General features: G+C 71.8%; 42 protein-coding genes (1 of these 42 running past the window's edge). 15 read left to right on the top strand and 27 right to left on the bottom strand.

Annotated features, from left to right (window positions below):
• Positions 1 to 620, top strand: the 3' portion of a protein-coding gene (locus WG209_RS17715) for an L-fucose isomerase (protein ID WP_337176410.1). It extends 1,174 nt beyond the left edge of the window; only the last 620 of its 1,794 coding nucleotides appear in the window; its start codon lies beyond the left edge, outside the window; the stop codon is at positions 618 to 620.
• 71 nt (positions 621 to 691) lie between these two features.
• Here WG209_RS17715 and WG209_RS17710 read toward each other — a convergent pair whose 3' ends face one another.
• Positions 692 to 1,375: a Uma2 family endonuclease gene (locus tag WG209_RS17710; protein ID WP_337176409.1), complete on the bottom strand. Its 684-nt coding sequence runs from the start codon at positions 1,373 to 1,375 to the stop codon at positions 692 to 694.
• Between the two features lie 266 nt (positions 1,376 to 1,641).
• On the opposite strand from WG209_RS17710, the gene secA reads away from it, so the two are divergent.
• The 4 genes from secA (at position 1,642) to WG209_RS17690 (ending at position 12,151) form a co-directional block, all read left to right on the top strand.
• Complete coding sequence (secA, locus tag WG209_RS17705; protein ID WP_337176408.1) at positions 1,642 to 5,292, top strand: preprotein translocase subunit SecA; 3,651 nt, start codon at positions 1,642 to 1,644, stop codon at positions 5,290 to 5,292.
• A gap of 230 nt (positions 5,293 to 5,522) precedes the next feature.
• Positions 5,523 to 6,830: a 3-deoxy-D-manno-octulosonic acid transferase gene (locus tag WG209_RS17700; RefSeq protein ID WP_337176407.1), complete on the top strand. Its 1,308-nt coding sequence runs from the start codon at positions 5,523 to 5,525 to the stop codon at positions 6,828 to 6,830.
• A 136-nt stretch (positions 6,831 to 6,966) separates the two neighbouring features.
• Complete coding sequence (locus WG209_RS17695; RefSeq protein WP_337176406.1) at positions 6,967 to 7,326, top strand: DUF3467 domain-containing protein; 360 nt, start codon at positions 6,967 to 6,969, stop codon at positions 7,324 to 7,326.
• A 355-nt stretch (positions 7,327 to 7,681) separates the two neighbouring features.
• Positions 7,682 to 12,151 (top strand): hypothetical protein, encoded by a 4,470-nt coding sequence (locus WG209_RS17690; RefSeq protein ID WP_337176405.1) that lies wholly within the window; start codon positions 7,682 to 7,684, stop codon positions 12,149 to 12,151.
• 265 nt (positions 12,152 to 12,416) lie between these two features.
• Here the strand turns inward: WG209_RS17690 and WG209_RS17685 are convergent, their stop codons facing one another.
• Positions 12,417 to 14,165 carry a hypothetical protein gene (locus tag WG209_RS17685; RefSeq protein WP_337176404.1) on the bottom strand — a complete coding sequence of 583 codons (1,749 nt, stop codon included), beginning with the start codon at positions 14,163 to 14,165 and terminating at the stop codon, positions 12,417 to 12,419.
• Between the two features lie 195 nt (positions 14,166 to 14,360).
• On the opposite strand from WG209_RS17685, the gene WG209_RS17680 reads away from it, so the two are divergent.
• Together WG209_RS17680 and WG209_RS17675 are read left to right on the top strand one after the other, a co-directional pair.
• Entirely contained in the window at positions 14,361 to 15,311 is a 951-nt protein-coding gene (locus WG209_RS17680; protein ID WP_337176403.1) for an MBL fold metallo-hydrolase, read from the top strand.
• 29 nt (positions 15,312 to 15,340) lie between these two features.
• Entirely contained in the window at positions 15,341 to 16,120 is a 780-nt protein-coding gene (locus tag WG209_RS17675; protein ID WP_337176402.1) for a UDP-2,3-diacylglucosamine diphosphatase, read from the top strand.
• Here the strand turns inward: WG209_RS17675 and WG209_RS17670 are convergent.
• From WG209_RS17670 to WG209_RS17635, 8 genes are all read right to left on the bottom strand, one after another.
• On the bottom strand, positions 16,089 to 17,162 hold the full coding sequence (locus WG209_RS17670; RefSeq protein WP_337176401.1) for a rhomboid family intramembrane serine protease: 1,074 nt from the start codon (positions 17,160 to 17,162) through the stop codon (positions 16,089 to 16,091). The two genes, WG209_RS17675 and WG209_RS17670, sit on opposite strands and share 32 nt — an antisense overlap.
• Before the next feature lie 298 nt (positions 17,163 to 17,460).
• Positions 17,461 to 18,018, bottom strand: coding sequence for a DUF1802 family protein (locus tag WG209_RS17665; RefSeq protein WP_337176400.1), 558 nt, complete (start codon positions 18,016 to 18,018; stop codon positions 17,461 to 17,463).
• Positions 18,015 to 19,013 (bottom strand): NAD(P)H-dependent glycerol-3-phosphate dehydrogenase, encoded by a 999-nt coding sequence (locus WG209_RS17660; RefSeq protein ID WP_337176399.1) that lies wholly within the window; start codon positions 19,011 to 19,013, stop codon positions 18,015 to 18,017. The genes WG209_RS17665 and WG209_RS17660 overlap by 4 nt, the downstream gene beginning before the upstream one ends.
• A gap of 1 nt (position 19,014) precedes the next feature.
• Positions 19,015 to 20,334 (bottom strand): heterodisulfide reductase-related iron-sulfur binding cluster, encoded by a 1,320-nt coding sequence (locus WG209_RS17655; protein WP_337176398.1) that lies wholly within the window; start codon positions 20,332 to 20,334, stop codon positions 19,015 to 19,017.
• Between the two features lie 296 nt (positions 20,335 to 20,630).
• A complete protein-coding gene (locus tag WG209_RS17650; RefSeq protein ID WP_337176397.1) occupies positions 20,631 to 21,896 on the bottom strand; it encodes an FAD-binding oxidoreductase in 1,266 nt (421 codons plus the stop codon).
• A complete protein-coding gene (locus WG209_RS17645) occupies positions 21,893 to 22,747 on the bottom strand; it encodes a hypothetical protein (RefSeq protein WP_337176396.1) in 855 nt (284 codons plus the stop codon). The genes WG209_RS17650 and WG209_RS17645 overlap by 4 nt, the downstream gene beginning before the upstream one ends.
• Positions 22,748 to 22,832: 85 nt before the next feature.
• On the bottom strand, positions 22,833 to 24,290 hold the full coding sequence (locus tag WG209_RS17640; protein ID WP_337176395.1) for an FAD-linked oxidase C-terminal domain-containing protein: 1,458 nt from the start codon (positions 24,288 to 24,290) through the stop codon (positions 22,833 to 22,835).
• Between the two features lie 181 nt (positions 24,291 to 24,471).
• Positions 24,472 to 24,810 (bottom strand): DUF559 domain-containing protein, encoded by a 339-nt coding sequence (locus tag WG209_RS17635; RefSeq protein ID WP_337176394.1) that lies wholly within the window; start codon positions 24,808 to 24,810, stop codon positions 24,472 to 24,474.
• A 407-nt stretch (positions 24,811 to 25,217) separates the two neighbouring features.
• Between WG209_RS17635 and WG209_RS17630 the strand changes: the two genes are divergently transcribed.
• Positions 25,218 to 26,468, top strand: a complete 1,251-nt coding sequence (locus tag WG209_RS17630; protein ID WP_337176393.1) for a glycosyltransferase — start codon at positions 25,218 to 25,220, stop codon at positions 26,466 to 26,468.
• Between the two features lie 59 nt (positions 26,469 to 26,527).
• Here the strand turns inward: WG209_RS17630 and WG209_RS17625 are convergent, their stop codons facing one another.
• The 4 genes from WG209_RS17625 to WG209_RS17610 all read right to left on the bottom strand — a co-directional run bounded on the left by WG209_RS17625 (position 26,528) and on the right by WG209_RS17610 (position 31,903).
• Positions 26,528 to 30,352, bottom strand: a complete 3,825-nt coding sequence (locus WG209_RS17625) for a HEAT repeat domain-containing protein (RefSeq protein WP_337176392.1) — start codon at positions 30,350 to 30,352, stop codon at positions 26,528 to 26,530.
• A gap of 54 nt (positions 30,353 to 30,406) precedes the next feature.
• Positions 30,407 to 30,748 carry a phosphoribosyl-ATP diphosphatase gene (locus tag WG209_RS17620; protein ID WP_337176391.1) on the bottom strand — a complete coding sequence of 114 codons (342 nt, stop codon included), beginning with the start codon at positions 30,746 to 30,748 and terminating at the stop codon, positions 30,407 to 30,409.
• A 140-nt stretch (positions 30,749 to 30,888) separates the two neighbouring features.
• Positions 30,889 to 31,359, bottom strand: coding sequence for an SRPBCC family protein (locus tag WG209_RS17615; RefSeq protein WP_337176390.1), 471 nt, complete (start codon positions 31,357 to 31,359; stop codon positions 30,889 to 30,891).
• Between the two features lie 37 nt (positions 31,360 to 31,396).
• The gene (locus tag WG209_RS17610; protein WP_337176389.1) at positions 31,397 to 31,903 is read right to left on the bottom strand and encodes a DinB family protein; all 507 of its coding nucleotides are present in this window, start codon (positions 31,901 to 31,903) and stop codon (positions 31,397 to 31,399) included.
• A gap of 99 nt (positions 31,904 to 32,002) precedes the next feature.
• Here WG209_RS17610 and WG209_RS17605 point away from each other — a divergent pair, with 99 nt between their 5' ends.
• Positions 32,003 to 34,411, top strand: coding sequence for a glycosyltransferase family 39 protein (locus tag WG209_RS17605; protein ID WP_337176388.1), 2,409 nt, complete (start codon positions 32,003 to 32,005; stop codon positions 34,409 to 34,411).
• Positions 34,412 to 34,685: 274 nt separating this feature from the next.
• Here the strand turns inward: WG209_RS17605 and fusA are convergent, their stop codons facing one another.
• From fusA to mutL, 10 genes are all read right to left on the bottom strand, one after another.
• The gene (gene fusA / locus WG209_RS17600; RefSeq protein WP_337176387.1) at positions 34,686 to 36,764 is read right to left on the bottom strand and encodes an elongation factor G; all 2,079 of its coding nucleotides are present in this window, start codon (positions 36,762 to 36,764) and stop codon (positions 34,686 to 34,688) included.
• A 165-nt stretch (positions 36,765 to 36,929) separates the two neighbouring features.
• A complete protein-coding gene (hisA, locus tag WG209_RS17595) occupies positions 36,930 to 37,661 on the bottom strand; it encodes a 1-(5-phosphoribosyl)-5-[(5-phosphoribosylamino)methylideneamino]imidazole-4-carboxamide isomerase (RefSeq protein ID WP_337176386.1) in 732 nt (243 codons plus the stop codon).
• Positions 37,662 to 37,689: 28 nt separating this feature from the next.
• A complete protein-coding gene (locus tag WG209_RS17590; protein WP_337176385.1) occupies positions 37,690 to 38,910 on the bottom strand; it encodes a S53 family peptidase in 1,221 nt (406 codons plus the stop codon).
• A gap of 646 nt (positions 38,911 to 39,556) precedes the next feature.
• Positions 39,557 to 40,162, bottom strand: coding sequence for an imidazole glycerol phosphate synthase subunit HisH (gene hisH, locus WG209_RS17585; RefSeq protein WP_337176384.1), 606 nt, complete (start codon positions 40,160 to 40,162; stop codon positions 39,557 to 39,559).
• Between the two features lie 97 nt (positions 40,163 to 40,259).
• On the bottom strand, positions 40,260 to 40,886 hold the full coding sequence (locus tag WG209_RS17580) for a hypothetical protein (RefSeq protein WP_337176383.1): 627 nt from the start codon (positions 40,884 to 40,886) through the stop codon (positions 40,260 to 40,262).
• Positions 40,887 to 40,943: 57 nt separating this feature from the next.
• A complete protein-coding gene (locus tag WG209_RS17575; protein ID WP_337176382.1) occupies positions 40,944 to 41,315 on the bottom strand; it encodes a DUF1049 domain-containing protein in 372 nt (123 codons plus the stop codon).
• 81 nt (positions 41,316 to 41,396) lie between these two features.
• Positions 41,397 to 42,347 carry a prepilin peptidase gene (locus WG209_RS17570; RefSeq protein ID WP_337176381.1) on the bottom strand — a complete coding sequence of 317 codons (951 nt, stop codon included), beginning with the start codon at positions 42,345 to 42,347 and terminating at the stop codon, positions 41,397 to 41,399.
• A complete protein-coding gene (locus tag WG209_RS17565; protein ID WP_337176380.1) occupies positions 42,338 to 42,892 on the bottom strand; it encodes a shikimate kinase in 555 nt (184 codons plus the stop codon). Before WG209_RS17565 ends, WG209_RS17570 begins: the two co-directional genes overlap by 10 nt.
• The gene (aroE, locus tag WG209_RS17560) at positions 42,889 to 44,394 is read right to left on the bottom strand and encodes a shikimate dehydrogenase (RefSeq protein ID WP_337176379.1); all 1,506 of its coding nucleotides are present in this window, start codon (positions 44,392 to 44,394) and stop codon (positions 42,889 to 42,891) included. The genes WG209_RS17565 and aroE overlap by 4 nt, the downstream gene beginning before the upstream one ends.
• A 103-nt stretch (positions 44,395 to 44,497) precedes the next feature.
• Entirely contained in the window at positions 44,498 to 46,465 is a 1,968-nt protein-coding gene (gene mutL / locus WG209_RS17555; RefSeq protein WP_337176378.1) for a DNA mismatch repair endonuclease MutL, read from the bottom strand.
• Positions 46,466 to 46,735: 270 nt separating this feature from the next.
• Here mutL and upp point away from each other — a divergent pair, with 270 nt between their 5' ends.
• Genes upp through WG209_RS17540 form a run of 3 tightly spaced genes read left to right on the top strand, consistent with a single transcriptional unit; the run spans position 46,736 to position 49,675 of the window.
• Positions 46,736 to 47,371, top strand: a complete 636-nt coding sequence (gene upp, locus WG209_RS17550; protein WP_337176377.1) for a uracil phosphoribosyltransferase — start codon at positions 46,736 to 46,738, stop codon at positions 47,369 to 47,371.
• A gap of 20 nt (positions 47,372 to 47,391) precedes the next feature.
• A complete protein-coding gene (locus WG209_RS17545) occupies positions 47,392 to 48,717 on the top strand; it encodes a thymidine phosphorylase (protein ID WP_337176376.1) in 1,326 nt (441 codons plus the stop codon).
• A gap of 55 nt (positions 48,718 to 48,772) precedes the next feature.
• Positions 48,773 to 49,675: a purine-nucleoside phosphorylase gene (locus WG209_RS17540; RefSeq protein ID WP_337176375.1), complete on the top strand. Its 903-nt coding sequence runs from the start codon at positions 48,773 to 48,775 to the stop codon at positions 49,673 to 49,675.
• Here the strand turns inward: WG209_RS17540 and WG209_RS17535 are convergent.
• From WG209_RS17535 to WG209_RS17525, 3 genes are all read right to left on the bottom strand, one after another.
• Positions 49,660 to 50,325: an HAD family phosphatase gene (locus tag WG209_RS17535; RefSeq protein ID WP_337176374.1), complete on the bottom strand. Its 666-nt coding sequence runs from the start codon at positions 50,323 to 50,325 to the stop codon at positions 49,660 to 49,662. The two genes, WG209_RS17540 and WG209_RS17535, sit on opposite strands and share 16 nt — an antisense overlap.
• 34 nt (positions 50,326 to 50,359) lie before the next feature.
• Positions 50,360 to 51,751 (bottom strand): redoxin domain-containing protein, encoded by a 1,392-nt coding sequence (locus tag WG209_RS17530; RefSeq protein WP_337176373.1) that lies wholly within the window; start codon positions 51,749 to 51,751, stop codon positions 50,360 to 50,362.
• Positions 51,752 to 51,833: 82 nt separating this feature from the next.
• Positions 51,834 to 52,328 carry an L-2-amino-thiazoline-4-carboxylic acid hydrolase gene (locus tag WG209_RS17525; RefSeq protein WP_337176372.1) on the bottom strand — a complete coding sequence of 165 codons (495 nt, stop codon included), beginning with the start codon at positions 52,326 to 52,328 and terminating at the stop codon, positions 51,834 to 51,836.
• 34 nt (positions 52,329 to 52,362) lie between these two features.
• Here WG209_RS17525 and WG209_RS17520 point away from each other — a divergent pair, with 34 nt between their 5' ends.
• From WG209_RS17520 to WG209_RS17510, 3 genes are all read left to right on the top strand, one after another.
• Positions 52,363 to 53,259, top strand: a complete 897-nt coding sequence (locus WG209_RS17520; protein WP_337176371.1) for an alpha/beta hydrolase — start codon at positions 52,363 to 52,365, stop codon at positions 53,257 to 53,259.
• A gap of 137 nt (positions 53,260 to 53,396) precedes the next feature.
• A complete protein-coding gene (locus WG209_RS17515; RefSeq protein ID WP_337176370.1) occupies positions 53,397 to 54,680 on the top strand; it encodes an aminopeptidase P family protein in 1,284 nt (427 codons plus the stop codon).
• 104 nt (positions 54,681 to 54,784) lie between these two features.
• The gene (locus tag WG209_RS17510; protein ID WP_337176369.1) at positions 54,785 to 57,184 is read left to right on the top strand and encodes an exo-beta-N-acetylmuramidase NamZ domain-containing protein; all 2,400 of its coding nucleotides are present in this window, start codon (positions 54,785 to 54,787) and stop codon (positions 57,182 to 57,184) included.
• Positions 57,185 to 57,671 lie beyond the last annotated feature (487 nt).

Raw genomic sequence — 57,671 nt, 5'->3', positions numbered from 1 at the left:
ACGGCTTCATCCACCTGATCAACTCCGGCGCGGCGACCCTCGACGGCACCGGCCGCCAGACGCGCGACGGCAAGCCGGCCATGAAGCCGTTCTGGGAAATCACCCCCGACGAGGCCGACGCCTGCCTGAAGGCCACCACCTGGCCCCCGGCCGTCACCGAGTACTTCCGCGGCGGCGGCTACTCGTCGTGCTACCTCTCCCGCGGCGGCATGCCCATGACCATGAACCGCCTCAGCCTGGTCGCCGGCCTGGGCCCCGTCCTCCAGATCGCCGAGGGATGGTCGATCGACCTCCCGCCGGAGGTCCACGAGGCGCTCAACGAGCGGACCAACCCCACATGGCCGACGACGTGGTTCGTCCCCAACACGACGGGGGAGGGGCCGTTCAAGGACGTCTACACCGTGATGGCCAACTGGAGCGCGAATCACGGCGCCATCAGTTACGGCCACATCGGCGCCGACCTGATCACGCTGGCCTCCATGCTGCGCATCCCCGTGGCCATGCACAACGTCCCCGCCGAGAAGCTGTTCCGGCCGTCCGCCTGGAGCCTCTTCGGCGCCCTGGAGCCACAGGCCGCCGACTATCGCGCCTGCGAGACCCTCGGCCCCCTCTACGGCTGACCCCGGCGAGGGACGGATCAAGCGGCCCCATCCCGCCCCTCTCCCTTCCACGGGAGAGGGTGCCCAAGTCCTCAGCGCGCCGGGCCGTCGCGCTCGGCCTGGGCGAACCACTCGGCCAGCGCGAGGCGGAAGCCGGGCAGGACGTCGCCGCCGTCCAGCGCGTCGGCCGCCGTCAGGACGACCGGGTCGGAGGGCGAGGCGTGGATGCGGACCTCGCGCCTCTTCGGGTCGACGATCCAGACCAGCCTCACCCCGGCGGCGAAGTACTCGGCGAGCTTCCGCTCCATCTCCCGCCTCGTGTTCGACCGGCTCAGGATCTCGACCGCCAGGTCCGGGGCCACGTCCGGCGTCGCCCCCGCGCGGCGCTTTTCGCGGGGGTAGCGGCCCCATGAGATGAACGAGAGGTCGGGCGAGCGGACGAGCCCCGGGGCTAGTTTCACCAGGCCATCGGCGCCCAGGACCGCGCCCAGGTCGTGCTCCAGGAGGAAGATACCGATGTATAGGCCCAGGACGTAAGCCCAACGCGACTCCTCGAAGCCCATCGACTTCTCCACCAGGACTCCATCGACCAGCTCGAACAGGCGGTCGCCCGACGCGTTCGCGGCGGTCAGGTGGCGCGTCGTGGCCCGGCCGGGGGTCGGGACGAGCCGGACCCGATCGGCGGGGACGTCGCCGAGGCACCGCAGCAATTCCGCCACGGTCCAGGCCGGGCGCCGAGGGGCGGGCTTCTTCCGGAGGGAGGGGGGGGCGGACATGGCGGGTCCTCGGGGAAGGGGGGCGCGGCGACTTCGTCATGGATTCTGGCGAGTCCGCCGATCCGGGGCAAGGCGGCCGGCGCGAAGTCGCGGGATGCCGGGGCGAAGGGCGGGGCCTCGGCCGTCCTATATAAGGATGGCGAGGGGGGTGCCGCCGGGGCCGGCCGGGGGGTCGGCCGCGATTGACGGCGCCGGCGCGTTCGTCGTAATATTCCACATCGGAACGACTTGCCGCGACGTCAAATTCGCACGGGGATCTACTGGCAATGGAAGTGCTGACCGAGCTTTGGGATAAGACGACCGACACCATGTCGGCCCTGTCCGAGAACATCTCGGAAGGCCTCGTGCGGATCTTCGGCAGCTCCAACGAGCGGCGCATCCGGCAGATGCGCCCGATCGTCGCCCGGATCAACGAGCTGGAGCCCGCGGTCGAGGCGCTTTCGGACGAAGAATTGAAGGCGAAGACGGCCGAATTCCGCCGTCGCCGACAGGCCGGCGAGACGCTCGACGCGCTCCTGCCGGAGGCGTTCGCCGTCTGCCGCGAGGCCGGCCGCCGCTTCATGCACATGCGGCACTTCGACGTGCAGCTCATGGGCGGCATGGTGCTGCACAGCGGCAACATCGCCGAGATGGTCACCGGCGAGGGGAAGACGCTGGTCGCCACGCTGGCCGCCTACCTCAACGCGCTGGACGGCAAGGGCGTCCACGTCGTCACGGTCAACGACTACCTCGCCCGCCGCGACGCGGAGTGGATGAGCCCTCTGTACCAGGGCCTGGGGATGACCGTCGGGGCGATCCAGTCGGAGATGGACTCGGCCGAGCGCCAGGAGGTCTACTCCCGCGACATCACCTACGGCACCAACAACGAGTTCGGCTTCGACTACCTGCGCGACAACATGAAGCCGACCGCGGAGCTCCAGTGCCAGGGGGCGCTGCACTACGCCGTCATCGACGAGGTCGACAGCATCCTGATCGACGAGGCCCGGACGCCGCTGATCATCTCGGGCCCGGCCTTCGACGACGTCCGCAAGTACGCCGAGGCCGACCGGATCGCCCGGCTGCTGAAGCGGGACCTCCACTTCGAGGTCAAGGAGAAGGAGCGGACCTGCCACCTGAACGACGCGGGGGTCCGCGAGGCCGAGAAGATCGCCGGGCTGGAGAGCTTCTACACCCCCGGCAACATGGAGTGGCCCCACCTGATCGACAACTCCCTGAAGGCGCACCACCTGTACCGTCGCGACCGCGACTACGTGGTGCAGCCGGGGGGGGAGATCGTCATCGTCGACGAGTTCACCGGCCGCCTGATGACCGGCCGCCAGTGGTCCGACGGGCTCCACCAGGCGGTCGAGGCCAAGGAGCGGGTGAAGATCAAGGAGGAGAACCAGACCCTCGCGACGATCACGCTCCAGAACTTCTTCAAGCTGTACAAGAAGCTCTCGGGCATGACCGGCACGGCCATGACCGAGGCGAACGAGTTCTACAAGGTGTACGGCCTGGACGTGGTCGCCATCCCGACCAACCGGGGCCTCAGCCGCGTCAACTACCCGGACGTGATCTTCCGGTACGAGCGAGAGAAGAACAAGGCGCTCGTCGACGAGATCAAGGAGGTCCACGCGACGGGCCGGCCGATCCTCGTCGGCACGGTCTCGATCGAGAAGTCCGAGGAGCTGTCGGAGCTGCTGACTCGGTACGGGATCAAGCACGAGGTCCTCAACGCCAAGCACCACGAGCGCGAGGCCGAGATCGTCGCCCAGGCCGGGCGCCGTGGGGCGGTGACGATCGCCACCAACATGGCCGGCCGCGGCACCGACATCATCCTCGGCGGCAACCCCGAGTTCATGGCGTGGTTCGACCTCAAGCGCGAGGTCGACGAGGACGGCCGCCCGCTCTACGAGACGCGGCTGGACGTCCCTATCGACGTCTGGCAGGAGGCCGTGGAGAAGTACGAGCGCGAGATGAAGGCCGAGGGGCGCGAGGTCGCCGCGCTGGGGGGCCTGCACATCATCGGGACCGAGCGGCATGAGAGCCGCCGGATCGACAACCAGCTCCGCGGCCGCTCCGGCCGCCAGGGCGACCCCGGCTCGTCGCGGTTCTTCCTGGCGCTCGACGACGACCTGATGCGGAAGTTCGCCGGCGAGTGGGTCTCCGCGGTCCTCACCCGCCTGGGGATGCAGGAGGGGGAGGCCATCGAGAGCAAGATGGTCTCGCGCCGGATCGAGGGGGCGCAGAAGAAGGTCGAGGAGCGCAACTTCGACATCCGCAAGAACCTGCTCGAATATGACGAGGTCATGGACGAGCAGCGGAAGCGGGTCTACACGTTCCGCCAGGGGCTGCTGGAGGGTTCGTCCCCGAAGGCGCGGATCCTGGAGATGATCGACAACCAGATCCAGGCGGCGGCCGACCGCTTCCTCGCCGACGACTACGGCCGGGCCAGCTTCGCCGAGTGGGTGTCGCAGCGGCTGGGCGTGGAGATGACCGCGCGCGACTTCCGCGGGGTCGACTTCGACGACGCCGGCGACATCGTCCGCCGCCGCGGCGAGCGCCAGATCTACGAGGCGATCCGCGAGGCGATGGAGGAGAACATCTCCCCCGACGCCGACCCGGCCGATTGGACCTGGGGCGCCCTGACCACCTGGGCGAACAACCGCTACGGGCTGGACCTCAAGGACAAGGACCTTCGGAAGTTCGAGGAGCGCTCCGAGGACGGCGTGGACGTCGACCGCCCGGCGCTCGAGGACTTCATCCACGGCAAGGCCCACGAGTCGATCGAGAAGCTCGACCTGACCCCGGCCAAGGAGTTCCTGGAGCCCGACTGGGGCCGCCGCAACCTGGCCGGCTGGGCGCAGCACAAGTTCGGCATCGACGCCGACCCGTCCACCTGGGCGAAGCTCGACCGGGCCCAGATCGCCGCCGACCTGAAGGCGCAAGCCCGCGAGGTGTACGTCTCCAAGGAGGCGGAGCTGCCGGTGCGGATCGCCTCGACCCGGTTCCTGGGGAGCCGGTCGCAGATCCAGGCCCAGAACCAGACCCCGCGGTACGACCGCGAGGGCCTGGCGGCGTGGGCCTCGGAGCGTTTCCACACGGTCGTCGACGCGGCCGAGATGACGACCATGCTCCGGCCCGAGATGGAGTCCTTCCTGATCGAGCTGGCCCGGAAGAAGTACGAGGGGGCGAAGCTCGAGCGGGAGCTGAACGCCCGCCTCGACGCCGCGTTCCCCCGCGCCTCGGGGCGCGACAAGGCCCCGGCCGCCGCCGACCCGAAGGGGGTCGCCGGGCTGGCCGAGTGGGCCCGCCGCGAGCTGGATTTCGAGGGGACCGACCAGGAGATCCTGGAGATGGCCCCGGACCGGGCGCGGGAGCGGATGATCGCCGCGCTGGACGCGAGGGTCCGGCCCGAGATGCGGGAGATGGAGAAGGTCCTGCTGCTCCAGATCCTGGACGCGAGCTGGATGGAGCACCTGCGGGCGATGGACCACCTGCGCAGCTCGATCGGGCTGCAGGGCTACGCCCAGATCGACCCGAAGGTGGAGTTCAAGCGGGAGGGGATGCGGATCTTCGGCGAGATGTGGAACGGGATCGGCGACCGCGTCACCGACCTGATCTTCCGCGTCGAGCAGTTCGACCCCGAGTTCCTCTCGTACCTGGGCTCGCGCTGGAAGCTCGACCGGGCCCGGACGATCCACGGCGAGGAGGCCGCGGCGTCGTCGCTGGCGGCGGTGCCGGACGCGAGCGAGGGGGGCGTCCTCCAGGCGCGGGACGCGGCCATCGAGGCGGGGCGGGAGGCGTCCGACAAGAAGAAGGAGCCGCTCCGCAACTTTGGTAAAAAGGTGGGGCGGAACGACCCCTGCCCCTGCGGATCCGGCAAAAAGTTCAAGGCCTGCTGCATGCGGAAGCAGTCGACGGTCGATCAATTCTGATCGGGTGTCGCGCGTCGTCGGGCACCCCGCCGGGGCCCGGCGAGGGCCGACGGTAGCCGTCGCCGGGGACGCCGTTACGGCGATCCTCGCGCGGCGGGAGTCGGGACGCCGCGGGCCCCCCGCGGCCCCGAACGTCCCGCGACCGCGGGCTCGGGCACGGCGATTGCACCACGCCCGCCCATCTGGTCGACGAGGACGACCCGCTGTCTATCGGGAAAGGATTCCCCGGGATGCCGCTGGTTCTGAACCTGATCTACGTCGCGACGCTGATCCTGCTCTCGCCGATGCTGGCGTACCGGATGGTCCGCTCGGGCAAGTATCGCGACGGGCTCTGGGAGAAGTTCTCGGGGGACGCGCCGAACCGGATCGGCCAGGGCCCCTGCCTGTGGTTCCACGCGGTGAGCGTCGGCGAGGTGCTGCTGCTCCGGCCGCTCGTCCGCGAGATGGCCCGCCGCAGGCCCGGCTGGGAGGTGGTGATCTCCACCACCACGCCGACCGGCCTGGCGGTGGCCCGCCGGACCTTCCCCGAGCTGATCACCTTCTACGCCCCGTTCGACTTCTCGTGGGCGACCCGCCGCGCCATGGGGCGGATCCGGCCGACGGTGCTGGCCCTGGTGGAGCTGGAGGTCTGGCCGAACCTGATCCGCTCGGCCAAGCGGGCCGGCGCCAAGGTGGCCATCATCAACGGCCGGCTCAGCGAGCGCAGCCACCGGGGGTACCGCAAGATCCGCGGCCCCCTGGCCGGCACCCTGCACCGGATCGACGCGGTCGCGGCGCAGGACGAGGACTACGCCCGCCGGTTCGTGGATCTGGGGATCCCGGCCGATCGCGTCAGCGTCACCGGCTCGGTGAAGTTCGACGGGCTGGAGAGCGACCGCGACAACCCCCGGACGCGCGGCCTGCGGGCCGAGCTGGGGCTCTCCGCCGCGGACCTCGTGTTCGTGGCCGGCAGCACGATGGAGGGGGAGGAGGAGGCCGCGCTGGCCGCCTACCGCGCGGCGAGGAAGGACCACCCGCGCCTGCGGCTGATCCTCGTCCCCCGGCACGCCGAGCGGTTCGACGAGGTGGCCCGCCGGCTGGAGGCGGAGGGGGAGGCGGTCGTCCGCCGCAGCGAGGGCCCGGCGCCGCCGGCCGCGGGCGGTAGGACGCCGATCGTGCTGATCGACTCGATCGGCGAGCTGGGGGCGGTCTGGGGCTTGGCCGACGTCGCGTTCGTCGGCGGCAGCCTGCTCCCCGGCCGGGGGGGCCAGAACATGATGGAGCCGGCGGCCTACGGGGCGTCGGTCCTGTTCGGGCCCCACACGGCCAACTTCCGCGAGACCGTCGCGCAGCTCCTGTCGCGCGACGCCGCGCGCCGGGTGTCGAGCCCGCAAGACCTGGCGCGCCGGCTCCGCGAGGATCTCGACGCGCCGGAGGAGGCCGCGGCGCGGGGCGAGGCCGGCCGGCGGTTCGTCCTGGCCCAGCACGGCGCCTCGGGGCGGACGCTCCAGGAGCTGGACAGGCTGGTGGAGGCCTCCCGCGCGTTAAAGTCGGCTTGAACGATTTTTTCGTTTCGCGATAGTCTGCCAGAGACGTCGCGGCCCCGGGGCCGAGAGATCGCCGTGTGCTCTCCCCAATCCCGGGCACGGCCTTGGACATCCGCACGGCGGCCCCAGGTTTCAGGATGGAGTTGGAATGAGCGAGCCCGAGAACCCCACCCAGCAGCAGCAGGTGACCACCGAGGTCGTCGTCGACGATTCCGGCACCGTGCCGTCGTACTCGAACTTCTGCCGCGTCACGGCCACGCCCGAGGAGGTCATCCTCGACTTCGGCCTGAACCCGCAGCCCTTCGCCCAGGGCCGGCAGGACGTCAAGGCGAACCAGCGGCTCGTCATGAACTTCTATACCGCCAAGCGCCTGCTGACCGCCCTGGGGATGACGATCCAGCGCCACGAGGGGACCTTCGGCGGGATCGAGCTGGACGTCCGCCGTCGCGCGAACGTCCCGCAGCAGCAGCCTCAGCAGGCCCAGGGGCCCAAGGGCGTCGTCGAGTGAGCTAGGGCGGGCCGCCCCGGCCCGTCGCCGAGACCGAACCACGCCGCGGGAGGCGCGCCGAGGATCCCCCTCGACGCCGCCTCCCGCTTCGCATTCCCCCCTCCGCCCTCGTCCCCAGCCCAGGCCGGGTCCCGCCGGATTTTCGGGTTGCAACGGCCCTTTGGCTGATTCCGGGCCGCCCCGACGGCCGATGCAGAAGGTGTGAAAAGATCCGTGTGCGCCGGTCGTAGCCCGGGGTCGGGTCTTGCCGGATGTTTCGGCTCATCGTGATACGCCGGGTGCGCCGATATTGTAGACCGCCGGGCGTCTCGGCCTCGGTTCAGGACGGACGAGTCCAGCGTTAGGAGATCATGGAATGTCTCAGCCATCCCGACCGCGGGCGCAGCGGCGAACCCGCAACATCAAGCTCGAAGGGCTAACCCCGCTGGAGCGTCGCGAGGTCCTGGCGCCCGCCGTGGCCGTCTACCCGCTGACGGCGACCTTCACCGCGGCCGAGGAGCCCACCAACTCGTTCCTCGGGACGGTCGTGGTCGCCGAGGACACCGCCCAGACCGACCTGTCGACCCCCGCGCCGATCACCTCGGTGGCCCAGATGACGCCGCTGGCGTCGTTCGGCGGCGACATGGTGCGGATCCAGGCCGGCCCCGGCGGGGTGTTCGGCAACGTGCTGTACGCGATCTCCCGCGGGGCGGGGGGGAACGCCGCCGCGGTCGACCGCCCGGGCGTGATCTACCGGGTCGACCCGGCGACCGGCCGGGCCAGCGAGTTCTTCGACCTCAACACGGTGATGAACCAGCTCTCGGCCACGCCGCTGAGCGTCGACGGGCGCAACCCGGCGGCGGCCTCGCTCGGCGGGGCCACCGGCGACGCGACCGACGCGACGGGCTTCACCAACTGGTACGACATCGCCTTCGACCCCGAGGGCTACATCGACGGCAAGCCGTCGATGCTGGTCTCGGTGGCCGACCGCTCCGACCCGGCGAAGAACGCCATCTACCGGATCGGCGCCGACGGCTCGTTCCTGGGGGCGTTCGTCACGCTGACCGACGGCCAGGCCGCGACCAAGTTCAACATCAACCCGACCGCCGTGGCGGTCCCCGGACCGGAGATGCAGCAGTTCCTCCGCGGGGTCCTCGCCGGCGGCGGCGTGAGCACCACCGGCGGCACGCTGGCGGCGCTGTTCTTCAACGCCAACGAGTACTCCCCCGGCCAGGTCATCAGTAACGCCGCGACGCTGCCGAAGGGGGCCTCGCAGACCGGGATGTTCCTGGGGCCGATCGCCGGCATCACCCAGGCGAACATCGACTACGCCTCGCCGGCCTACTCGGTCTTCACCGACTTCGGCACCCCCGGCCTCCCCTACGACCCGGACGCCGGCGGGATCCCGGCCGCGCCGGGGGTCAGCGGCGTCCAGGGCTCCAACGGCGGCCTGATCATCGCCGGGCCGACCTTCCTGGACGACGACCCGGACACCTTCGCCCCGGACGACTTCCCGACCGTGCCGACGCCGTTCCGGCGGTTCCAGGACGTGACGTTCGACCAGTACGGCTACTTCTCGACGGACATCCCGCTGACGGCCACCGCGTCGACGACGGGGGGCTTCGGCAGCTTCGAGGTCGCCGGCAATCCCACCTACGCCGGCAACCTGTTCGTCAGCGACCTGGCGTCCGGGCTGTACGTGCAGGTGACGTCGGTCGAGGACGAGGCGGCCGGCATCCCGGACGGCGTGATCGTCAACGTCCCGGTCCAGGGGAGCGGGTCGATCGGCATCCAGCTCGCCGACCCCAGCCAGCCCTACAGCCCGGTGACCAACCCGCTGGTGCCGATCGTCAGGAACGGCAACACCACCGGGGGCTCGAACCCCTTCGGCGGCCGGATCGTCCGCATCACGCCGACCGGCGAGCTGACGACCTTCGCGCGGGACTTCGCCACGTCGGGCGACCAGAACTCCACGAGCTTCATGGAGTCCACGCTGAGCATCACGTTCTCGGCGGACGGGACCACGCTCTACGCCTCCGACGGCGAGGGGATCTGGCAGTTCAAGACGACCGCCAGCCTGGCCGGCTCGACCTCCGGCACGATCGTCGGCCTGAACGACCTGCGCACGCTGGGCGTGCCGTATGACGGCAACGGCAGCGCGGTGGCCGTGATCGACACCGGCGTCGACGGCCTCTCGTCGCCCTTCCGGGGCCGCGTCGGCGACGGCAAGAACCTGTACACCGGCGGCAAGGGCAACTTCGACGTCGCCGCCTTCGTCGAGGGGGACACCGGCACCGGCGGAGGGGGCACCGGCGGGGGGACCGGCGGCGGCACCGGCGGGGGGACCGGCGGCGCCGGCACCGTCCTGTCGAACACCCTGGTCGGCCACGGCACGCCGGTCGCGGGCGTGGTGGCCCAGTTCGTCCCGCAGGCCACCATCGAGCCGGTCGCCATCTTCTCGCCCTACATCAGCTCGTTCACCTTCCCCGGCAGCGGCGGGACCGGCGGCGGGACCGGCGGCGGGACCGGCGGCGGCAACAACCAGGGCGGCGGCTCGATCCCGTCGGTGACGAGCAACGCGCTGACGTCGGTCAACGCCGTGTACAACGGCCTGGCCCACGTCGCCTCGCGGCCCTACGTCAACGATCCGGTGCGGCCGGGGCAGGTCTCGCGGGTCATCGCCTCGACGATGGGCTTCGGCACGGTGCAGACCTGGCCGAGCGAGGCGCAGGCGTTCCGCAACTACCCGCAGATCGTCATCGCCCTGAAGCTCCAGCTCAAGAAGTTCCGGTCGCTGGGGATCGCCCCGATCGCCGCGGCCGGGCAGTTCGGCTCGCCCCTGGGCCTGGGCTCGGGCGGGACCGGGACCGGCGGCGGGACCGGCGGCGGCACCGGCGCCACCAGCGGCACCGGCCTGGTGCGGAGCAACGCCGACAACGACGCGGCCGGCGACACCGACGGCATGTCCCTGCCGGCGATCCTCAACGAGGTGATCTCGGTGACGGGGACGTATCCGTTCCCGTACTACGCCGACGCCTCGACGAGCCCGGTGAATACGGCCGTCGGCGCCCTCCCGAACCCGTCGGGCCCGCTCCTGGTCCTCCTGAACCAGACCACCATCGGCGGCACGGCGACCCCCGGCGCCGGCGGCGGCACCGGCGGCGGCACGACGGCCGACGGCGAGGTCGCGCCCAACGTCGAGACCTTCGCGGCCGGCGACGGCGCCATCTGGTCCGACCGCATCCCCGCGGCCGTCAACCGCGGCATGACCACCGACTTCGCCGCCCCGGCGATCGACGTGCCGACCTTCGCCCGCCGGCCGACCACCGAGACCCTGGTCGATCAGGGAGAGAGCGCCGACCTGCGCCTGAGCTTCAGCGAGGTCGGCACCTCGATGTCCACGGGCATCCTCACCGGCGCCTACGCCATGGTGTCGTCGGCCCTGAGCTACTGGACGAACCTCGACAGGGACTCGGGCATCACCTATGACGCCTACCTGACCACCCCCGTCGGCGCCAGGAACGGGCTCAACTTCGGCGAGCACGGCGTCGGCGACCTGTCGGCCTTCAACACGCCCGACGGCATCAACGGCATCCTCGCCTGGACCGCCGTGCCGGTCTTCGACGTGAACGACGGCGGCAGCGTCTCCACCCCGGCCCTGGTCTCGTCGACCGACAAGCAGAACGGCTTCGTCGGCGCCAACGAGCCCCCGGCCTACGCCCGGGTCTCCGTCAGCAACGCCATCGCGGCCATCGAGGGGACGCAGGCCCTCAATTACCTGATCCTCAACAACGTCCTGCCGATCATCGACGCCAACAACGACGCGATGATCACGTCGCAGGAGCTGCAGAACTTCGTCGACACGGCCTCCACCAAGGGGATGGCCGAGGCCGGCGCCATGGCCCGCCTGCTGGGCGGCACGGCGACGACCGCGACCCCCGAGGCCGGCCTGAACAACGCCGTCTTCTTCGAGAACCCCGACCTGCCCGCGGCCCTCCAGCGGCGGTTCAACTTCTTCGACTACGCCGCCAACGGCGAGCTGAAGGGGGCCGTCACGATCGACTCGCTGAAGATGCTGGCCGGCACCCTGCTGCCCAAGCCGGACTCCTACGTGGTCGTCGACCGCCAGCGGGCCTCGGCCAACGGCTTCCTCCTCGACCCGGAGGCCCAGCGCAACACCACGGCCCTGCAGCACAAGCTGCCGAGGTTCATGTGGGTGCCGGCCTCGACGGTCTCGCGGTTCCGCGGCATGAACCCCGCCCGGTTCAAGATCGGCCGGAACGAGACCCCGGGCAGCTACCTGCCGGCCTTCTCGCTGTTCGACGTCGCCCCGGGCACGCCGGTCCATCGCGATTCGACCAAGGTCGTGACGACCCGGGTGGTCGACGGGAAGACCTTCAACCTGGTCCGGGTCAAGCCCGGGGCGGTCATCCAGCAGGCGACCCCCGCCGGCGTGTCGACCCCGAACACGCCGCCCCCGGCCGCCCCCGCGACCGCGGACCTGACCAGCCAGGAGCAGCCCAAGACGACCCTGGGCGCGCCCACCCCGACCACCACCGACGCGACCGGGACCCCCGCCTCGACGGCCACCGCCGGCGTGGCGACCCCGGCGACCTCGCCCGCCGCGGTCTCCACCGAGGTCCCGACCACGCCGACCACGCCGACCGACGTCAAGTCGGCCGAGCGGGCCGCCGCCGAGTTGGCCGCCCAGCAGCACGCCGCCCAGCAGCAGGCCGCCGCCCAGGCCGCGGCCACGAAGTACACCACCTACCAGCAGATGAAGGCCGAGTCGAACAAGAACGTCTTCTCCAAGATCTGGGACGACATCAAGAAGCCGTTCTCCTGATCGATCCCCCGGCCTACTTCGCCCGGAGCCGTCCAGCCCGGCCGGCCTCGGTCCCCTCGGGGACCGGGGTCGGCCGGTTTTTCGCGCGCGGCTCGCGGCTCGCGGAACCCGCGTCCCCTCCCTCCCCGGCGGCCGACGGAATCGACCGGGGGTGGCATCCCGGAGACGCGGCCTCCCTCGCGGGACGGACCACGACCCGGCCCTCGGGATCGGCCGCGAAACCGGGGCGGGCGCGTCCCCGGGGCGCGGGACGGGGGGGGGGCGCTCACTCGTCCCAGGCGGCGCGGTAGTTGAACCGGTCGTTGGGGGCGGCGTCGCCGTGGAGGGTGAAGGCGGACGCGTCGCCGCCGATGGGGACGTTGTCGACCCACTTGAAGTCGAACACGACGCGCCGGCGGTGCATCGCGTTCAGGACGCCTCGCGGGACGGCCAACTCCAGCTCATTGTCGTCGAAGGCGATGGCGGCGGCGGCCTCGGTCGGCTCGCGCGTGCCGTCGGCCTTCAGCCGCTCGACGGTCGCCATGCCGTCCTCCGGCAGCCCGGCGTTGACGACCACGTCGTAGCCCCGCCAGCCGGTCGTGGGGTCGGCGTCGATGTCAAGGAGCAGGACCATCCAGTTCTCGCCGCGGGGGGTGAGGGGGTCCTTGGTCTTGATGTAGAAGGAGACGAATTCGGGGCCGTGGGCCACCTTGGCGAGCGTCAGGTCGTTGCGGCCGGTCGAGTCGACGAAGTTGGGCTCGCCCTTCCAGCCGGGGAAGTCGCGGCGGGCGGGGTCGCCGATGGTGTCGCGGAACTCGGGCCCGGCGGGCTTCCAGTCGGAGAAGACCCCGTCCACGCGGACCCGCGCGGGCTTCACGTCGGGGGCCTGGCGGGCCCCCTTGTAGCGGCGGATCTCGGAGGTGAGCTGATAGTAGTAGGCGTCGCCGAAGCCCCCCTTCATGGGTTCGAGGTCGCGGCTGTACTCCGCCGAGAACTGGTCGACGAAGTAGGTCCCCCCCGGCTTGAGGCGCTCGCCCCCCATGCTCATCTCCCCCTTGCGGTCGATGAACCGCTGGGCGATCCACTCGTTCCATCCGGTGACGAAGACGAACGGCGGGTCGACCTCGCGGGCGCGCCTCCACTGCTCGGCGAAGTACAGCCCGGCCTCGGGCCGACGCTCCTCGGGGGGGGGCTGCTTGCCGTCGTGGAAGCTGCGGCCGATGTTGCTGATGGGATGCTCGGCCGAGCAGACGACGATCTGTTCCGGCTTGTCCGGGGACTCGTGCCAGCCGGGCGTCTGCGGCGTGTGGTCGAGCCACGGCCAGCGGTCGCGGCCGTCGCCGAACCACTCCTGACCTTTGGTCCAGGCCCAGGAGCGCCTGATCGTGAAGAAGTCCTTGATCTCGTCGCTCAGGCCGTCGGGGGGTGCCAGGATCAGCGGCTTCCCCAGCCAGAGGAACCAGTGGTCGCGGCCCTTGCCGGGCTTGTAGAACGTGCTGTAGAGGTGCTCGACCGTCCTGGCGCTGGCGCTGTTGGTCAGGAAGGCGACCTTCGGCGTCGGCTGGCCGGACGCCTTCACGTCGTCGAGCACCTTGAGCACGGCGTCGCGGACGGAGTCATAGGTGAGGGCGTTGGTCACGTCGAAGAACCAGACGTCGACGCCGGCGTCGGCGAGCATCTGGACGTGCTTGCGGATGACGTAGGGGTCGTCGTCGCGGTAGTAGCCGAAGAGGGGCTCGCCCCAGTGGTGGAAGGCGCCCGGCGGGCCGAACTTCGGGTCGTCCGGGTTCGCGGCGACGAGCTTCGTCAGGTCGTAAACCGGGTTCTGCCCCTCGCTCCAGAGGAAGTAGAAGATGCCGACCGTCCTGCCCGCCCGCGGCGGCCCCACCTCGGCGGCGCCCGGGACCGCGCGGCCGAGGCCGTCGGTCGCGACCCACGTGTCGGCCATGACGTCCCAGGCCGGTTCGTCGGCGGGGGAGGGGATCGCGACGGATGCCAGGGCGAGCGCCGCGAGCAGGGGGGGGATCGGCTTCATGGCGGACCTTCGGGGCGGGGGTGGCGGCGGGAGGGTCATGCCCTCGCAATGTAGCCGGCCCCGGGCCCCGGCTCAAGCCTCGATGAATCGACGAGTGAACACGACGGCGAGCGCGGCCTTGCCGGGGGGCGGGGCGGGTCATACACTGAGTTCCATCGAGACGGAGCGCCCGTCTCACGGGGTGGGGAGCCAGGCATGACCTTCCAGTTCGCGGTCCTCGGCAGCGGCTCGAAGGGCAACGCCGCGCTGTTCCGCCACGGCGGGGCCGGCCTCCTGATCGACGCCGGCCTGGGCGTGCGCTCGCTGACGGAGCGGTTGGCGAGCGTCGGCTCGGGGTGGTCGAGGCTGGCGGCGGTCGTCCTGACCCACACCCACGGCGACCACGTCGACACCGGCGCGTTCCGCCGGATGGCCCGCGAGGGCGTCCCCCTCTACTGCCACGAGGAGCATTGCCGGCGCCTCGCCCCCGACCCGGGCTTCGCGGCGCTCGACGCCCTGGGCCTGGTCCGCTGCTACGAGGAGCGGCCGTTCATGGCCCCCAGCGGCTTCCGCGTGGAGCCGCTGACCGCCTGGCACGACGGCGGGCCGACGTTCGGCTTCCGCCTGGAGGCCGGCGCGGGGGGGAAGCGTCGGGGCGTCTCCGTGGGATACCTGACCGACACCGGCACCTGGGACGACGCCACCGCCGAGGCCCTGGCCGACGTCGAGATCCTGGGCGTGGAGTTCAACCACGACGTCGCCTTGCAGCGGAACTCCGGCCGCCACCCGGCGCTGATCGCCCGCAACCTGGGCGACCGGGGCCACCTCTCCAACCGCCAGGGGGCCGAGCTGGTGGCGTCGATCCTGGAGCGGTCCAGGCGCGACCGGGTCAGCCACCTGGTCCTGCTCCACCTGAGCGAGCAGTGCAACCGCCCGGAGATCGCGCTCCGGGAGGCGGGCGAGGCCGTCCGCGAGAGCGGCCGGCAGGTCCTGATCCACGCGGCCCGGCAGGCCCCGGCCCACCCCGACCTGGCGTTCGCCCCGTCGCGGTCCTCGGCGTGGCGGGGGCACGGCTTCGCCGCGGCGGGGGCCCGACGCCCGAAGTCCCGCCGCGCCCACGCGGAGTCCTGCGGTTTCCTGCCGGGGATGGCCCTGGAAGGTTCGTGACCGTCGCCGAAGACGGCCGGAGCGCGACCATGAGCGACTATTTCCTGAGCGATGTGCACCTACGCGAGGACCGCCCGGAGCGGGGCCGCCGGCTGCTGCGATTCCTCGGCCGCCTCGACCCGGCCGCCGACCGCCTGATCATCGCCGGCGACCTCTGCGACTTCTGGATGGGCTCGCGCACGCCCCCCGACCGGCTGGCCCGCGACGAGGCCCTGGCCGCGCTGGCCGGCTTCCGCCGCGCCGGCGGCGCGCTGTCGATCCTCGCCGGGAATCACGACCACTGGCTGATGGACTTCTACGCCGACGCCCTGGGCGCCCAAATCGTCCCCGAGCCGATGGACGTGGAGAGCCACGGCGTCCGGCTGCGCGTCGTCCACGGCCACCTGCTGGGGGCGCGGAAGAGGTGGAAGGGGGTGATGGAGTCTCGCGGCTTCTTCCGGGCGTTCGGGACGCTCCCCGGTTTCGTCGCCGGCCCGCTCGACGCGGCGCTCCAGGCGAAGAACCGGCGCGGGCTGCTGGACGACGAGCGCCGGCACCTGGCGACCTATCGCGACTACGCCGCCGGCCTCCCCGACGCGGTGGACGTCGCGGTCTTCGGCCACGTCCACCGCGCGGTCGACCAGCCGGGCCGCCCCCGCCTGATCGTCCTCGGCGGCTGGCAAGACCGCCTCAGCTTCCTGAAGGTGGACCACTCCGGGCCGACGCTCCACGTCGAGGGGGGGGACGCCGACGACATCCCCGCTCGCGCGCCCGACGCTCCGAGCCACGCCTCAGCCCCTACCGGCGACGCAACGACCAGTACTCCCTGAGGCGGCCGGAGGCCTCCTCCCGGACCGCTTCCATCACCGTCTCCAGGTCGGCGCGAAACGCCGCGCGCTCCTGGGGCGTCGGCTTGCGCCGGGCGTACTCCGACGCCCCGGCCAGGAGCCGTCGGTACGCCGATCGGGTCGGCCCCCCGTCGAGCGTCGGGGCCAGCGACCTCAGCGCCGGGGCCAGCGCCTTCGGGTTCCCCACGCCCCGGGTCGCCCACGACCGGACGGCCAGCAGCGCGCGGTAGGCCGCGGCGTCGGCCCGGACCTGGCTTCGCATCGTCTCCAGCTCGCGGGCGCCGGCCTCGCGGAAGTCCGACCGGGCCTGGGCGGCGACCCCCGCCGCGATCACCAGCAGCCACGCGACCCCCACGGCCCACGCCCGCGGCCCGCCCCTGCCGGCGAACAGGCGACGATGGGCCAGGCCGATCGGCAGGCCGACGATCGCGCCCCCGGCGTGGCCCCAGTTGTCGATGTAGCGCGGGAACGCCAGCCCGAGCGCCCCGGTGATCGCCAGCGCCTTGAGCATCTGCCAGGTCAGCTCGCGATCCCCCTCCGCCCGCGACGCCCAACCGGCCGTGGCGCACAGGCCGATCAGCCCCATGATGACCACCGAGCCCCCGCCGGAATGGACCGCCGGGCTCGACCCCATCGCCTCGCGGGCCATCGCCGACAGCAGGTTCCCGCCGACCCCCGTCATCCCGTAGATCGTCACCAGCGCCCACGACCCGTACCAGGACTCCAGCAGCGTCCCCAGCAGGTAGAACGCGAACAGGTTCATCCCGATGTGGACGACGCTGTAATGGACGAAGTTGCATGTGATCAACCGCCAGTATTCCCCGGCGGCCAGGTCGTTCAGCGTCAGGTCGCCGAACCGGCCGCCGTCGCCGAACCCGGCCACCAGCACCTGCCAGATCGTCGGCGCGGGGTGTTCCTGGAGCCGGAGCGCCACCATCGCCGCGAAGACCAGCAGCCAGCTCGCGCCGAACAGGGCCGTCGCCGGGAAGTCGCGGATTTCCTTCACGATGGCGCGGAGGTTCATTCGGGGCTCGCGGCGGGACTGCTCGACACGACTGGCCTCGGCGGCCGATGGACGACGGCCTTACCCCCTGGTGGGGGAAGACAGACCGCGAAGCGGTCGGATGAGGGGGAGCCGCCCGCGGAGCGCCGGAGTTCGGGACACGGCCCGGGCCGCCGGCCTCGGGAGGCCCGCCCGATCTCGGAAGGCCATCCCGCTCGTCCCCCCCCTCATCCGGCCCTTCGGGCCACCTTCCCCCTCCAGGGGGGAAGGGCGTTTATCGGTCAGACGTCGCCATTCTACCCTCCCGCCCGGCGGCCCGTCAGAAGCATGCGAGGAGTCTCGCGCGGCGTTCCTCCCAGGCATCGTCGTCGAGGGCCGGCGACAGGCCGTCGGTGGCGATCGGCGGGTCGAGGGGGACCCAGGTCTTGCAGCCGAGCTGGTCGAGGGTCGGGACGATCTCGGTCGCCTCGGGGCGGGACCATACGCGGACGCCCAGCGCCCAGAGGCCGGGGCGGCGGTAGCGGAACCGCTGGAGGACGGTCTCCTCGGTCCAGGCGTGGAACGGCTCGAGCGCGGCCAGGTCCTCCTCCCGCTCGATCAGGTGGACCGAGTCGACCACGGCGAGCGAGCGGATCGGGACGACGGCGGGGTCGGACGGGGGGGAGGGGGCCGGGACTTCGACGCGGAGGCCCTGCTGGGCCTCGTGCAGCCGCGTGGGGTAGAGCCAGAAGACGCGGTGCTCCGGGGTGAAGACGCCCCCCTCCTCGGCGATGCCCCCCTTGCGGAGGATCAAGGTCTGCTCGCCGGACGCCAGCGCGGCGCGGACGCCGGCCCACTCCTTGAAGCCGACGCCGCACGCGGGGGGAAGTTCGCTCATAGCTCGGCCTCGTCCTTGGGCGCGCGGGTCATCAGGTCGACGACCGCCACGCGCGGGGGCTTGCCCTCGAAGAGGACCCGGTGCAGCTCGTCGGTGATGGGCATCTCGACCCCCAGCTTCTCGGCCAGGGCGTGGACGCTCCGGATGGTGGGGACCCCCTCGGAGACGTTCGCCATGTCGGCCAGGATGTCCGCCAGGGCCTCGCCGCGGCCGACGCGCCGGCCGACCTCGCGGTTGCGGCCGAACGGGCTGAAGCAGGTGGTGACCACGTCCCCCACGCCGGCGAGCCCGTAAAACGTCTCGATCCGGCCGCCGAGCCTCACCCCCATCCGGGCGATCTCGACGAGCCCGCGCGTCAGCAGCGCGGCCTTGGCGTTGTCCCCGATCTCCAGGCCGTCGCAGACCCCCGCGGCGATCCCCAGGATGTTCTTGAGCGCGCCGGCGACCTCCGCGCCCACGGCGTCGGCGTTCCGGTAGAGGCGGAACGTGGCGTGGCTGAACGAGGCCTGCGCGGCCTCGCACAGCTCGACCGACGGCCCGGCGACGACGAGCGAGGCCGGCATTCCCCGCGCCAGCTCCTCGGCGTGGCTGGGGCCGGTGAGCACGGCCGTCTCGCGCGGGCCGAGCGCCTCGGCGATGATCTGGGTCGGCCTCGCGAACGTCCCGAACTCGATCCCCTTCACGACGCTGAGCGCCGGGACGCCCGCGGGGGCGGACGGGGCCAGCGGCGCGAGCGTAGCGCGGAGGTACGAGGTGGGGATCGCCGCCACGATCACGTCGGCCCCCTCCATGGCCTCGGCCGGGTCGCCGGTGATCCGGATCGCCTCGGGGATCTCGACCCCCGGCAGGTGGCGCTCGTTGCGGCGGGTCTCGGCCATGACGCGGGCGCGGTCGGGCTCGCGGACCCAGAGCCGGGCGTCGGCCCCGGAGCGCGCCAGGACCATCGCCGTCGCGGTCCCCATCCCTCCGCCCCCCAGGACGGCCACGCGCCTCATGTCACGAGCCCCCTTCATACGCCCGGTCGAGCAGGTCGACGGGGTGGACGACCTCGATCGGCAGCCCTTGCTCGCGGATCTGGCGGGCGATCTGGAGCGTGCAGCCGATGTTCCCGCTGGCGACCACCGCCGCGCCGGTCGCCTCGATGTTCGCCACCTTCCGGCGGGCCAGGCGCCGGGACATCTCGGGCTCGGTCAGGTTGTACGTCCCGGCGGCGCCGCAGCACAGCTCGCTCTCGGCGAGCGGGACCAGCTCCAGGCCGGGGATCATCGCCAGCAGCCCCCGGGGCTGGGCGCGGATCTGCTGGGCGTGGCAGAGGTGGCAGGCGTCGTGATACGTCGCCTTCACGGGGACGGCATGCGTCGGCGGGATCGGGCCCAGCTCGGCCAGGAATTCCGACACGTCCTTGACCTTCGCCACGAACCGGGCGACCCGTTCGCGCTCCTCCGGGGGCATGACGTGCCCGAGGCCCTTGAACATCGCCCCACAGCCGGCCGCGTTGACGACGATCGCGTCCAGGTCCTCGAAGTCGAACGCGTCCATGTTCCGGCGCGCCAGGTCGAGGGCCGGGGCCTCGGCGCCGGAGTGGAAGTGGATCGCGCCGCAGCACGCCTGCCCGCGCGGGACGACGACCTCGCAGCCGTTGCGGCGGAGGACGCGCGCGGTGGCCTCGGTGGTCTGGGGGGTCATCGCGTCGGTCACGCAGCCGAGGAACAGCCCCACGCGAGCCCGCCTCGGGCCGATCGCCGGCAGGACCTCCGCCAGGTTGGACGGCCGCCTCAGGGGCGGGACCATCGCCTGCATGTTCCGGAGCGTCGGCGGCAGGAGCTTGAGCAGCCCGCTCCCCTCCACCGCCTTCATCAGGCCGAGCCGCTGGAGGACGCGCACCGGCCAGAGCGCCGCGCGGACGCGTCCCGCGTAGGGGAACAGGTGGTGGAGGACGACCTTCTGGAGCCGGCTCGGGCCCTTGCCCGGCGGGGCCTTGCGGACCATCTCGATCTTGAACGGCTCGATCAGCCGGCCGTACTGGACGCCGGACGGGCAGGCGGTCTCGCACGCGCGGCAGTCCAGGCACAGCTCCAGGTGGCGGCGCACCTCCGGCCCGACCCCGAGCCGGCCGTCGACGACCGACCGCATCAGGTAGATACGCCCGCGCGGGCCGTCGTTCTCGTCGCCGTTCTCGACGTAGGTCGGGCAGCTCGCCGTGCACAGCCCGCAGTGGATGCACTGCTGGAACAGGCGATAGGGGATCTGCTCGCCGAGCCAGTCCAGGTCGACGGGCGTCTCGGCGACGGGCGGGGCGATCGGACGTTCATTCATGTGTTCGACCCTGTCCATCGTTCCTGATCGCCGCGATACGCGGGCGGCCATCCCAACGTCCTTCCCCCCTGGAGGGGGAAGGTGGCCCGGAGGGCCGGATGAGGGGGGGACGAGCGAGAAGGCCGTTGAGGTTCGAAGCGGCCCTCCGGGGCCGACGGCCGGGGCCATGCTCCCGAACTCCGACGCCCCGCGGGCAAGCTCCCCCTCATCTGACTCCTTCGGAGTCCGTCTTCCCCTTCCAGGGGGGAAGAGCGTTGACGTCGCGTCCCGCCAGGATCGGTCGAGATCCGCATCGTTCAGCCCTCGCCCGCGAACCGGCCGGGGTTCATCAGGGCGCCCGGGTCGAGCGCCGCCTTGATCTTGCGGCCCAGCGTCCAGTCGCCGCGGGGCTCGCCCCAGACGCGCAGCCGGGGCTTCCAGGCCGTCGGGCAGCGCGCGACGACGAGGTTGCCCCCGCCCGCGACCGCCGCGGCCCGCGCGGAGTCGACGGCCGTGGCCGCCTCCCCCTCGGTCCACTCGCCCAGCCCGCGCATGTGGACCACGCCGTCGCCCGCGTGGGCCTGGGTCGCCCAGCGATCGGGCGGGAGCGCGGCCAGGAACGCCGCCACGCGCGACGGCCGCATGCTCGCCGAGCAGGCCAGGGGAGCGTCCTCGGCCTGGAACTCCACGAGCGACGACCAGAGCGGATCGGCCTCCGCGTCGCGCGAGACCTCGAAGTCGCGGCCGACCTCGCGCCGGAACTGGTCGACCTGCCAGGCGACCGGCGCGGCGGCCCCCTCGATGCCCACCACCAGCGTCCACGACCCCCCCTTGATGCCGAGGGGCTCGCCGATCGCCCTCGACGCCGACGGGTTCAGCATCTCCACGGCCGTCGGCCGGATGGACGACGTGTTGAGCGCCGCGACGTGGGCGTCGAGCGGCGTGGGGGAGTCGGCGGCCAGCCAGATCAGGGCGGAGGCGGCGGGCTTGGGCCGCACGGTGAGCGTGGCCTGGGTGATGATCCCCAGCGAGCCGAGCGAGCCCGTCAGCAGCTTGGGGAAGTCATAGCCGGCGACGTTCTTCACGACCCGCCCGCCCCCCTTCACCTCGACGCCCGCCGCCGTCACGAACGAGACGCCGATGATCGAGTCGCGCGGGCGGCCCAGCGCGAACCGGCGCGGCCCGAAGACGCCCGTCGCCAGCGCGCCGCCGATCGTCGCCCGGTCGGCCCGCGGGACCTCGAACTGGAGGCGTTGGTTGTGCTCGCCGAGGATCGTCCGCAGGGCCGCGACGGTCATCCCGGCGCGGACGGTGATGGTCATGTCGGCGTGGGGATAGTCGACGACCTCGGCCAGGCCGGTCAGGTCGACCGCCGCGCCGGGGCGCGCCGGGGGCAGGCCGAAATCGAGCCCCGTCCGGCCCCCTTGCGGGTAGACGGCGCCGCTCAGGGCGGCCTCGGCTCGCACGGCGTCGCACAACTCGTCGACGGTCGTCGGGCGGTGGACGGCGGAGGCGGATCGGCCGTCGCCCAGGGGCGCGGAGTCGGCGGCCTCGGGCCAGGCGAGGCGGTCGGCCGCAGTCATGACTCGCCCCCTTCCCTCGGCGTCTCGGGGATCGCGCCGAGGATGCGCTCGACCATCCCCTGCACCTCGCGGATCGCGGAGAGGGTCGGCTCGTCGAACGCGCCGGGGTAGGCCTCGGTGAGCAGGACCTGCGGCTCCAGGGCCAGGCGGTAGAGGGCGTAGGCCAGGCGGCGGTCCAGCCCGGCGGCGTCGCGGTTCTCCTCGTCGAGCGAGCGCAGGGCGTCGAGCAGCTCGGAGGCCGTGGCGGCCGGGACGCATTCGCCGCGTCGCAGGCGGGGGAGGAACGCCGACGGGTCGCCGCCGTCGGGGCCGACGTGTTTCCAGGCGATGTCCAAGGCGCGGGGCTCCGGGGTGGGCGAGGCGGCGACGACGGGGTCGCGCGGGGGGGCCGTCTCCAGGCGGATCGTCATCGGCGGGGCGGGCTCGGCGACGGCCGGGGCGGACCCGTCCCAGTCCTCCATCTCCGGGAGCCGCACCAGCGGCACAACGACGTTCCCGGCGGCCTCCCCCGGGCCGTGCTCGGCCTGGCCGTCCCGCCACTCGGCGAGGTAGCCGGGATCGCCGGCGATCGCCGCGAGCCCCTTCAGCGGGCCCCGCTTCGATTCGACCTCGGCCATCTGCCGGCGGGTCCGCTCCTCCTCCAGCGACCGCGCCAGCAGCAGGGCGCAGTACTCCTGCATCGTGGGGACCTCGTACCGGTCGGCCAGCTCCTGGGCCAGATCCAGCAGGCTCCCCGGGAGGTAGAGCGTCAGGCGGTGGACCTCGTCCTCATAGCCGGGGAGCTTGTGCTCGCCCGACCGGAAGACGGGGGGGAGGCGGCGCCAACGCGAGTACTTGTTCCTGTCGCCCAAGGCAGCGGCCCCCCAAACGTCTCGCGGGACGTCGGGTCGCCGCGCTTTCCCTATCATACCGCTTCCGCCCGCGCGTGCGAGCCGGTCACGCCGGCGCGCGGCGGCCGGGGGAGGTCCGCTCGATGCAGTGGCCGCCGACGGGGATCTTCTTGTGGGGGCTGCACCGGCCGTCGGGGTTCAGGGCGTCGTGGACGGCGGTCATGGCGGCGAGGTCGTCGGGGCTGAACAGCTTGGGCATCATGCCGATCTTCTCCACGCCGATGCCGTGCTCGCCGGTGACGCTCCCCCCCAGGCGGATGCACTCGTCCAGGATCTCGTGGCTGGCCTGGAGGGCCCGCTTCACCTGGCCGGGGTCCTGCTCGTCGAACATGATGATGGGGTGGAGGTTGCCGTCGCCGGCGTGGAAGACGTTGGCGATCCGGACGCCGCAGCGCTCCGAGACCCCCTCCATGAACCGGAGGATGTGGGGCAGGGCGGTGCGCGGGACCACGCCGTCCTGGGTGCAGAAGGTGGGGGTCACCCGGCCGATCGCGCCGAAGGCCATTTTCCGGGCTTTCCAGATGGCCTTGTACTCGGGCACCTCGCGGGTCCGCCAGGCGATCGCCTTGTCGATCGCGCCGCGATGGGCCGCGACGATCTCGGCGATGGCCTCGGCCTCGCGGTCCATGGCGGCCTCGACGCCGTCGACCTCGATGATGAGCACGGCCCCGGAGTCGAGCGGGAAGCCGAGGTTGTACGCCGCCTCGACGGCCCGGATCATGATGTTGTCGATCATCTCCAGCGCCGCGGGGACGATCCCGGCGGCGACGATCCCGGAGACGGCCTCCACGGAGTCCTCGACCGTCGGGAAGACGGCGAGCAGGGTCCGCCCGGCCTCGGGGTCGCGGCTGAGGCCGACGGTCACCTTCGTCACGATGCCGAACGTCCCCTCGCTGCCGACGAGCAGGCCGGTCAGGTCGAGCCCCGGCTGGTCCGCGACCACGCCGCCGATCTGGACGACCTCCCCCTCGGGCGTGACCAGTTCCACGCCCCGGACGTGGTTGATGGTCACCCCGTACTTGAGCGTGTGCGGCCCGCCGGCGTTGGTCGCGACGTTCCCGCCGATGGTGCAGGCGGTCTGGCTCGACGGGTCGGGCGCGAAGTGGACGCCCGTGCCCGCCAGCGCCCGCGTCAGCCAGACGTTGACCACGCCGGCCTCGACGATCGCGTAGCGGTCGCGGGCGTTGACCTCGACGATCCGCTTCATCCGCGTCAGGCTGATCATCACCCCGCCGCCGACCGGGAGCGTCCCCCCGGCCAGGCTCGTCCCCGCCCCGCGCGGCACGAACGGGACGTCGTGCCGGTTGCAGAGCTTCACGACCCCGACCACCTCCTCCGTCGACGTCGGGAAGACCACCACGTCCGGCACGTTCTTCTCGATGACGTAGCCGTCGCACTCGTACACGACCAGCTCGTCATGCCGATGCAGCACCCCCTCCGCCCCCAGCAGGGCGGTGAGGTCGTCGACGAGGGAAGGGGCGGCGGTGGTGGAAGTGGTGGCCATGCGGTCTGATTCCTAACGGCCTTCCCCCCTGGAGGGGGAAGGTGGCCCGGAGGGCCGGATGAGGGGGGGACGAGCGAGACGGCTTCCGGAGTTCGAACGGCCCTTCCGGCTGTTGGCAGTGGCGGAGCCCCGGGCTCCGAGGCCTCCCGGGTAGGCGAGGAAGCCATGGGGAGATTCGAAGTTAGCCGACTCCGCCTTCGCGACGAAAAGCGACGATCGCTTCCACGACCGCCCCAACGTCCGCGATGACGTCGTCGTTTGATATGCGAAACACCTGGAGATGCCTGGCCTCCATCCAGGCGTCGCGGTCTCGGTCGTAGTCACCTCGATCGGCGTGACTGTCGCCGTCGAGTTCAATCACGAGCCGTCGCGCCGGTTCGTGGAAGTCGGCGATGTAAGGGCCAATCGGCGCTTGCCGCCGGAAGCGGTAGCCGAGGCCTCGCAATTGACGAAGCTCCCGCCACAGGGCGCGTTCCGGCTGGGTCATCTCGCGGCGCAACCGCCGGGCTCGACCCAGCATCGTATCCTCCCCCACATCTTCCGGCGAAGCGGCCATGCGGCACCCCGATCTCGGCTGATGAGCTTCTGGCCGACGCGAAACGGTCTTCCCCCCTGGTGGGGGAAGACTGACTCCGAAGGAGTCAGATGAGGGGGAGCTGCCCGGGGAGCTTCGGAATTCGAAGCACCGCCCAAGCCAACGCCCCGGAAGGCCCCTTCAAGCTCAGCAGGTTGTGCCGCTCGTCCACCCCCTCATCCGGCCCTCCGGGCCACCTTCCCCCTCCAGGGGGCAAGGCCGTTAGGATTCTATTCTATCTTGCGCCGCCCCCAGGCGTAGCCCCTCGTCGCCTTGCCCGATTCGCCCCGATCGGGTAGGTTCCGCCATCGACCATCGCGGACACGTCACCGATCGAGCGAAGGGGGGCCGGCATGGACGCCAGCATCCGAGAGCGCGCGGCCGACGCGGGGGGCCTGGGCCTCGCGACCGACTCCCCCGACGCCTTGCCCCCGGCGCTGGCCGGGCTGCGGATCGCCCTGGTGCACGACTGGCTCACCGGCATGCGCGGGGGGGAGAAGTGCCTGGAGGTCCTCTGCCGGGCGTTCCCCTCGGCGCGGCTGTACACGCTGATCCATCGCCGCGGCTCCACCAGCCCGGCGATCGAGGCGATGGCGATCCGCACGTCGCCCCTGCAACGGGCGCCGGGGGTCTTCCGCTACTATCGACAACTGCTGCCGATCATGCCGGCGGCGGCGGCGACGTGGCGGCCGAAGGACGTCGACCTCGTCGTCAGCCTGAGCCATTGCGTGGCGAAGGCGGTCCGCGTGCCGGCCGGCGTGCCGCACGTCTCCTACTGCTTCACCCCCATGCGCTACGCCTGGCAGGGGCGCGACGCGTATCTCGAAAGCTGGGCCGACCGCCCCGTCCGCCGCGCCGTCGCGCGGGGCCTGCTGGACCGCCTGCGCGACTGGGACCGCGCCACCGCCGCGCGGGTCAGCCGTTTCGTCGCCATCTCGGAGACGATCCGGGGGCGAATCGCCGAGTGCTACCACCGCGACAGCACCATCATCGAGCCCCCCGTCGACACCGACTATTACCGGCCCGACCCGGCCGCGACGCGCGAGGACTTCTACCTCGTCGTCTCCGCGCTGGTGCCGTACAAGCGGGTCGACCAGGCGGTCGCCGCGTGCCGGCGGACGGGGAAGCGGCTGATCGTCATCGGCGCGGGGCCTGACCGCGCGCGGCTGGAGGCGCAGGCCGGGCCGGAGACGACCTTCCTCGGCTGGCAGTCGGACGAGGCGATCCGCGACCACTACCGCCGCTGTCGCGCCTTGTTGTTCCCCGGCGAGGAGGACTTCGGCATCGTCCCCGTCGAGGCGCTGGGCTGCGGCTCGCCGGTGATCGCCCTGAACCGCGGCGGCGCGGCCGAGTCGGTCCCCGCCGCGTGCGGCCGGCTGTACGACGCCCCCACGACCGACGCCCTCGCCGCCGCCATCGACGCCTGGGAGGCCGAGGGTCGCCCCCACGACGCGGCCCTCGCCCGCGGGCGAGCCGAGTCGTACGCCCTCCCCGTCTACCGCCGCCGGCTCCTCAACCTGCTGGCCGAGGTCGTCTCCGCCAAGGACCGCCATCCCGGCGTCCCCCGCCCCCACATCGCCGCGCCGGCCGCGCGGAAAAGCTGAACGGCCTTCGTCGCTCGGGCGTCCCCTCTCCCGGCGGGAGAGGGGACCGGAGTTACACATCACCGCCCGGCCGCCGCCTGCTCGGGGGCGGCGACGCGCGGGACGGATTCGAACAGGGCGATCAGGTCGGCGATCTCCTGGTAGGAGAGCGTGTCGAGCAGGCCCTCGGGCATGACCGAGGTCGGCGAGGCCTGCTCCTCGGCGATCTCGTCCTTCGGGATCGAGACCTTGGAGCCGTCGGACAGCAGGAGGACCAGCGTCGGGCCGTCGTTGACGATCGGCATGCCGCCGACGACCCGGCCGTCGTCGGTCGCCACGAGCAGCGGCTTGTACTGGTCCGAGATGATCTTCGACGGCGAGACGATCGAGTCGAGGATGTCGACCGGCTGGAACCGGCTGCTGACCGTCGTCAGGTCCGGGCCGAGGCCCTGGCCTTGCTCGCCGAACTTATGGCAGTCGAGGCAGCGGACCTTGGCGATCACGGCCTTGCCGCGCTCGGGGGAGGCGGTCTTCATCACGTCGGCCTGGAGGACGTTCTTCACCAGGTCGGCCAGGTCGCGCGCCTTCGTCGCGGCGACGACCTCGGTCGTCTCGGGGCCGTCGGGGAACTTCTCGCGATAGGCGACGTCCCAGAACGCGACCTCGTCCTCGAACGAGCCCGCGGCCTCCCTCGGCGGCCGGCCGATCCAGCGCCGCGCGACCTGGCGGACCGCCATGCGCAGCGTCGGCGGCGAGCGGCGGGCCAGGCGGATCAACGCGGCCGGCGCCTCGGCCCCCTCGGGGATGGCGTCGACCCGGCCGACCGCGTGCAGCGTCAGCCGCAACGTGTTCTCGTCCCTGGAATCGAGCGCCGAGGCCAGGATCGGCAGGTCGTCCTTCGAGGGCCGCTCGGCCAGCGCCCGGATCAGGCGGTCGCGGCTGGCCGGGTCGGCCTCCAGCAGCGAGCGGAGCGCCACGCGCGCCTCTTCGCCGGGGCTCCTCCCCAGCTTCTCCAGGATGGTCGACTTCAGGTCGTCGGCGTGGGGCCCGCCGACCTTCGCGGAGACGAGCCGGTTGTAAAGCCCCGCCAGCGCCTCGACGGCCGTCGGGTCGTTCGCGACGTCCAACTCGCGGGCCAGGACGCGGGTCGGGAACGGGTGCTCGGCCCCCCGCGCCAGCAGGTCGGCGCGCTCCTCGGCGGTCAGCACGTCCAGCCACTCGCGGGCCATCATGTCCAGGAACCCGAGGTAGCTGTAGCCGCCGTCCCAGGCGCTGGCGCGGTCGAACCAGGCCCAGAATCGCGACTTGGCCTCCGGGGTCCAGCCCGTCTTGATGACCCGCAGGCAGTAGGCGTCGTGGATCTGCGAGTCCGTGTCGGCCACGGCGTCCTGGTGGTCCAGCAGCGCGGCGACGGCCGCCGGCTCGTCCAGGAACGCCAGGAGCTTGGCGACCTCGCGGTTCAGCGGCGTGTCGGCCTTGCCGGAGAACATCGCCAGCAGCCGGGCGCGGAAGTCGGCCGAGATCGGCGCCTCGGCCTTGCTCGGGCCGAGCAGGTACGTCAGCTGGATCAGCCGCAGCAGGTCGACCTGGAGCGCCGGGTCGAGCGTCTCGCGCAGCAGTACCAACTCGCGGTCGAGGAGGCTCGCCTGCGCGGCCTGGTCGAGCGTCGAGGCGCGGACCAGCGCGAGCATCCCCTCCAGCCTCGCGCGAGGGCTCTCCAGGGAGAGGAGCGCGTCGCGGAACCGGGCCGGCCCGGCGTGCTCCACGGCCGTGCGGGCCGTCGATCGCAGGAAGCGGTCGGGGTCGGCCAGCAGCGGCAAGAGGGCGGGGACGGGGATCGTCTCGGCCGGCTGTTGCATCAGCGACTCGCAGGCGTGACGGCGGACGAACGGGTCGGCGTCGGCCAGCGCGGACGTCAGAGCCTCGCGGGAGGCGTCGGTCGCGTGGTAGGCCAGCAGCGAGACCGCGCGGGCGCGAACGTCCGCGTCCCGGTCGGCCGTCAACGCGACGAGCAGCGCCTCGGACGGCCCCGGCCCGTGGACCGAGAGGGCGTCGAGCGCCCGGACCCGCCGCGCGGGCGGGGTCTGGCCGGAGGCGTCGCGCGCCGCCGCCTCGAGCTTGCCGGCCCAGGCGTCGGCGTTCGCGGCCTTGATCGCCCCGACCTTCTTCCGGGCGAAGCTGGAGAGGGGCGAATCGACGTCGAGCGCCTCGGCCACCCAGTCGGCCGGCGCGGGCCTCGTCGCGGGGGGCGCGGTCGACTTCAGGCGGAACAGGCCCCCCTGCGTGCCGCGGCCGCCGGTCGAGAAGTAGACGCAGCCGTCCGGGCCCACCTCGATGTCGGTGCAATTCAGCGGCTGCCCGCTCACCAACTCCTTCGCCTTGGCGCGATACGTCGACCCCTCGGGCGTCATCGCGACCGACAGGACGCGGCCCTGCGACCAGTCGCAGAGGAGCATCTGGTCGCGGCATTCCTCGGGGAACTGGGAACCCTGGTAGAACGTCACCCCGGTCGGGCTGCCGCGGCCGAGGTCCAGCGTGGTCGGGAGGCTGTCGAAGTAGTAGTCCGGCCAGACGGCCGAGCCGTTGCGCCAGCCGAACTCGGCCCCGATGGGGCAGTGGTTCACGCGGACGGGGCGATACCAGGGGACGCCCAGGTCCCACTCCATGTCGCTGTCGAAGGCGAAGATCTGGGCCTTCGCGTTGAAGGCGAAGTCGTACTGGTTGCGGAACCCGGCCACGATCCGCGTCCAGGTCTTCCCCATGTCGTCGCTGCGGTAGATCTCGCCGCCGGGCGCGAGGACGCCGGCCGCGTGCCCGCGCGAGTCGTTCATGTGCGGCAGAAGCTCCCCCTCGTAGGCGACGTTCACCGGGCTGGCCGGGTCGATCGGCGGCTTGAGGTGCGAGTGGTTGCCGCTGTTGTAGTACAGCCGGCCGTCGGGCCCGACCATGATCGCGTGCGGGCCGTGCTCGCCCATGCCGCCGTCGACGCCGCGGAGCAGCTCGGCCTTCTCGAAGACGCCGTCTTTGTCCTCGTCGGTCAGGCGGTGGATGCCGTCCCCCTCGGGCCCCTTGCCGACGGCGAACAGCACGTCCTCGTGGAAGTGGAGCCCCTGGCAGTTGGTCACGACCGAGGCGATCGCGACGGCCGACTCGTAGCGGCCGTCGCCGTCGGCGTCGACCAGGCGGGCGATCGGCCCGCGCTCGATGGAGACGCAGGGGGCGCCGTCGGGGTCGAAGGTGAAGGCGACGACGGAGCCGGTCACGCCGTGGGTCGCGGCGGTCTCGACGGCGAAGCCCTCGGCGGCCTTGAAGCGGTCGGCGGCGTCGCCCAGCCCCTGGGCCAGCCGGCCCCAGGGCTCGACGCCGAACTCGCCGAAGTCGGCCGCGGCTTGCCACGACGAATCGTCGAAGTCGGGCATCTTCCAGGCGTCGCCGGTCGGGGCCTCGGCGGTCGCCTTCCACGACGGGTTCGTGTGGACCGGGGCGCCCTGGCCCAGCGGCAGCACGCCGCCGGCGACCAGGAAGCCGGCCAGCCCTGGGGCCTCGTTGGACGCCCACGCCGAGAGGACGTGCCGGCCGGTCTCGACCTCCACGTCGACCCGCGAGGGATTCCGCCAGTCGTCCCCGGCGGCGATCTTCTTGCCGTCGAGGTACAGCTCGAAGGCGTTGTCCGCGGCGGCGAACAGGGCCAGCCGAGACGGCTCCTTCACCAGGATCGTCTTGCGGAAGTAGCTGGTCTCCGCCGGGACGTCCCTGCCCTCCGCGCCGGCCCGCCAGATCCAGTGGGGCGCGGCGGCCTCCTGGCCGTCGGCCGCGGCGGCCCCCAGCGCCCAGGCCGCGCACGCGGCCAGCAGCGTCCCGCGACGGGCCCAGGCCCCGCGGCGACGGTCGTCTCCCCGCTCCATGCGCATCTCCAACGAGGGATCTTCAGGGTCGATGGACCGGACGCGCCCGGGGCGTCAGGCCTCCGGGGGGCGCGAGGCCTTCTCGACGAGGCCGCTGACGCCCGTCCGTCGCCGGAGTTCCGCCTCCACGTCGTCCCACGGGATGTCGTGGTAGCCCAGCATCACGGCGGCGTGGAAGACCAGGTCGGCGACCTCCTTGACCAGGTGCTGGCGCCCGGCGTCCCCCGGCTCGTCCCCGGCCTCGACGACCTCGGCGGCCTCCTCGACGATCTTGCCGCCGATGGTCGCCACCCCCCCGTCCATCAGCTTCTTGACGTAGGACGTCTGGCCCGTCGCCCCCGCCTTGCGCTCGGCGATCACCGCCATCAACTCCGTCATCACCGACGATCCCGCCATGATCCACGCTCCGCCTTCACGACGACCCGAGATGGGAGGCGGACGCCTCGCGCCCGCCCTGCTGGACGACCAGGATACCACCCCCGCCGCCCGATCGACAGGATTTCCGGCGCGACGCCGCGCGCGGCCGTCGCGGGGCGTCACTCCCGGGCCGAGCCGTTCCCGAAGAGTTCCTCCATGCGACGCGCGCGGTAGTCGAAGATGGTCTCCACGTCGCGCCTGACGGTCCAGGCGTGGACGAGGCGGCCGATCGGGCCGAAGCCCAGGGCGTAGCGGACCTCGTCATGGACCATCGTCCCGCCGTCGACCGATTCGAACCGATGCGTGTGGCGCCAGAGCTTGTACGGGCCACGGAGCTGGACGTCGACGAACTGGCGCGGGGGATCCCACTCCTGGATCTCCGTGAGCCAGCCCATCGGGAGCCCGCGCAGGCGGATCCGGTAGCGGATCCTCGTCCCGGCCTTCATCTCGATCGGCCCGGTCGCGAGGATGCGGAACCCCAGCCAGGGGGGCGTGATGGCCTCCAGGTTCCTCGCGTCCGAGAAGAACTCGAAAACCTCGTCGATCGGCCGGGGGAGCCACTGTTCGCGACGCAGGACGTGCTCGACCACGCTCGGGTCCCTCTCGGTGTCGTGGGGTTCGCTCGAATCAGCCCGCGTCCTCGGGACGCCGGCGCAGCCAGTGGATGAAGTCGGTCGCGGCGGGCTCGCCGCCGGCCGCGCGGACCAGCATGGCGATCTGGCCGCGGTGGTAGTGGGAATGGCCGTAGAGCTGCACCAGCAAATCCTCGGCCGCGTTCCGGCCGGACGAGCCGTCGGACAGGCGATAATCGACGGCCCGCGCCAGCTCATCGTCGTCGAGCTTCTCCAGGTACGCGGCCCAACGCCCCTCGACCTCGCCCCAGTCGGCTGCGACGTCCTCGATCCGCGCGTCCCGCGGGAACACGACGACGGGACCGGCCTCCTCGCCGACGATCCGCGCCAGCCAGATCCGCCGCGCGGCGACGACGTGGGCGAGCAGGTCGACGGCCTTGCGATACTCGGGGCCGTCGCGTCGGGCCTCGGGGACGGTCGCCAGCGAGGCGAAGACGTGGGAATGGGCGTCGCGTTCGTAGTCGAACCAGCGTCGGAATCGGGCGGAGAGTCCATCGGCCATGGGCGGTCTCCTCGGTCGGTCGCCGCGAACCCCGTCCGGGTTCGGGCCCCGCGTTGGTATCATGGGCGTCCGGAACGATCAGGCGAGCGAGGATCGATCATGCCCGAGAGCGTCCCCAACATCCAGATGAGCGAAGCGACGGCGGCGGCGGGGGAGGGGGGCGAGCGGCCGCGCTGGACGTGGAAGGGCTCGATCCTCGTCTTCCTCGCGGCGACGGCGGCCATGGTCCCGACCGCCGGCGACTTCGGCGTCACCTGGGACGAGCCGGCCTACCGCTACAGCCAGGTGATCTCCGCCCAATGGTGGCGACAGTGGGCCGAAGTCTGGTCGTGGGACGACGTGAAGGCGCAGGTCGACCCCGACGCCCTCCTCTACTACTGGCCCTACGCGCGCTACGGCATTAACTTCCACCCGCCGCTCGCCGGCCAGGCGAGCCTCGCGGGGCACGCCGTCTTCGGCCACTGGATGAAGGATTACCCCTCGCGACGCATGGGCTCGATCCTGGAGTTCGCCGCGGCGATCGCCATCGGCTGCCATTTCCTCGCCCGGCGATACGGGCCGGCGACGGGGCTGGTGATGGCGGGTTCGCTCCTGCTGATGCCGCGCGTGTACGGCCAGGCGCACCTGCTGGACACCGACATCCCCGGCATGTTCCTCTGGGCGGCCGCGGCGCTGGCATTCTGGAACGGCCTGAGCGACCCCGGCGGTCGGGGCTGGCGGGTGCTGGTCGGCGTGCTGCTGGGGCTGGCGTTCCTGGAGAAGATGGCGGCGGTCGGCGTGCTCCTGCCGCTGATGGCGTGGCTGATCGCGACCCGGCTCCCGCTGGCGTTCACCCGCAAGGCGGGCCGCGGCGCGTGGATCGACGCGGCGGTCACGCTCGTCCCCATGCTCCTGATCCTGGGCCTGGCGTTCGTCGAGATCCAGCTCCTCCAGCGTCGGCTGCCCCCTCCCGCTCAGGCCGACCTGTTCTTCCAGATCGGGACGCGACCGGAGGCCACGCTGCCGGGCGTGGTGCTGGCGATCCCGGCGGCCGTCTGGGGGCTGCGTCGGCTGCTGGCGCGATGGCGGCCGACCAGTCGAATCTGGGGCGTCGACCGCCCCGGCCTGGAGACGTTCGCGGCGATCCTGGCCTTCGCGCCGCTGGTGGGGTGGCTCGGCAACCCCGCCTGGTGGCGCGAGACGATGATCCGCATGACGCACTACTACACCCTGAGCAACGACCGCCAGGGCGCCCTCCCGGACATCCTGATCCTCTATGCCGGCCAGATCTACAAGTACAGCCTCCCCTGGGACAACGGCTGGTTCCTCGCGGCGATCACCGTCCCGCCGACGATCCTGGCGGCCGGGCTGGCGGGCGTCGTCTGGGGCCTGAGGCGCGCGCGGACCGATTGGCTGCCGCTCTATTTCCTGGTCCACATGGCGACCCTCCCCGCGCTCCGGATGCTCCCCACCCCGGCGCACGACGGCGTCCGGCTGATGATGCCGACGTTCTTCTTCCTCGCCTGCTTCGCCGGCTGGGGGGCCGTCTGGGTCGGCGCGGCGGTCGCGCGGCGGATCCGCTGGGGGGCGTCGCTGACCTTCGCGACGGTCCTCGCGCCGGCGCTGGTCGCCCTCGTCGCGATCCATCCTTATGAGTTGTCGTATTACAACGCCCTGATCGGGGGGACGCCGGGGGCCTGGCGTCGCGGCTACGAGCTGACGTACTGGTACGACGCCTTCACGCCCGCCGTGATCGCCGACATGAACCGGCTGCTGCCCCCCGACGCCGAGCTGGACCACCTGAACCCCAAGACGGAGACCTCGATGCAGGTCTTCCACGACCTGCAATCCCTGGGGCACCTGCGCCCGGACATCCGGCTCGGCCGCCGCGGCGCCGAGCGGTTCCCGCACGTCGTCCTGTTGACGCAGGACTCCAAGGCCACGGCGTTCACGCGGCTGCTGTTCGCGATGGAGCCGTGGTACGCCTCGACGCCGCCGCAGGTCGGCGGCCTGCGCGTGGCGACCGTGGCGGAGCCGAAGGCCGTCGCGCGCGCCTGGGCGCTCAGCCTGCTGGCCGACGGCCCCGGCATCCCCCGGGCGAACGAGCCGCGCGCGCCGGAGTGGGTCCGGTCCTCGCTGCCGGTCCTCAAGCGGTTCTGGGGCGAGGGCCTCCAGCCCGACGCGCCGCTGGGGCTCAATCGCGGCGTGTTCGACTGGGCGCGGAACGACCCCGAGGGCCTGAAGGCCGCCGCTCGTCGGATCGCGTCGGAGGAAGGGGTCGAGGAGGATCCGGCCGCCGCCCGGCTCGGCCGGCTGCTGGTCCCGGTCGTCGACGGCCGCGCCGACGCCATGCGCCGGAACCTCCTGGACCAGCTCCTGGGCGTCCGCCCCGAGGCGCTGGTCGAGGCCGTCGCGATCCTGACCGACCGCCCCGACGACGTCGCCGCCGTGCTCACCCGATACGGCTACACCGACCCGGCGACCGTCGGCGGCTACCTGGACCGGGAGCTGGCCGGGGGGGGGGAATGAGGGCCGAGAGTTCTCGGTAAATCCCGGCGGCCTCGGATGTGGAAAGTCTTCCCCCCTGGTGGGGGAAGACAGACCGCGAAGCGGTCAGATGAGGGGGGCCAACCCGCCGAGTCTCGGGGTTCGGAGCTTGGCCCAGGCCGTCGGTCGTGGGGAAGTTCCCATGAACTCCGCCGGTTGTCTCGCTCGTCCCCCCCTCATCCGGCCCTTCGGGCCACCTTCCCCCACCAGGGGGGAAGGCCGTTAAGATCGTCTTGCCAGGATCATCGCCGCGAGGTCACTCCTCCTCGATCCCCGCGCGCGACTTCTGGTAGCGGTCGACGACCTGCTGCTGGACGTTGGGCGGCACGGGCTCGTAGCCTTGCATCTCCATGGTGAACGCGCCCTGGCCGGACGTCATGCTCTTGAGGGTCGTGGCGTAGGAGAGCATCTCGGCCAGCGGGACGACGGCCTGGATGCTCTGGAGGCCGCCGGGGAGCGCCTCCATGCCGGTGATGTGGCCGCGCCGGGTGGACATGTCGGCCGAGACGTCGCCGAAGAACGACGCCGGGGCGGTCACCTCCACCGAGACGATCGGCTCCAGCAGCGCGGGGCGGGCCTTCTCGAACGCCTTGCGGAAAGCCCAGTCGGCGGCCGTCTTGAACGCCTGCTCGGAGCTGTCGACCGGGTGGTCCTTGCCGAAGTAGACCTCGACTTCCACGTCGACCACCGTGTTGCCGGAGAGGATCCCCTTCTCCAGCCGCTCGCGCACGCCCTTCTCCACGGCCGGGATGTACTGGTTCGGGATCACGCCCCCCTTCACGGCGTCGATGAACGTGAAGCCCTTGCCGCGCTCGGCGGGGCGCACGCGCAGGTGGACCTCGGCGAACTGCCCCCGGCCGCCGGTCTGCTTCTTGTGACGATGGTCGGCCTCGGCCGGGGCGGTGATGGTCTCCAGGTACGGCACGTGGGGGATGTGCGTGGTCATCTCCAGCTTGTAGCGGTTCTTCAGCCGCTGCTGGATGACGTCCAGGTGCAGGTCGCTCATCCCGGAGATGACCAGCTCGTGCGTCTGGGCGTCGCGACGGATCGTGAAGGTCGGGTCCTCGTCGGCGATCTTGGCCAGGCCGGCGGAGATCTTCGCCTCGTCCTCGCGGGCCTTCGGCACCACGGCGCGCGGGACCATCGGCGTGGGGAAGTGGATCGGGTTGGCCCGCAGGCGGGGGACCGTCGCGTTGCCGCCGACGTTGCTCACCGTGTCGCCGACGTGCAGGTCCTCGAACTTGGCGACGGCCACGATGTCGCCGGCGATCGCCTCCGGAACCTCCTCCTGCGCCTTGCCCTGCATGACGTAGACGTGCCCGGCCTTCGCCGTCTTGCCGCTGCGGAGGTTCACCAGCGTGGTGTCGGGCGCGACCCGCCCGGCCAGGATCCGCAGGAAGCTCAGCTTGCCCATGAACTGGTCGTTGGCCGTCTTGAAGACCTGCGCCACCAGCGTCCCGTCCTCGACCGGCAGGATCTCCTCGTCCCCCTCCTCGGCCCCCTCCTCGCTGGTGCCGTAGCGGTGGACGTCCTCCGGGTTCAGCCCGCAGGCGGCGATCAGGTCCAGCAGCTCCTTGAGCCCCAGGTCCTTCTTGGTGCAGACGCACAGGACCGGGATCAGCGTGCCGGCCGCGATCTCGTCGTGGGCCGCCTTGCGCAGCTCCTCCGCGCCGATCGCCTCCCCCTCCAGGTAGCGCGTCATGAGCGCCTCGTCGGCCTCGACGATCTGCTCGACGACCATCCGATAGGCCTCGGTCGGCGGCAGGGGGCACTCGGGGGGATCCTCGTCGTGGTCGCGGATCACGTCGACCAGGCCGGCGAACTCGGGGCCCTGGCCGACCGGGACGTTGAACGGGACGCACGAGGGGCCGAAGGTCTCGCGGATCGACTCCAGGAGGGCCGGGTAGTCGACGTTCTCGGCGTCCATCTTCGTGACGGCGATGAACCGGCCCAGGCCCCGGCGCCTGGCCTCGTTGAACAGCCGGCGGGTGTTCATCTCGATCCCGGCGGGGGCGGAGACCGTCAGGACGACGTTCTCGACGGCCGCCAGCGCGCTGATGGCGCCGCCGATGAAGTCGGGGTAGCCGGGCGAGTCGACCAGGTGGACCTGGCGGCCGTCCCAGGCCAGGTGGCCGAGGTTGCAGTCGATCGTGATGTGCCGCTTCTTCTCCTCGTCATCGTAGTCGAGGGTGCTCGTCCCGTCGTCCACCGATCCCTTGCGCGGCGTCGCGCCGGCGATGTAGAGCAGGGCGTCGGCGAGGGTGGTCTTCCCCGACGCCCCATGTCCGGCCAGCGCGACGTTCCTGATGTCCTTGACGTGATAGGCCGTTGTCATGGCTGTCGTCCTTCCGAGAGGGGTGAGCGACGCATCGCGACGAAGGCGCGTCGGCCTGGCTCGGCGCGCGACGGGGCGCGACCGAAGCCGACGCGTCGGCGGCCGTCCGATCCGGATCCGGTGATGTCTCGACGCCCGGAACGAGGCGCGAAAATCAGCCTTCGCTCAGGGGCGGTTGGACGCCCGCCCCGCGCGCTCCACGGCGTCTCTCAGCGTGAACTTGCCCTCGTAGAGGGCCCGACCGACGATGCAGCCGGCCACCGGGATGCTCGCCGTCCGCTCGACGTCGGCGAGTTCGCCGACGCCTCCCGAGGCGATCACCGGCGTCTTCACGCGGCGGCACAGCTCGGCCGTCGCGTCCAGGTTCGGCCCTTCCAGGGTGCCGTCGCGCGCGATGTCCGTGTAGATGATCGCCGCCAGCGGCAGGCCGTCGAACCGCGCGGCCAGCTCGGCCGCGGGGACGTCCGACGTTTCCAGCCAGCCGCCGACCGCCACCATCCCGTCCCTCGCGTCGAGGCCCAGGACGAGCCGCCCCGGGTGCTTCTCGGCCATCGAACGGAACCACTCGGGATCCCGCAGCGCCTGCGTGCCGACGATGACCCGATCGAGCCCGGCCTCGAGCCAGGTCGCGATCGTCGCCTCGTCGCGCACCCCCCCGCCGAGCTGGCAGGGGACCGAGACCGAATCCAGGATCGACCGCACGGCTTGGACGTTGACCGGCTTGCCGGCCTTCGCCCCGTCCAGGTCGACCAGGTGGATCCGCTCCGCGCCCTCGGAAACCCAACGCCCGGCCATGGCCGCGGGATCGTCCCCGAAGACGGTCTCGCGGTCGTAGTCACCCTGCTGGAGGCGGACGCACATTCCGCCGCGCAGGTCGATGGCCGGGATCACTTGCATGGGGATTCACCGAAACGAAAAGACGGTCTTACCTGAAATCAACTCTAGCCGCGCCGACCGGCGGTCGCAAGGACCGACCGGGGCCGAGTCGCGGCGGCGTCCGGACCACCCGCGGGAACGTCGCCGGCCGCCTCGGGGGCGGAGTCCGCCGACGCGTCGGCGCCCGGCCATTCGGCGTCGCGGACGGCTCCGGCGCCGGGTCGCGGGCCAGCGCGGGGGCCAGTTCCTCCACGTCCGGGACGCCCAGCCCGGCGGCCGTCGGGGAGACGCCGTTCGTCACGCCCCGGAAGGCGGCGGTCCCGGCCAGGGCGTAGAGCGCGGGGAGCGTCTGGGAAGGTCCGTCCAGGCTCCCTTTCCCCTCCAGCGCGCGGCCCTGGTTGACCATCGCCACGATGGCGGCCCACGCGGGCGCCCCCAGGCTGGTCCCGCCGGAAGTCCGCCATCCCCCCTCGGACGCGCCCGGCGGCGTGTGGTAGACCGCCACGCCGGTCGCCGGGTCGCCGAGGAACGCGACGTCCGGCGTGGTCTTCCTGGCCCCCGGCTGGAACGCCGCCTGATAGCCCGGCCTCGCGGCGAATCGGGCGGGCCCGCTGGCGCTCCCGGACCAGAGCGATTCCGAGAGCACTCCTCCGCCGGGGCCGAGCGTCACGGCGGTCCCCCCCACGCCCACCACGTTCGGCGAGCTGGCCGGGTACATCGCGCCGCCGGCCGCCCCATGGTCGCCGCTGGCGGCGACGAAGGTCACGCCGACGTGCCCCGGGGGGGTCGTGAATCGAGGATCGTAAACGTGCTGGCCCGACGATTCGGCGAACCCGAAGCTCATCGAGACGACCGTCACGTCGGGGATGTTCCGCGCGACGTCGATGGCGGCGAGGACGTCGTCGCCGGAGTCGGACCTGGCCTCGACCAGCACGATCGACGCGCCCGGCGCCAGGGCGTGGGCCCACTGCACATCCATGGCCGATTCCGCCGCCCAGGTCGCGTCGGTCGAGTCCCCCGCGAGGTTCACGACCGTCACGTCGGCCGTCGGCAGACCGAACGCCCGGTCGAAGACCTCCAGGTCGGACAGCAGGTTCGGGTTGTGGTACGACGCGACGATGGCGATCGTCTGCCCCGACCCGTCCCACGCGACCCCGTCGAACCCATAGGCCGCGCGGACCTGGGCCGGCGTGTAGCCGGAGAGCAGCCGACGATCCTCCATCCCCTCGACCCGCGGGGCGAGGCGACGTCGCCGCGCGATCTTCCCCATCGGCCGGTCCTCCGACGATTCGGCCGTCCCCGCCGGGGCGATCCCTCGTCCCCACGCGCGCCGGGCGCGGTCCTTCACCGTGGAGCATGGCCGACGATTCGTCGCGGGGTCGGATTCCGTCGCGGATTCCCGGAGTCCTCCGGGCGCTGGCGCGGATGGGCGGGATGATGACGCCAGGGCCGACCCGCCGGAGAGGCGGCTCGGGCGGGCGGAGCCAGATCGGGATTTTTCTTCGAGAGCATGAAATCTCGCCGCCCGGCCCGCGGAGCTTACTGGCGAGAGGTTCCCATGCTCCTTGGCAATTCGACGGCATCGAAAACGGCCACGGTGCCCATGTGGCCGAAGGACGACGGACCTACGGGACGCAAGTCGGTGCATGCGTGCGCTTGGCCGGGTCTCGCCAGCCGGCGCGCGAGGCACCAGCATAGGGTGCCCCCAAGGGGAGAGGGACTGTTCGCGGATCAGCGCCGCCAGCTGACCGCCATGCCCCCGCGGCGGGCCGTCGTCATCCCCGAAGGGCGATTGGAAACCACTTCGAAAATGACGAACGACGCCAACTTCCTCGCGACGCAACTCGCCATGGGGTCACGCCATGCGGCGAATCAAGCGTGGCGGCGCGATGACGAACGAAGCCAACTCCGGCGGCTTACCGCCGGGCGAAGTTGGCGTACATCGACAGGCCGACGCGCTGGCTCTTTTCCGGGTGGAACTGGCAGGCGGTGAGGTTGTCGCGGTTGACGACGGCGGTGAAGGGGCCCGGGTAGTCGGCCGTGGCGGCCACGTCGGCGGGGTCGTCGGGGACGGCGTAATACGAGTGGACGAAGTAGACCGACGGCTCCTCGCCGATCCCCTCCAGGAGCGGGATCGGCCGGCGGATGGCCAGCGTGTTCCACCCCATGTGCGGGACCTTCAATCCCGGGCTGGGCTCGAACCGGACGACCTTCCCGGGGATGAGGTCGAGGCCCCGGTGCTCGCCGTCCTCCTCGCTGGTGGTCAGCAGGAGTTGCAGGCCCAGGCAGACGCCCAGGCAGGGCTTGCCCGACCGGACGGCCTCCCGGAACGCCTCGTCCATGCCGGCGCGGCGCAGCTCGGCCATGGCGTCGGCGAAGGCGCCGACGCCCGGCAGGACCACGCGCGAAGCCGAGCGGAGCCGGTCGGGATCGGCGGTGATCTCGGCCTCGTGACCCACCGCCTCGAACGCCTTCTGCACGCTCCGCAGGTTGCCCATCCCGTAGTCGATGATGACGATCATGCCGCGCCTCGATCCTCCGAACATTCGTCGCCTGGCCCCTGATGGTATCCGGACCACCCGACCGACGGCAACGACGGCCGCGGGGTTCGGCCCGACCTCAGCGCTTCGGGGGGACGTCGAGCGCCGCGCCCTGGGCGATGGGGGTCCAGCGCATGTCCTTCTCGCCGAGCCCCAGATCCTCGTCGGTCGGGGAGGGTCGGGCGCGGCGGGAGGACGAGGAAGAGGAGGGGCGGTCGGATCGCGGAGCGTCCTCGATCCGGATCGGGGGGATCTCGTCGATCTCCTCCGAGCGGGAGATCTGGGCGGCGGGGGGCTTGCGCCGGGCCGGGGAGGAGCGGCCGGCGGGGAGCGTCCTGGGGCGGGCGAGCGGGGCGTCGGCGTCGGGGTCGTCGTAGCCCCGGTCGCGCATCATGTTCCGCATGTCGTCCAGCCGGGCGGTGATCTCGCCGTTGTGGAGCTGCTCTTGGACGAGCCGGTCCTCGAACTGGCGGTTCTCCTCCTTCAGCCGGGCGATCTGCGTCTTCAGCTCGTCGTTCTCGAACTCCAGCCGGCTGAGGCTCGACTTGAGCTGGCTCGACGAAGGCCCGCCGGTGATGTACGTCCCCCGTCCCGAGCAGCCGACGAGCGCCGACGCCGCCATCAAGACGGCGAGCCGCGCCGCGAGGAGTGCTCGCGTCGAGGGGATCCGGTTCCGGGGGTGGGCGTCAGTCGTTCGGCCGGCCACGACGTCCTTCCGATGGGATGGGCGCGAGATGGGGTCTGGTCATATTCTTCGGCCGAATCACCACGGATTATTGCGAAAGCCTTCCTCGGTTTTCGAAGCGTAGTCGGGCGGGGGCCGATCGTCGTCATGATCGCGAGCCTCGACCGGATCGGCCGGGGCGTGCTCCCCCCGCATCTTCCGGAGGGCGAAGAAGACCGTCATCGCCAGCACGGTCAGCAGCGACCCGCACAGGGCGCTCAGCAGGATGATGACGCCGAGCGTGCTCTGATAGGCCCCCATCCCGAACGGGAAGGCGACCGTCACCGCGGCGTCGTTGGCCCAGATGAACCAGAGCATCAGGCCCAGCAGCGCCGCCACGCCGATCAGCCGCCGGTAGACCCAGAAGTTGCGGATGATCGACGGCCGTCGCCGCTTGTATTGATACGCCATCGCCAGGCTCTCCCCCGGGGCGCGCCGGCCCCTCGCGGATTGTAGCCGCCGATCCCCCGGACGTCCCCCCCGGTTTCCGCGCTAGAACATCGGGCCGACGTCCACCCCCAGCGACCACCAGAACAGGGCGTGGAAGGTGTCGAACAAATTCCGCGCCCAAAGCGGCCAGAGCCACCGCCATGAGAACAGCAGGAACACGGCCGCCATGCTGATGTACGGCCCCGCGGGTATTTCGCGATCGGCGCTCGAGGATTGGAGCCCCGCCAGCCGTTTCCCGACGTATTTCGCCAGCTTCCAGCAGGCGTGGGCCAGCCCGAAGAACGGGAAGAGGAAGAACGTCAGGATCGCGGCCCGCCAGCCGAGGAACGCCCCGATCATCGCCATCAGCGTGACGTCGCCGAAGCCCATCGCCTCCTTCCGCAGCAGGAAGGAGAAGCTCGACCTGATGAACGCGGTCAACCCTCCGCCCACCAGGAACCCGACCACGCCGACCCAGAGCCCCCCCCAGGCCGTCGCGGCCGTCGCCGGCTCGGGCCGGATCCACGGGAAGGCGGCCCCCAGGCCGATCCCCAGGACCATCCCCGTCACCGTCACCTCGTCCGGGATGATCAGCAGGTCGTAGTCGATAAACGTCGCCGCGACCAGCAGCGAGACCAGCAGCGAGTGGTAGGCCAGCACGGCCAGCGAGGAGACCGGGATCTGGCCCCAGGTCTCCCGGTCCGCCAGGAGGACGTCGACGACGTAGAGTCCCAGGAACAGCAGGCCCACCAGGGCCTCGATCATCGGGTAACGCGCGGCGATGGGCAGCCCGCACGTCCGGCACTCCCCGCGCAGGGCGAGCCAGCCGAGGATGGGGACGTTGTCGCCGGCGGAGATGGGGTTGAGGCAGCGGGGGCAGTGCGAGGCCGGCCAGATGACGCTCTTCTGCCAGGGGACGCGGTAGACGCAGACGTTCAGGAAGCTGCCGACGACCGTCCCGACGCAGAAGACGCCGAAGCCCAGGAGGACCAGCAGCGGCCAGCTCACGAACATGGCCAGCGCTCCAGGATCCGCCCGGCCACCTCGTCCGGCCCCGCCCCCTGGGCCTCGACGATCAGGTCGGCGACCTCCTCGTAGAACGGGGTCCGGTAGGCGAGGACCTCGGCGATCTCCTCGACGGCCCCCTTGTTCGTCAGCGACGGCCGGGTCTCGCGGGTGATGGCGTCGGCCTCCAGCCGGCGCGCCAGCTCGGCGACGTCGGCGCGGAGCCAGGCGACCAGGCCGAACGCGCGGAGCATCCGGCGGTTGGACTCGCGGAGGATGGTCCCGCCGCCGGTCCCCAGCACCGCCCCCGGGTGGTTCGCGGTCAGGTCGCGGACGACGGCCTCCTCGATGTCGCGGAAGGCGGGCTCGCCGTCCTCCTCGAAGATGGCCCGGATCGTCTTCCCCGCGCGGGCGACGATGCATTCGTCGACCTCGACGAACGCCCGGCCCGTCCGCCCCGCGAGGACGCGGCCGACGGTCGACTTGCCCGTCCCGCGATAGCCCACCAGGACCACGCCCCGGCCCCGCCCGTCGTCGATGTTGGAGTCGCTCATTCGTCCTTCACGGATCCCAGCTTGCGCTTGAGGGCGCCCCGCATCGCCTCGATTGGGGCGTCCTGGCCGGTGTAGATCTTGAACTGGAGGGCCGCCTGGCGGAGGAACATGTCGACGCCGGTCAGGGTCGAGCAGCCTCGCTCGCGCGCCAGCTTCAGCATCATCGTGTTCTCGGGGTGGTAGATCGTGTCGAACACCACGATCCCGGAGCGGTGGAAGGCGCCGGGGGGTAGGGGGGTGTCGTCGACGTTCGGGTGCATCCCGACGGGGGTGCAGTTGATGATGACGTCGGCGATGATCGTGGCCCGCGCCCCCCAGTTGGCCGAGCGGCAGCCGACCTCCTCGGCGAGCCGGGTCGCGCGTTCCTCGTGCCGATTGACGATCGTCACGGCGGCCCCTCGACGGACCAGGCCGAAGGCGATCGAGCGGGCGACGCCGCCGGCGCCGAGGATCAACACCTGCTTGTCGACCAGCGGGCTGGCCTCTCCGGCCTCGCCCCCGCCCATCGCCGCCTCCAGCGAATCCATGGCGGCGCGGTAGTCGGTGTTGTAGCCCGTTCGGACCCCTTCGGCGTCGATCGCCACGGTGTTGCACGACCCGACGCGGTCGACCGAGTTCTCCTTGTGCTGGAGCAGCGGGATCAGGTCTTCCTTGTGCGGGATGGTGACGCTGCACCCCTTCACGCCCATCCACGCCACGTCGCGAAAGAACGCCTCCAGCCCCCCCTTCGGCACCAGGAACGGGACCAGAACCTTGTTCAGCCCCAGCGCCCGGAAGGCCGCGTTGTGGACGGCCGGGCTCAGGCTGTGGCCGATGGGGTCGCCGATCACGCCGAAGACCTCGGTCTCGGCGTCGATCTGGTGGTACAGGTAATCCTTCCTCAGCTCGTTCAGGTAGAACATCCCGGGGGCGAAGACGCGCTCGGGGTTGTAGCCGACGTAGGAGAAGGGGGCCCCGAACTTGGCGTTCAGGACGCGGGTGAAGCGGCCGACCTCCCCCATGGCGATCGCGATGGTCGGGAACCTGGCCCCCCGGCCGATCCCCAGGATCCGCGAGGCGTCGGCCATCGAGCCGGCCATCGCGGCGATCTTGACGACGTCCGGATCCTTCTCGCCGCAGCGGTTGGCCACCTCGTCGAGATCCGCGGGCGTCTTCTTCATGTCGTGGTGGCTGACGATCCGCTTCGTCTTGCCGAAGCGGCGGATCTCGCCGGCGACGTCGTCTTCCAGGTCGACGTAATCGACCCCCAGGGCGATGGCCTCGCGGAGGATCGCCCGGCGCTTCTCCTCGTCGCCGCGCCACATGCCGCCGTCGACGGCGCGACGGATCGTGAAGACCAGGGGGGTGAAGCGCTGGTCGAGGAGCCGCTTGAGGTCGGGCTCGCGGCGGAGGCAATCGACGCGCAGCTCGACCATGTCGGCCCCGGCCGCCGCCGCCGCCTTCCACTCCCCGATCATGGACGAATGCCGGCCCCGCCCGATCGTCGCACAGATGACAGCCATGACCCGTTCACTCCCCGCCGCTCGGCGTCGGCCCCGACCCGATCCCGACCGGGTGGATTTTACGCCACCGACCCTGGAGGCGATAGGGGGAGTCGGCGGGGAACTAGATCCTCCCGAACTGCTTCTCCAGTTCCGACTTGGTGAAGATCAGGGCGGTCGGCCGGCCGTGCGGGCAGTGATGGGCGTCGTGGGCCAGCTCGCGGCGGGCGAGCAGGGCCTCGATCTCCTCCGGCGTCAGCTTCTGGCCGGCCTTCACGGCCGCCTTGCACGAGACCATGTGCAGGAGTTCCGCAACCAGGCCGTCGCGCGTCGGGGGGAGGGGCTGGGTGGCCAGGTGCTCGGCCAGGTCGCGCACCAGGCGCTCGGGATGGGCGTCGCGGAGCATCGCCGGGGTGCTCCGGATCAGGATCGTGTCGCCGCCGAAGCCCTCGACCTCCAGCCCGAGCGTGGCCAGCAGGTCGGCGTGCTCCAGCAGGGTCGCGGCCTCGTCGGCCGGCATGTGGACCGGCTCGGGGACCAGCAGCCCTTGCGATTCCACGCGGCCCTCGGCCACGCGCTTGCGCAGCTCCTCGTAGATGATCCGCTCGTGCAGGGCGTGCTGGTCGATGACCATCATCCCGTCGCTGGTCTCGGCGATCAGGTAGCTGTCGTGGACCTGGATCGCCTTGGCGTGCGGGGCGAGTTCCGGCATCCCCGGCGACGCCACGGCCGCCGGCGCCGGCTCGGGCGGCGTGGCGGGCGGCGTGGCGTCGGCCCGCGACGGCTCGGCGGCGAACTCGTCGAAGGGCTCGGCCCGCGCGAAGTCGAGCCGGCCGGGGAGGTTGGCCGCCCACTCCGGGGGCCGGGCCTGGCCGAAACCCTCCGGGAATGGCGGCGGCGCCGCGGGCGTCCTCGACGGCTCGAACCACGAGGCGATCGCCCGGCGGTCGGTCGGTGGGGAGTCGAGCGCGTAGGACGGCTCGGGCCTCGCGGGGGGCTTAGGGGCGGGCGCGGGAGCGGGGGCCGACGCGGGCGGCCACGACGCCGGCGCGGGTGCCTCGGACCCCTTCCCCGGCGGGACGGGCTGGAGCCGGCTGTGGAGGTCGCTGGCGAGGAATGTCTGCCGCAGCGTGGAGAGGAGGTGGCTGTAGACGCGCTGGGGGTCGCGGAAGCGGACCTCGATCTTGGTCGGGTGGACGTTGACGTCCACTTCCTCCGGCGGGATCTCCAGGTTCAGGAACGCCACGGGATTGCGGCCCACCATCAGGAGGCCGCGGTACGCCTCGTTGAGCGCGTGCGAGAGGCTCCGATCGCGGACGTACCGGCCGCCGAGGAACAGGTACTGACCCTTGGTGCTGGACCGGCTCTGCGACGGATGGCCGACGTAGCCCCAGAGGCCGGTCTGGTCGAGCTTCCCCTCCACCCAGAGGAGCGATTCGGCCATCTCGCGGCCGAAGAAGGCGGCGATGCGGTCGCGGACCCCGGCGACGGCCGGCAGGTCGTGGACGACCTTCCCGGCGGATCGGAACGTCATGTGGACCTGGGGCTGGGCCAGGGCGATCCGGGCGAAGGTCTCGGCGACGTGGCCGGCCTCGGTGGAGTCGGACTTCAAGAACCCGCGACGGACGGGGGTGTTGTAGAAGAGGTTGCGCACCTCCATCACGGTGCCGACCGGGCAGCCGCAGGGGCGGATGGGGCCGGCGATGCCCCCCTCGATCACGATCTCCGACCCCTCCTCGGCGTCGGCCCGGCGGGTCTGGCAGCGGACCTTGGAGATCTCGGCGATCGCCGCCAGGGCCTCGCCGCGGAACCCCAGGGTGCGGACCTTGTGCAGGTCCTCGGCCGATTGCAGCTTGCTGGTCGCGTGCGGCAGGAACGCCAGCGGGATGTCCTCCGGCGACATCCCCGAGCCGTCGTCGGCGATGCGGATCAGGTCCTTCCCCCCGCGCTCGACGGAGACCTCGACCCGCCGCGCTCCGGCGTCGATCGCGTTCTCCATCATCTCCTTGACCACGGAGGCCGGCCGCTCCACGACCTCCCCGGCCGCGATCTGGTTCACCACCGAAGGCGGCAGTTGCTGGATCAGGCCCATCCGTCCCCCCTCCCTAGTCCCTTAGACCCTCTCATTGTACTCCCTGTCCATGCGTCCAGAAAGGGGCGGTGCCGTCGCGAGGGCCACGGCAACCATACCCCATCCTTCGCGGTCGGACGGGATGGGGGCGTGATTCCGTGGGATGCTCGCGGGGAGGGGCTCATGGCGCTGGCTTCCGCCGGCCGATTGGGGAAGAATGCCCAACGTCGCGGTCCCCTCGCGCCCGCGTCGGGCGAGCGTCCGGGTCCGGATAGGGAGAGGAGGCAGGCGGTGTCGTCGGTCCACCCGTCGTCGCATCCGATCGTCGCGCGGAAAGTCTCGACCCTGCGCGACGCCCGCACCGGGCCTCCGGAGTTCCGCGCGCTGGTTCGTAGCCTGGCCATGCTGCTGGCGGCGGAGGCGACGGCCGACCTCGCCGTCCGCGAGACGTCGGTGACGACGCCGCTGGGGCCGGCTCGGGGGGGCGAGCTGGCGGACGCCGTGGCGATCGTCCCGGTCCTCCGCGCCGGGCTGGGGATGGCCGAGGGGATCCTGGATCTCATCCCCGAGGCCGAGGTCTGGCACATCGGCCTGTTCCGCGACGAGGCCACGCTCCGGCCCACCGAGTATTACAGCAAGCTGCCGAGGGAGCCGCGGGCGACGATCGCCCTGGTGCTCGACCCGATGCTGGCGACGGGGGGCTCGGCCGTCCGGGCGTGCGAGCTGCTGAAGGGGGCCGGCGTGCCCCGGCTCAAGCTGATCTCGCTGATCGCCGCGCCGGAGGGGATCGCCCGCATGGCCGAGGCCATGCCCGACGTCCCGATCCACGTCGGGGCGGTCGACGAGCGGCTGACCGAGGTCGGCTTCATCTATCCTGGGCTCGGCGACGCCGGCGACCGCCAGTTCGCCACGTTCCACGCCCCTTGAACCAGGCCAGGAGGACCGCCATGCCCCGCGCGGTTGACGTCATCCGGAAGAAGCGCGACGGCGGCGCCCTGTCGCCGGCCGAGATCGGCTGGATGGTCGAGGGGATCGCCCGCGGCGACGTGGCCGACTACCAGTGGTCGGCCCTGCTGATGGCGATCGTCCTGAGGGGGATGGACCATTCCGAGACCGTCGCCCTGACCGAGGCCATGATGACGTCGGGCGTGGTGGTGGACCTGGGCGGCATCCCGGGGCCGAAGGTGGACAAGCACAGCACCGGGGGGGTGGGGGACAAAACCTCGCTGATCCTGGCGCCGATCGCCGCGGCGGCCGGCGTGTCGGTCCCGATGGTCTCCGGCCGGGGCCTCGGCCACACCGGCGGGACGCTCGACAAGCTGGGTTCGATCCCCGGATTCCGCGTCGACGCGACGCTCGACCGCTACAAGGAGATCCTCCGCGAGGTCGGCCTGGTGATGATCGGCCAGACGGCGGAGATCGCCCCGGCCGACAAGTTCCTGTACGCCCTCCGCGACGCCACGGCGACCGTCGAGTCGATCCCGCTGCTCGCCGCGTCGATCATGTCGAAGAAGCTGGCGGAGGGGATCGACGGCCTGGTGCTGGACGTGAAGGCGGGCGACGGCGCGTTCATGCCGCGCCTGGAGGACGCCCGGACGCTGGCGGAGACCATGTGCGACGTCGGCCGGTCGATGGGCAAGAAGGTCGTCGCCCTGATCACCCGGATGGACCAGCCGCTCGGCCGCGCCGTCGGCAACGCGGTGGAGGTGGCGGAGGGCATCGCCTGCCTGAAGGGGGAGGGGCCCGACGACCTGATGGGCCTGTCGCTGGACCTCGCGGCCGAGATGGTCCGCCTGGCGGGCCTGGCCCCGTCGATCGAGGAGGCCCGAGCCGTCTGCGAGCGGACGGTCGACGACGGCTCGGCCCTGGAGCGGTTCCGCCGCCTGATCGCGGCGCAGGGGGGCGACCCCAACGTCGTCGACGACCCCGGCCTGCTGCCGAGGGCGAGGAGGACGATCGAGCTGGCGTCGGACCGCGGCGGTCGCGTGGCCCGGCTCCGCTCGCGGCCGATCGGCGAGGCCACGATGCTCCTCGGCGCCGGCCGGACGCGGGTGGACTCGGACATCGACCCGGCCGTCGGCGTGATCCTCCACAAGAAGGTCGGGGACCTCGTCGAGCCGGGGGACTCGCTCTGCAGCCTCCTGGTCAACGACAAGGCCGAGCTGGAGCGGGCCTCCGAGATGATCGCCGACGCCTATCATATCGACGACGACTTCGACGAGGCTCCCGCGCCCGTGGTGATCGACAGGCTGGTCGCCGGCGGGGTGGGATGACGATAATCGGTCGCGTCAGCGACCTTCCCCCCCGACGCGCCCCGGGAGTATCGCCATGAGCCCCACGCCCGATGTGCCGGGCCTGTTCGACAGGGCCGAGGAGGCCGCCGAGGCCGTGAGACGCGCGGCGGGCGGCCGGACGCCGAGGGTCGGCCTGGTGCTCGGCTCGGGGCTCAACGACCTGGTCGAGCGGTTCGCGGATCGGCGGGCCGTCCCGTACTCGCGGATCCCGAACTTCCCGACGCCCACCGTCGCCGGCCACGCGGGGAACCTCGTGATCGGGTCGGTCGAGGGCGCCGAGGCGATCATCCTCCAGGGGCGGATCCACTACTACGAGGGCCACGACCTGGACTCCGTCACGTTCCCGACGCGGGTGCTCCAGCGGCTGGGGGTGGAGACCTTGATCCTCACCGCCGCGACCGGCGGCGTCCGCTCGGACCTGCGCCCGGGGAACCTCGTCTGCCTGTCGGACCACCTGAACCTGATCGGGGCCAACCCGCTGCGAGGGCCGGACGACCCCCGGCTCGGCGAGCGGTTCCCGGACATGACCGAGGTCTACTCCAGGCGGCTGCGGCACGCGGCGAAGGAGGAGGCCCGCCGGCTGGGCGTGCAACTGGCCTCGGGCGTCTACGCCTGCCTCCCGGGCCCGAGCTACGAGACCCCGGCCGAGATCCGGATGCTCCGGGCACTCGGCGCCGACGTCGTGGGGATGTCGACCGTCCCCGAGGCGATCGTCGCCCGCCACGCCGGGATGGAGGTGCTGGGCCTGGCCCTGGTGACCAACGCCGCGGCCGGCGTGCTGGCGGCGCCGATCCGCCACGAGCACGTCCTGGAGGCCGGCGCCAAGGCCGCGCCGATGCTCGGCAAGGTGATCCGGCGCGTGGTCATGCGGGTCGCCGGCATGCCCGCCGGCGAGTCCGGATCCACCGGCGAGTTCCCCGCCTACCGGCCCGACTGAACCAGCCGCGCGAGCAGCTCCTCGGGGTCGAGCCGCGAGAGATCCGGGACCACCACGTCGGCCCCGGCCTCGCGCAGGGCGGCCTCGTCGTGGCTGGAGGTCACGCCCACCGCGAGCATCCCCGCCGCCTTCGCCGCGCGGATCCCCACCGGCGCGTCCTCGAAGACGATCGACTCCCCCGGCGCGACGCCCGATCGCTCGGCGGCCAGCAGGAAGACCTGGGGGTCGGGCTTGCCCCGCGTCACGTCCTCCCCCGCGACGATCGCCGCGAACCGCCCGGGAAGTCCGCACTCCTCCACGGTCAGCTCCAGGTTCTTCCGGACGCCGCTGGAGCCGATCGCCAGGACGAATCCGGCCGCCGTCATCGCGTCCAGGAACGGGCGGACCCCGTCCATCAGGGCGATCCGACCCCGGGCGAGGTCGCGATACATGGCCTCCTTGCGGTCCGAGTAGGCCAGGACGTCCGCGTCGGCGAGCGACTCCCCCAGGACCATGCGCAGGATCATGGCGTTGGTCATCCCGAACGTCTCCAGGACGAATTCGGAGGTGATCGGGAGGTCGGCCTCGGCGGCCATCGCGACCCAGGAATCCTGGTGCAGCTTGAGGGTGTCGACGAGCACGCCGTCGTGATCGAGGATGGCGAGGGGCATGGGGGCTCCGAGGAGGGCGGGGCGTAGGTTCGGCTCAGCGGCAGCGGCATTCCGCGGCGTCGATCTCGGCGACGATCCGGCGGAGGTCGGTCTCGCGGCGGGAAGGGTCGGGTTCGAGCATGGGGCGGAGCAGGGGGCCGAACGGCTCGCCGGCCTCGTCGGCCAGGGCGTCGGGGTCGATGTTGCGGATCCTGTCCATGACCTGAAGGATGTTGCCGTCGGCGAAGGCGGGGCGGCCGGCGGCCATCTCGTGGAAGACCAGGCCGAGCGCGAAGACGTCGCTGGCGAGCGTCGCCGGCTCGCCGCGGGTCTGCTCCGGAGCCAGGTAGCGCGGGGTGCCGAACAGCCCGCCGCCGTTCTCGGCGACGCCCAACTCCCCGGTCTCGTCGACGGGGACGAGGTCGACCCGGTTGAGCCGGCGAGCCAGCCCGAAGTCGAGCACCTTCACCAGGCCGTCGTCGGCGATCATGATGTTCTCGGGCTTGAGGTCGCCGTGGACGATCCCCGCGTCGTGCGCCGCGCCGATCCCCCCGACGATCTGCCGCGCGATCGAGAGCATCTCGTCGACGTCCGGGCGGCCCTCGGCCAGGCGTTCCGCCAGCGTGCGGCCCTGGACGTATTCCATCGAGATCACCGGCAGGCCGGCGGCGTCGTCGACCGTGTAGATCGTGCAGACGTTCGGGTGGTTGAGCGCCGCGACCGACCGGGCCTCGGCCAGCACCGCGCCCGGGGTCACGGGGCAGTCCGGCCGGAAGACCTTCAAGGCCACCGGCCGGTCGAGCCGGAGGTCGCGCGCCAGGAAGACCCGCGCGAACGACCCCTCGCCGATCTCCGCGTCCAGCCGGTAGTGCGAGAAGATGTTCCCGGGGTTGAGGATGGCGTAGGGGTCGACGGGCGCGCCGTCGACCATCCACTCCTCGCGGCAGAGGCCGCCGGACTGGATCGCCGTGAGGACGCGCAACACCTCCTGGCTGCGGCGGCCCACGCTCAGGTTGTGGACCACCTGATACTGGATCACCCCCTCCGGGTCGATGATGAACGTGCCGCGGTGGGCCACGTCGCGCGTGGGGTCGTAGACCCCGAAGGCCGACGCGACCGCGCCGCCGACGTCGCTGGCCAGCGGGAAGTTCAGCCCGCCGAGCCCCCCGTTCGCCCGCGGCGTGGCGAGCCATCGCTCGTGCATCTCCAGCGGGTCGGAGCTGATCGCCAGCAGGTCGCAGCCGCGCTCTCGGAACTCCTCGATCCGCTGGCTCAGGCCGATCAACTCCGACGGGCAGACGACGGAGAAGTCGCGCGGGTAGAACGACAGGACGAGCCACCTCCCCCGGTAGTCCGAGAGCCGCGCCCGCGACCGCGCGGGGTCGGGACGACGCGTGCAGGGGAGGTCGAAAAGCGGCGCGGGATTGCCGACATAGTTGGTTGGCATGGCGAACGGCGTCCGGGGCGGGATGGTCCTCGTCGTCTCATTGTACCAGGAGGACAAGCGGGGGGCGGCGAGGGATCGCAGATCAGCCCGCTTCCTCGGTCGGTCCCGAGGCCCGCCGGAACCGGAAGTCGCAGAACGGGGCCCCTTCCATGAGGGTCTGCGTCCGCTCAAGCTCGATGTCCGGGCTGAACCCTTCCGCCAGGGCGAAGTCCCGCTGGCAGGAGAGGGCGGACCCCAGGTCTTCCAGGCCCAGTCGCCGATACATCTCGGCGTAGCGGCAACGCACCACGTTGAACGACAGGCGATCGGGCGACTGTTCCAGCAGCTCGATCTCCAGGGCCCCCCCCTCCTTCCAGCGGTCGAGGGTCGCGGCGAAGGCCTCCAGGGAGGACTCGCCGAGGGACCTGGCCAGCTCCGCGCCCCCCTGGCGGGCGAGGTCGACGATCACCCGGCGCACGACCTCCATCGTCTCGTCGCGGCCGAATGCGTCGATGAATTCCCTCACGAGCGGGCCGACGATCCGGGCCTCGATCTCGCGGCGCTGGAGCAGGGAGAGGGTCGGTTCCGCGTCCGCCATCGGGTAAGCTCCCACGTTGGATAAAGGAGGGGCGATGACGATCATCCGCGCGATGGGCTGGCTGGCGGCGATCGCCGCGACGGCGGCGGCCTGGGCGACCTGGCGACGGCCGGCGGATCCGTTCGCGGGGCTGGTCGTCGTCCGGGACGCGACCTACGGGGAGGCCGACGGCCGACCGCTCCGGCTCGACCTGATCCTGCCGCCGGGCCCGGCCGACGCCCCCCGGCCGCTGGTGGTCGCGGTCCACGGCGGGAGTTGGACGGGGGGATCGCGGCGGGATTACGGCCCTCAGTTCGCCGACCTCGCCCGCGACGGCCTCGCGGTCGCCGTCGTCGATTATCGGCTCGCCCGCCCCGGAGCGCCTAGCTGGCCCGGCGCCGTCGAGGACGTGAGACAAGCCGTCGACTGGCTGATCGATCGGGCCGACCGCCACCGGATCGACCCCCGGCGCGTCGCCTTGCTGGGGACCTCCTCCGGGGGGCTCCTCGCCGCCAGGGCCGCCCAGGAAGACCGCCGGATCGCCGCCGTCGTCTGCCTCTCGACCCCCTTCGACCTGGCCGAACTCGCCGCGTCGCGACGGCTCGGGCACGAGCCGGCCGAACTCTTCCTGGGGGCCGACCCCACGGACGCCTCCGACCTCGCCGCCGACGCTTCCCCGATAACCCATGTCACGCCAGGCGGCCCCCCGACGTTGATGATCCACGGCGACGACGACGCCTGGGTGCCCCTCGATCAGGCGCGGAAGATGCTAGAGCGACTTGAGACGGCCGGCGTCCCGGCTCGACTCGTCGTCATCCCGGGCGCCCGCCACGGCTTCGAGCTTCGGGTCGGGCCGCCGGAGCCTCGGGACCTGGCCCCGGTCGTCCGGGAATTTCTCGGGGCGGCCTGGGCCGGTGGGGGGCAGCCGGAATTTGAGGGGCTTGCGCCTTGAAATCGGGAAGGCGAGGTGGAAGGATACCTTGCACCATTCCCGAAGCGATTAAGACTCACGATCCCTAGGAAGCCCTCGGTCTCCTCTCGCCTCGTCACGGGGCGGCGAGGGCTTGCGCCCATACGGGGGACGGCGCCGTGTCGACGGAGCTCCACATCGGCGGTTCGATCGGCTGGACGGCGAGCGACGAGCCGCCGACCGAGGTCTATGACCGCGTGCTGGAGACGGCGGCCGATCGTCCCGCGGAGGACTCGCTGCCGGACGTCCCCGACCCCGCCCGCGACCACGGCGACGCGGAGCGCTCGCTCCGTCGCCAGGACGTGGAGCTGAAGCATCGGCGCGTCCGCGAGTTCCTCGACCGCTCGGGCCTGGACGCCCTCGTGCTGGGCCGGGCCGACTCGATCGCATGGTTCACCTCCGGTGGGGACCTGGCCCAGGATTACGCCTCGGACAACGGCGCGATCCTCCTGTTCATCAATCGAAATTGCCGGGCCGTGATCGCCGACAATGTCCAGAGCAGCCGGATTTTCGAGGAGGAGCTGGCGGGCCTGGGCTTCCAGCTAAAGGAACGCCCCTGGTTCGACGACCCCGACCGGGTGGTGGCCGAGCTGTGCCACAACAAGCGGGTCGCCGGGGATCTGCTGTCCGAGTGCCGCCCCCAGTGGCGGCGGTCGCTCGACGCGATCCGCGAGCTTCGCCGGCGGCTCACCCCGCTGGAACGGCAGCGGCTCCGCGAGCTGGGCCGGACGCTGGCCACCGCCGTCGAGGCCACCTGCCGCAACTTCGACCGCGGCGAGCGCGAGGCCGACGTCGCCGGCCACCTGGCCCATCGCCTGATCCGAGAGGGGGTCGCCCCGGTCGACCTCCGCGTCGCCAGCGACGACCGCCTGGCCCGGTTCCGCCAGCCGACCTTCAAGGCCGCGCCCATCCTGAAAAAGGCGACGGTCGCCGTGACTGGCCGCCGTCACGGGCTCTGCGCCTCGGTCACGCGGACGGTCTCGTTCGGGCCGCCGGAGCCGGAATTCCGCTCGAACCACACCCTGGCCGCGATGGTCGACGCCACCTGCATCTTCTTCTCCCGCCCCGGCGAGCCCGTCTCCGAGGTCTTCCGCCGCGCCCGCCGGATCTACGAGAAGTTCGACGCGCCGCACGAGTGGACCCTGGACTATCAGGGCGTCCTGACCGGCTACTCCCCCCGCGAGGCCCTCCTCACCCCGGACAGCCCCATCACCCTGGAGCCGGGAATGGCCGTCTGCTGGAGCCCCAGCGTCGCCTCGGCCCGGTCGGAGGACACGATCGTCGTCGACTCGCGCGGCGACTCCCGTGGCTTCGAGGTCGTCACCGCCGCCCAGGACTGGCCGATGGTCGAGGTCGCGGTCAAGGGCTACCCCCTCCCCAGGCCCGGCATCCTGGAACGCTGAGGCTGTCGCGGGCCGCGCGCCTCTCTTAGAATGAGGCCCATCGATCCGACGCCGGGCGCGAGGCCCGGGTCGTTCCGGGCTTCGTGACGAGGGGTGCAAGGATCGTGAAACAGCGGATTACGGCCTGGCTGCTGGCGGGGCTCGTCGGGTTCAGCGGCGTCGCGCGCGGCTGGCAGGACGTCGAGGACGTGGGGCCGGATGGGTTCGAGGTCCAGTATTTCGGGCTCGACCCCGATCGGCTGGCGAAGCTCGACGCCGCCGTCGAGGGGGCGATCTCCGGCGGCCAGATCCCCGGCGCGGTGCTGGTCGTGGGGCGGTTCGGCACGCCCGTCTACGCCAAGGCGTTCGGCCAGAAGGCGGTGGAGCCGACCGCCGAGCCGATGACGCTCGACACCATCTTCGACATGGCCTCGCTCACCAAGCCGATCGCCACGGCCGCCTCGGTCATGGCCCTGATCGAGGACGGGAAGGTCCGCAAGTCCGACCCGATCGTGAAGTTCTTCCCCGAGATGGACAACCGCGGCAAGGGCCGGATCACGGTCGAGCACCTCCTCCGCCATCGCGCCGGGCTGATCGCCGACAACGCGATGGGCGACTACAAGGACGGCCCCGAGGAGGCCTGGAAGAAGATCGCCGAGCTGCCGCTCGTCGCGAAGCCCGGATCGAAGTTCATCTACTCGGACGTCGGCTTCATCGTCCTGGGGAAGCTGGTGGAGAAGGTCTCCGGCAAGCCGCTGGACGTCTTCGCGGCCGAGCGGATCTTCGGGCCGTCGGGGATGGTCGACGCCCACTTCCGCCCGACGGCGGGCGACGCCCCGGGCCGGCCGCCGGTCGACCGGATCGCCCCGACGGAGAAGGAGGGGGACGCCTTCGTCCGCGGCGTCGTCCACGACCCCCGCGCCCGGGCGCTCGGCGGGGTGGCGGGCCACGCGGGGCTGTTCGCCACGGCCGAGGACGTGTCGAGGTTCGCCGCGATGCTGCTCGCCGAGGGCGTCGGCGAGGACGGGACGAAGGTCCTCGCCCCGCTGACCGTCCGCCAGATGATCGACCCCGGCGACACCCCCGCCGGCCAGCGCCGGGGGCTGGGCTGGGACCTCGCCACCGGCTTCAGCGGCCCGCGCGGGGAGCTGTTCGGCCCGGGCAGCTTCGGCCACACCGGGTTCACCGGCACCAGCGTCTGGATCGACCCGGAGACCGGCGTCCACGTCGTCCTGCTGACCAGCCGGCTGCACCCGAAGGCCCAGGGCTCGCCCTCCGCCCTGCGCCGGGACGTCGCCACCCTGGCCGCCGCCGCCGTGAACGGCACCGTGGCCTACCCGGAGGTGGTCGAGCCCGAGCCGGCCGACGATCCCGCCGCGCTCGCCCCGCCGGTGAAGTGCGGGATCGACGTCCTCGCCGCTCGCGGGTTCGACTCGCTGAAGGGGAAGCGGGTCGGCCTGGTCACGAATCACACCGGACGCTCGGCCGACGGCCGCTCCACCATCGACGTCCTGTTCAACGCCCCCGACGTGAAGCTGGTGAAGCTGTTCAGCCCGGAGCACGGCCTCCGCGGGCTGCTCGACCACGAGAAGATCACCGGCGAGGTGGACGAGAAGACCGGGCTCCCCGTCGTCAGCCTGTACGAGGGGAAGAAGCGGAAGCCCCAGGCGGAGGACCTCGCCGACCTCGACGTGCTGGTCTACGACATCCAGGACATCGGCGTCCGCTACTACACCTACATCTCGACGCTCGGGCTGGTGCTGGAGGCGGCCAAGGAGAGCGGCAAGGGGGTCGTCGTCCTGGATCGGCCCAACCCGATCGGCGGCGTCGAGTTCGGCGGGCCGATGCGCGACGAGATGGAGGGGACGTTCGTCGCCTACCACGCGATCCCGATCCGCCACGGCCTGACCGTCGGCGAGCTGGCCAGGCTCTACAACGCCGAGCGGAAGATCGAGGCCGAACTGGAGGTCGTCCCCTGCGAGGGCTGGACCCGGTCGATGCTCTACGACGCGACGGGCCTGCTCTGGGTCAACCCCTCGCCCAACATGCGGAGCCTCACCGAGGCCCTGCTGTATCCGGGGGTCGGCTGGATGGAGGGTACGAACCTGGCGACCGGCCGCGGCACCGACACCCCCTTCGAGCGCGTCGGGGCGCCCTGGATCAAGCCCGTCGAATGGGCCCGGTCGCTGAACGCGATGCGGATCCCCGGCGCGAGCTTCACGCCCGTCGAATTCTCCCCGACCGAGCGCCAGTACAAGGGGGAGACCTGCGGCGGCGTCCACATCCAGATCACCGACCGCGCCTCGTTCGACCCGATGCGGCTGGGCCTCGGCCTGGCGCTGTCGCTCCGTCGCGACTACAAGGAGCACTGGCAGCCCGAGCGGATGCCCACGCTCCTGACCAGCCAGGCCACCTACCAGGCCATCCTGGATCTCAAGAGCCCCGACCAGATCGAGGCCCTGTGGATCCAGGGCCTCGCCGACTTCGAGGTCGTCCGCGACAAGTACCTCATGTACTCGGAGTGACCCCAACAAGGCTCGGCGAGTTGGCTTCGTTCGTCAACCGCGCCTCCGCCGCGATCGGTCATAAGTCATTGACCTGAAATCGATTTATGGCCGTCGCGGGTTGGCTTCGTTCGTCGTTTTCGAAGCGGTTTTCTCCGCCCCCGTCGGCCCGCGTCGGACGGGCCGACCGGCGAGTGATTCCATGGGACAGGGGACAAGATTCCTCGTCTCGGGGCACCGCGCGGCGACCGCCGCTCCCCGGATCAATCCTCGCGAATTTTCAAAGATCCTCCGAATCACCCGTATGCTCGGCGGGGGAGTCGCGAGGATTTCATGATTCCGAAATTAACACGGGCCAGCCGGCTGGGCTGGTCCGGGGCGAGTCTTTGTGAACCGGGTGAGGTTGCATCCCCATTCCCGGCGGGCTGACGACCCGACGCTTCCGGGATGGCATCCGGGTCCACCGCTCGCCGTCGCGAACCTCCCCCTTCTCCCACGAGGGGAGAAG

It is taken from the genome of Paludisphaera sp. (genome assembly GCF_037189885.1).
Classification (GTDB): domain Bacteria; phylum Planctomycetota; class Planctomycetia; order Isosphaerales; family Isosphaeraceae; genus Paludisphaera.
This window is presented reverse-complemented; position numbering and strand designations above follow the sequence as displayed.

Bases quoted from the DNA above. Each gene is read 5' to 3' on its own strand.
- WG209_RS17710 (WP_337176409.1), bottom strand. From the start codon at position 1,375: ATGTCCGCCCCCCCCTCCCTCCGGAAGAAGCCCGCCCCTCGGCGCCCG.
- secA (WP_337176408.1), top strand. From the start codon at position 1,642: ATGGAAGTGCTGACCGAGCTTTGGGATAAGACGACCGACACCATGTCG.
- WG209_RS17700 (WP_337176407.1), top strand. From the start codon at position 5,523: ATGCCGCTGGTTCTGAACCTGATCTACGTCGCGACGCTGATCCTGCTC.
- WG209_RS17695 (WP_337176406.1), top strand. From the start codon at position 6,967: ATGAGCGAGCCCGAGAACCCCACCCAGCAGCAGCAGGTGACCACCGAG.
- WG209_RS17690 (WP_337176405.1), top strand. From the start codon at position 7,682: ATGTCTCAGCCATCCCGACCGCGGGCGCAGCGGCGAACCCGCAACATC.
- WG209_RS17685 (WP_337176404.1), bottom strand. From the start codon at position 14,165: ATGAAGCCGATCCCCCCCCTGCTCGCGGCGCTCGCCCTGGCATCCGTC.
- WG209_RS17680 (WP_337176403.1), top strand. From the start codon at position 14,361: ATGACCTTCCAGTTCGCGGTCCTCGGCAGCGGCTCGAAGGGCAACGCC.
- WG209_RS17675 (WP_337176402.1), top strand. From the start codon at position 15,341: ATGAGCGACTATTTCCTGAGCGATGTGCACCTACGCGAGGACCGCCCG.
- WG209_RS17670 (WP_337176401.1), bottom strand. From the start codon at position 17,162: ATGAACCTCCGCGCCATCGTGAAGGAAATCCGCGACTTCCCGGCGACG.
- WG209_RS17665 (WP_337176400.1), bottom strand. From the start codon at position 18,018: ATGAGCGAACTTCCCCCCGCGTGCGGCGTCGGCTTCAAGGAGTGGGCC.
- WG209_RS17660 (WP_337176399.1), bottom strand. From the start codon at position 19,013: ATGAGGCGCGTGGCCGTCCTGGGGGGCGGAGGGATGGGGACCGCGACG.
- WG209_RS17655 (WP_337176398.1), bottom strand. From the start codon at position 20,334: ATGAATGAACGTCCGATCGCCCCGCCCGTCGCCGAGACGCCCGTCGAC.
- WG209_RS17650 (WP_337176397.1), bottom strand. From the start codon at position 21,896: ATGACTGCGGCCGACCGCCTCGCCTGGCCCGAGGCCGCCGACTCCGCG.
- WG209_RS17640 (WP_337176395.1), bottom strand. From the start codon at position 24,290: ATGGCCACCACTTCCACCACCGCCGCCCCTTCCCTCGTCGACGACCTC.
- WG209_RS17635 (WP_337176394.1), bottom strand. From the start codon at position 24,810: ATGCTGGGTCGAGCCCGGCGGTTGCGCCGCGAGATGACCCAGCCGGAA.
- WG209_RS17630 (WP_337176393.1), top strand. From the start codon at position 25,218: ATGGACGCCAGCATCCGAGAGCGCGCGGCCGACGCGGGGGGCCTGGGC.
- WG209_RS17625 (WP_337176392.1), bottom strand. From the start codon at position 30,352: ATGGAGCGGGGAGACGACCGTCGCCGCGGGGCCTGGGCCCGTCGCGGG.
- WG209_RS17620 (WP_337176391.1), bottom strand. From the start codon at position 30,748: ATGGCGGGATCGTCGGTGATGACGGAGTTGATGGCGGTGATCGCCGAG.
- WG209_RS17610 (WP_337176389.1), bottom strand. From the start codon at position 31,903: ATGGCCGATGGACTCTCCGCCCGATTCCGACGCTGGTTCGACTACGAA.
- WG209_RS17605 (WP_337176388.1), top strand. From the start codon at position 32,003: ATGCCCGAGAGCGTCCCCAACATCCAGATGAGCGAAGCGACGGCGGCG.
- fusA (WP_337176387.1), bottom strand. From the start codon at position 36,764: ATGACAACGGCCTATCACGTCAAGGACATCAGGAACGTCGCGCTGGCC.
- hisA (WP_337176386.1), bottom strand. From the start codon at position 37,661: ATGCAAGTGATCCCGGCCATCGACCTGCGCGGCGGAATGTGCGTCCGC.
- WG209_RS17590 (WP_337176385.1), bottom strand. From the start codon at position 38,910: ATGGGGAAGATCGCGCGGCGACGTCGCCTCGCCCCGCGGGTCGAGGGG.
- hisH (WP_337176384.1), bottom strand. From the start codon at position 40,162: ATGATCGTCATCATCGACTACGGGATGGGCAACCTGCGGAGCGTGCAG.
- WG209_RS17575 (WP_337176382.1), bottom strand. From the start codon at position 41,315: ATGGCGTATCAATACAAGCGGCGACGGCCGTCGATCATCCGCAACTTC.
- WG209_RS17570 (WP_337176381.1), bottom strand. From the start codon at position 42,347: ATGTTCGTGAGCTGGCCGCTGCTGGTCCTCCTGGGCTTCGGCGTCTTC.
- WG209_RS17565 (WP_337176380.1), bottom strand. From the start codon at position 42,892: ATGAGCGACTCCAACATCGACGACGGGCGGGGCCGGGGCGTGGTCCTG.
- aroE (WP_337176379.1), bottom strand. From the start codon at position 44,394: ATGGCTGTCATCTGTGCGACGATCGGGCGGGGCCGGCATTCGTCCATG.
- mutL (WP_337176378.1), bottom strand. From the start codon at position 46,465: ATGGGCCTGATCCAGCAACTGCCGCCTTCGGTGGTGAACCAGATCGCG.
- WG209_RS17545 (WP_337176376.1), top strand. From the start codon at position 47,392: ATGCCCCGCGCGGTTGACGTCATCCGGAAGAAGCGCGACGGCGGCGCC.
- WG209_RS17540 (WP_337176375.1), top strand. From the start codon at position 48,773: ATGAGCCCCACGCCCGATGTGCCGGGCCTGTTCGACAGGGCCGAGGAG.
- WG209_RS17535 (WP_337176374.1), bottom strand. From the start codon at position 50,325: ATGCCCCTCGCCATCCTCGATCACGACGGCGTGCTCGTCGACACCCTC.
- WG209_RS17530 (WP_337176373.1), bottom strand. From the start codon at position 51,751: ATGCCAACCAACTATGTCGGCAATCCCGCGCCGCTTTTCGACCTCCCC.
- WG209_RS17525 (WP_337176372.1), bottom strand. From the start codon at position 52,328: ATGGCGGACGCGGAACCGACCCTCTCCCTGCTCCAGCGCCGCGAGATC.
- WG209_RS17520 (WP_337176371.1), top strand. From the start codon at position 52,363: ATGACGATCATCCGCGCGATGGGCTGGCTGGCGGCGATCGCCGCGACG.